Source organism: Mesorhizobium sp. M0751, from assembly GCF_040320265.1.
Taxonomy (GTDB): Bacteria; Pseudomonadota; Alphaproteobacteria; order Rhizobiales; family Rhizobiaceae; genus Mesorhizobium.
In genome coordinates, this window is record NZ_JAMYPH010000003.1 from 1 (window position 1) to 54,627 (window position 54,627).

56 protein-coding genes and 3 pseudogenes (1 of these 59 only partly in view) are annotated in these 54,627 nt (G+C 62.8%); 28 read left to right on the plus strand and 31 right to left on the minus strand.

Translation table 11 applies throughout. The features are described 5' to 3' along the window. The 3 genes from NKI19_RS05180 to NKI19_RS05190 all read right to left on the minus strand — a co-directional run. Positions 1-1,452, minus strand: a 1,452-nt coding sequence (locus tag NKI19_RS05180; RefSeq protein WP_352951096.1) for a glycosyltransferase family 2 protein, incomplete at its 3' end; no start/stop codon positions are given. Next, a complete protein-coding gene (locus tag NKI19_RS05185; protein WP_352490111.1) occupies positions 1,442-2,623 on the minus strand; it encodes a glycosyltransferase family 2 protein in 1,182 nt (393 codons plus the stop codon). The genes NKI19_RS05185 and NKI19_RS05180, both read right to left, overlap by 11 nt. A gap of 2 nt (positions 2,624-2,625) precedes the next feature. Then, positions 2,626-3,615: a glycosyltransferase family 2 protein gene (locus NKI19_RS05190; RefSeq protein WP_352489963.1), complete on the minus strand. Its 990-nt coding sequence runs from the start codon at positions 3,613-3,615 to the stop codon at positions 2,626-2,628. A gap of 860 nt (positions 3,616-4,475) precedes the next feature. On the opposite strand from NKI19_RS05190, the gene NKI19_RS05195 reads away from it, so the two are divergent. Together NKI19_RS05195 and NKI19_RS05200 are read left to right on the plus strand one after the other, a co-directional pair. Continuing rightward, entirely contained in the window at positions 4,476-4,694 is a 219-nt protein-coding gene (locus tag NKI19_RS05195) for a hypothetical protein (protein WP_352489964.1), read from the plus strand. A 112-nt stretch (positions 4,695-4,806) separates the two neighbouring features. After that, positions 4,807-5,511: an SOS response-associated peptidase gene (locus NKI19_RS05200; RefSeq protein WP_352489966.1), complete on the plus strand. Its 705-nt coding sequence runs from the start codon at positions 4,807-4,809 to the stop codon at positions 5,509-5,511. On the opposite strand, the gene NKI19_RS05205 is transcribed toward NKI19_RS05200, so the two are convergent. Next, the gene (locus NKI19_RS05205) at positions 5,508-5,768 is read right to left on the minus strand and encodes a hypothetical protein (RefSeq protein ID WP_023677293.1); all 261 of its coding nucleotides are present in this window, start codon (positions 5,766-5,768) and stop codon (positions 5,508-5,510) included. The two genes, NKI19_RS05200 and NKI19_RS05205, sit on opposite strands and share 4 nt — an antisense overlap. A 3-nt stretch (positions 5,769-5,771) precedes the next feature. Then, a complete protein-coding gene (locus tag NKI19_RS05210; RefSeq protein WP_254819421.1) occupies positions 5,772-6,032 on the minus strand; it encodes a hypothetical protein in 261 nt (86 codons plus the stop codon). A 135-nt stretch (positions 6,033-6,167) separates the two neighbouring features. Between NKI19_RS05210 and NKI19_RS05215 the strand changes: the two genes are divergently transcribed. Together NKI19_RS05215 and NKI19_RS05220 are read left to right on the plus strand one after the other, a co-directional pair. After that, on the plus strand, positions 6,168-6,392 hold the full coding sequence (locus NKI19_RS05215) for a hypothetical protein (RefSeq protein WP_352489967.1): 225 nt from the start codon (positions 6,168-6,170) through the stop codon (positions 6,390-6,392). A 69-nt stretch (positions 6,393-6,461) separates the two neighbouring features. Next, positions 6,462-10,811, plus strand: coding sequence for an NACHT domain-containing protein (locus NKI19_RS05220; RefSeq protein WP_352564165.1), 4,350 nt, complete (start codon positions 6,462-6,464; stop codon positions 10,809-10,811). A gap of 256 nt (positions 10,812-11,067) precedes the next feature. Here the strand turns inward: NKI19_RS05220 and NKI19_RS32820 are convergent. The 9 genes and pseudogenes from NKI19_RS32820 to NKI19_RS05260 form a co-directional block, all read right to left on the minus strand. Then, positions 11,068-11,162 (minus strand): annotated as a pseudogene (locus tag NKI19_RS32820) (BA14K family protein); the annotation flags it as partial. Between the two features lie 409 nt (positions 11,163-11,571). Further along, on the minus strand, positions 11,572-11,901 hold the full coding sequence (locus NKI19_RS05225; protein ID WP_352489970.1) for a DUF2934 domain-containing protein: 330 nt from the start codon (positions 11,899-11,901) through the stop codon (positions 11,572-11,574). A 141-nt stretch (positions 11,902-12,042) separates the two neighbouring features. After that, positions 12,043-12,672: a BA14K family protein gene (locus tag NKI19_RS05230; RefSeq protein WP_352489972.1), complete on the minus strand. Its 630-nt coding sequence runs from the start codon at positions 12,670-12,672 to the stop codon at positions 12,043-12,045. 167 nt (positions 12,673-12,839) lie between these two features. After that, positions 12,840-13,601: an ABC transporter ATP-binding protein gene (locus NKI19_RS05235; protein WP_352489973.1), complete on the minus strand. Its 762-nt coding sequence runs from the start codon at positions 13,599-13,601 to the stop codon at positions 12,840-12,842. A 32-nt stretch (positions 13,602-13,633) separates the two neighbouring features. Continuing rightward, entirely contained in the window at positions 13,634-14,632 is a 999-nt protein-coding gene (locus NKI19_RS05240) for an ABC transporter substrate-binding protein (protein ID WP_352489975.1), read from the minus strand. A 58-nt stretch (positions 14,633-14,690) separates the two neighbouring features. Further along, positions 14,691-15,539 (minus strand): ABC transporter permease, encoded by an 849-nt coding sequence (locus NKI19_RS05245; protein ID WP_352489976.1) that lies wholly within the window; start codon positions 15,537-15,539, stop codon positions 14,691-14,693. 40 nt (positions 15,540-15,579) lie between these two features. Beyond that, a complete protein-coding gene (locus NKI19_RS05250) occupies positions 15,580-16,962 on the minus strand; it encodes an LLM class flavin-dependent oxidoreductase (RefSeq protein ID WP_352489978.1) in 1,383 nt (460 codons plus the stop codon). A 52-nt stretch (positions 16,963-17,014) separates the two neighbouring features. Further along, on the minus strand, positions 17,015-17,572 hold the full coding sequence (gene msuE, locus NKI19_RS05255) for an FMN reductase (protein WP_292664923.1): 558 nt from the start codon (positions 17,570-17,572) through the stop codon (positions 17,015-17,017). Between the two features lie 572 nt (positions 17,573-18,144). Next, positions 18,145-19,437, minus strand: coding sequence for an Nramp family divalent metal transporter (locus NKI19_RS05260; RefSeq protein ID WP_352489979.1), 1,293 nt, complete (start codon positions 19,435-19,437; stop codon positions 18,145-18,147). A 236-nt stretch (positions 19,438-19,673) separates the two neighbouring features. On the opposite strand from NKI19_RS05260, the gene NKI19_RS05265 reads away from it, so the two are divergent. After that, positions 19,674-19,979 carry a hypothetical protein gene (locus tag NKI19_RS05265; RefSeq protein ID WP_023677305.1) on the plus strand — a complete coding sequence of 102 codons (306 nt, stop codon included), beginning with the start codon at positions 19,674-19,676 and terminating at the stop codon, positions 19,977-19,979. A 125-nt stretch (positions 19,980-20,104) separates the two neighbouring features. Then, positions 20,105-20,429: pseudogene (locus tag NKI19_RS05270) on the plus strand (endonuclease domain-containing protein). A gap of 141 nt (positions 20,430-20,570) precedes the next feature. Here NKI19_RS05270 and NKI19_RS05275 read toward each other — a convergent pair. Continuing rightward, positions 20,571-21,425 (minus strand): aldo/keto reductase, encoded by an 855-nt coding sequence (locus NKI19_RS05275; protein ID WP_352489980.1) that lies wholly within the window; start codon positions 21,423-21,425, stop codon positions 20,571-20,573. A 229-nt stretch (positions 21,426-21,654) separates the two neighbouring features. On the opposite strand from NKI19_RS05275, the gene NKI19_RS05280 reads away from it, so the two are divergent. The 4 genes from NKI19_RS05280 (at position 21,655) to NKI19_RS05295 (ending at position 24,056) form a co-directional block, all read left to right on the plus strand. Then, on the plus strand, positions 21,655-22,290 hold the full coding sequence (locus NKI19_RS05280; protein ID WP_352564167.1) for an ankyrin repeat domain-containing protein: 636 nt from the start codon (positions 21,655-21,657) through the stop codon (positions 22,288-22,290). 166 nt (positions 22,291-22,456) lie between these two features. After that, a complete protein-coding gene (locus tag NKI19_RS05285) occupies positions 22,457-22,846 on the plus strand; it encodes an ArsR/SmtB family transcription factor (RefSeq protein ID WP_352489982.1) in 390 nt (129 codons plus the stop codon). Next, a complete protein-coding gene (locus NKI19_RS05290) occupies positions 22,843-23,376 on the plus strand; it encodes an SRPBCC family protein (RefSeq protein WP_352489983.1) in 534 nt (177 codons plus the stop codon). The genes NKI19_RS05285 and NKI19_RS05290 overlap by 4 nt, the downstream gene beginning before the upstream one ends. A gap of 104 nt (positions 23,377-23,480) precedes the next feature. Continuing rightward, entirely contained in the window at positions 23,481-24,056 is a 576-nt protein-coding gene (locus NKI19_RS05295) for a dihydrofolate reductase family protein (RefSeq protein ID WP_352489984.1), read from the plus strand. Positions 24,057-24,187: 131 nt separating this feature from the next. Here NKI19_RS05295 and NKI19_RS05300 read toward each other — a convergent pair whose 3' ends face one another. The 6 genes from NKI19_RS05300 to NKI19_RS05325 form a co-directional block, all read right to left on the minus strand. Further along, positions 24,188-24,988, minus strand: a complete 801-nt coding sequence (locus NKI19_RS05300) for a class I SAM-dependent methyltransferase (protein WP_352489985.1) — start codon at positions 24,986-24,988, stop codon at positions 24,188-24,190. A 151-nt stretch (positions 24,989-25,139) separates the two neighbouring features. Further along, positions 25,140-26,177: a DUF930 domain-containing protein gene (locus NKI19_RS05305; protein WP_352564169.1), complete on the minus strand. Its 1,038-nt coding sequence runs from the start codon at positions 26,175-26,177 to the stop codon at positions 25,140-25,142. A gap of 58 nt (positions 26,178-26,235) precedes the next feature. After that, on the minus strand, positions 26,236-26,985 hold the full coding sequence (locus NKI19_RS05310) for a glucose 1-dehydrogenase (protein ID WP_352564171.1): 750 nt from the start codon (positions 26,983-26,985) through the stop codon (positions 26,236-26,238). A 47-nt stretch (positions 26,986-27,032) separates the two neighbouring features. Next, positions 27,033-28,037, minus strand: a complete 1,005-nt coding sequence (locus tag NKI19_RS05315; RefSeq protein ID WP_352564173.1) for a sugar-binding protein — start codon at positions 28,035-28,037, stop codon at positions 27,033-27,035. A gap of 51 nt (positions 28,038-28,088) precedes the next feature. Next, a complete protein-coding gene (locus NKI19_RS05320; protein WP_352564175.1) occupies positions 28,089-29,150 on the minus strand; it encodes an ABC transporter permease in 1,062 nt (353 codons plus the stop codon). A 55-nt stretch (positions 29,151-29,205) separates the two neighbouring features. Beyond that, on the minus strand, positions 29,206-29,946 hold the full coding sequence (locus tag NKI19_RS05325; RefSeq protein WP_254819718.1) for an ATP-binding cassette domain-containing protein: 741 nt from the start codon (positions 29,944-29,946) through the stop codon (positions 29,206-29,208). Between the two features lie 443 nt (positions 29,947-30,389). On the opposite strand from NKI19_RS05325, the gene NKI19_RS05330 reads away from it, so the two are divergent. Continuing rightward, complete coding sequence (locus NKI19_RS05330; RefSeq protein ID WP_352564177.1) at positions 30,390-31,823, plus strand: coiled-coil domain-containing protein; 1,434 nt, start codon at positions 30,390-30,392, stop codon at positions 31,821-31,823. A 133-nt stretch (positions 31,824-31,956) separates the two neighbouring features. Continuing rightward, a complete protein-coding gene (locus NKI19_RS05335; RefSeq protein WP_352564179.1) occupies positions 31,957-33,519 on the plus strand; it encodes a serine hydrolase in 1,563 nt (520 codons plus the stop codon). A 30-nt stretch (positions 33,520-33,549) separates the two neighbouring features. Here the strand turns inward: NKI19_RS05335 and NKI19_RS05340 are convergent, their stop codons facing one another. Further along, positions 33,550-34,485, minus strand: a complete 936-nt coding sequence (locus NKI19_RS05340; protein ID WP_352564181.1) for a hypothetical protein — start codon at positions 34,483-34,485, stop codon at positions 33,550-33,552. Between the two features lie 288 nt (positions 34,486-34,773). On the opposite strand from NKI19_RS05340, the gene NKI19_RS05345 reads away from it, so the two are divergent. Continuing rightward, positions 34,774-35,214, plus strand: a complete 441-nt coding sequence (locus NKI19_RS05345; RefSeq protein WP_292662068.1) for a lipid-binding SYLF domain-containing protein — start codon at positions 34,774-34,776, stop codon at positions 35,212-35,214. 18 nt (positions 35,215-35,232) lie between these two features. On the opposite strand, the gene NKI19_RS05350 is transcribed toward NKI19_RS05345, so the two are convergent. After that, positions 35,233-35,865 (minus strand): TetR/AcrR family transcriptional regulator, encoded by a 633-nt coding sequence (locus tag NKI19_RS05350; RefSeq protein ID WP_352564183.1) that lies wholly within the window; start codon positions 35,863-35,865, stop codon positions 35,233-35,235. A gap of 703 nt (positions 35,866-36,568) precedes the next feature. Between NKI19_RS05350 and NKI19_RS05355 the strand changes: the two genes are divergently transcribed. Genes NKI19_RS05355 through NKI19_RS05365 form a run of 3 tightly spaced genes read left to right on the plus strand, consistent with a single transcriptional unit; the run spans position 36,569 to position 40,352 of the window. Beyond that, positions 36,569-37,054, plus strand: coding sequence for a (2Fe-2S)-binding protein (locus NKI19_RS05355; RefSeq protein WP_352489999.1), 486 nt, complete (start codon positions 36,569-36,571; stop codon positions 37,052-37,054). Next, positions 37,051-38,034, plus strand: coding sequence for an FAD binding domain-containing protein (locus tag NKI19_RS05360; RefSeq protein ID WP_352564184.1), 984 nt, complete (start codon positions 37,051-37,053; stop codon positions 38,032-38,034). Before NKI19_RS05355 ends, NKI19_RS05360 begins: the two co-directional genes overlap by 4 nt. Further along, complete coding sequence (locus NKI19_RS05365; RefSeq protein ID WP_352564186.1) at positions 38,031-40,352, plus strand: xanthine dehydrogenase family protein molybdopterin-binding subunit; 2,322 nt, start codon at positions 38,031-38,033, stop codon at positions 40,350-40,352. Before NKI19_RS05360 ends, NKI19_RS05365 begins: the two co-directional genes overlap by 4 nt. 347 nt (positions 40,353-40,699) lie before the next feature. On the opposite strand, the gene NKI19_RS05370 is transcribed toward NKI19_RS05365, so the two are convergent. Next, positions 40,700-41,710, minus strand: a complete 1,011-nt coding sequence (locus tag NKI19_RS05370) for a zinc-dependent alcohol dehydrogenase family protein (protein ID WP_352564187.1) — start codon at positions 41,708-41,710, stop codon at positions 40,700-40,702. Positions 41,711-41,815: 105 nt separating this feature from the next. Here NKI19_RS05370 and NKI19_RS05375 point away from each other — a divergent pair, with 105 nt between their 5' ends. Then, positions 41,816-42,745, plus strand: a complete 930-nt coding sequence (locus NKI19_RS05375) for a LysR family transcriptional regulator (protein WP_352501246.1) — start codon at positions 41,816-41,818, stop codon at positions 42,743-42,745. 126 nt (positions 42,746-42,871) lie between these two features. Here NKI19_RS05375 and NKI19_RS05380 read toward each other — a convergent pair whose 3' ends face one another. Then, a complete protein-coding gene (locus NKI19_RS05380) occupies positions 42,872-43,642 on the minus strand; it encodes a slipin family protein (RefSeq protein ID WP_023680344.1) in 771 nt (256 codons plus the stop codon). Next, the gene (locus NKI19_RS05385) at positions 43,639-45,030 is read right to left on the minus strand and encodes an NfeD family protein (protein WP_352564189.1); all 1,392 of its coding nucleotides are present in this window, start codon (positions 45,028-45,030) and stop codon (positions 43,639-43,641) included. Before NKI19_RS05385 ends, NKI19_RS05380 begins: the two co-directional genes overlap by 4 nt. Before the next feature lie 88 nt (positions 45,031-45,118). Between NKI19_RS05385 and NKI19_RS05390 the strand changes: the two are divergent. Beyond that, positions 45,119-45,246: pseudogene (locus tag NKI19_RS05390) on the plus strand (HAD family hydrolase); the annotation flags it as partial. Positions 45,247-45,319: 73 nt separating this feature from the next. Here the strand turns inward: NKI19_RS05390 and NKI19_RS05395 are convergent. The 3 genes from NKI19_RS05395 to NKI19_RS05405 all read right to left on the minus strand — a co-directional run bounded on the left by NKI19_RS05395 (position 45,320) and on the right by NKI19_RS05405 (position 46,615). Next, complete coding sequence (locus tag NKI19_RS05395; protein WP_352564190.1) at positions 45,320-45,607, minus strand: hypothetical protein; 288 nt, start codon at positions 45,605-45,607, stop codon at positions 45,320-45,322. 69 nt (positions 45,608-45,676) lie between these two features. After that, positions 45,677-46,174 (minus strand): RES family NAD+ phosphorylase, encoded by a 498-nt coding sequence (locus NKI19_RS05400; RefSeq protein WP_352564523.1) that lies wholly within the window; start codon positions 46,172-46,174, stop codon positions 45,677-45,679. Positions 46,175-46,267: 93 nt separating this feature from the next. After that, positions 46,268-46,615 carry an antitoxin Xre/MbcA/ParS toxin-binding domain-containing protein gene (locus NKI19_RS05405; protein ID WP_023680350.1) on the minus strand — a complete coding sequence of 116 codons (348 nt, stop codon included), beginning with the start codon at positions 46,613-46,615 and terminating at the stop codon, positions 46,268-46,270. Between the two features lie 482 nt (positions 46,616-47,097). On the opposite strand from NKI19_RS05405, the gene NKI19_RS05415 reads away from it, so the two are divergent. Beyond that, positions 47,098-47,607 carry a hypothetical protein gene (locus NKI19_RS05415; RefSeq protein ID WP_352564192.1) on the plus strand — a complete coding sequence of 170 codons (510 nt, stop codon included), beginning with the start codon at positions 47,098-47,100 and terminating at the stop codon, positions 47,605-47,607. Beyond that, the gene (locus tag NKI19_RS05420) at positions 47,597-47,806 is read left to right on the plus strand and encodes a hypothetical protein (protein ID WP_352564194.1); all 210 of its coding nucleotides are present in this window, start codon (positions 47,597-47,599) and stop codon (positions 47,804-47,806) included. Before NKI19_RS05415 ends, NKI19_RS05420 begins: the two co-directional genes overlap by 11 nt. A 22-nt stretch (positions 47,807-47,828) precedes the next feature. Here NKI19_RS05420 and NKI19_RS05425 read toward each other — a convergent pair whose 3' ends face one another. Then, positions 47,829-48,593, minus strand: a complete 765-nt coding sequence (locus NKI19_RS05425; RefSeq protein ID WP_352541187.1) for a pseudouridine synthase — start codon at positions 48,591-48,593, stop codon at positions 47,829-47,831. A 115-nt stretch (positions 48,594-48,708) separates the two neighbouring features. Between NKI19_RS05425 and NKI19_RS05430 the strand changes: the two genes are divergently transcribed. Further along, a complete protein-coding gene (locus NKI19_RS05430) occupies positions 48,709-49,299 on the plus strand; it encodes a DUF922 domain-containing Zn-dependent protease (RefSeq protein WP_352564196.1) in 591 nt (196 codons plus the stop codon). A 91-nt stretch (positions 49,300-49,390) separates the two neighbouring features. Here NKI19_RS05430 and NKI19_RS05435 read toward each other — a convergent pair whose 3' ends face one another. Further along, the gene (locus NKI19_RS05435; RefSeq protein ID WP_352490020.1) at positions 49,391-50,134 is read right to left on the minus strand and encodes an SDR family oxidoreductase; all 744 of its coding nucleotides are present in this window, start codon (positions 50,132-50,134) and stop codon (positions 49,391-49,393) included. 344 nt (positions 50,135-50,478) lie between these two features. Here NKI19_RS05435 and NKI19_RS05440 point away from each other — a divergent pair, with 344 nt between their 5' ends. The 7 genes from NKI19_RS05440 to NKI19_RS05470 all read left to right on the plus strand — a co-directional run. Further along, on the plus strand, positions 50,479-51,102 hold the full coding sequence (locus NKI19_RS05440) for an NAD(P)H-dependent oxidoreductase (RefSeq protein WP_352490022.1): 624 nt from the start codon (positions 50,479-50,481) through the stop codon (positions 51,100-51,102). 70 nt (positions 51,103-51,172) lie between these two features. Further along, positions 51,173-51,505: an ArsR/SmtB family transcription factor gene (locus NKI19_RS05445; RefSeq protein ID WP_352490024.1), complete on the plus strand. Its 333-nt coding sequence runs from the start codon at positions 51,173-51,175 to the stop codon at positions 51,503-51,505. A 16-nt stretch (positions 51,506-51,521) separates the two neighbouring features. Then, positions 51,522-52,208 carry an aquaporin gene (locus NKI19_RS05450; RefSeq protein WP_352490026.1) on the plus strand — a complete coding sequence of 229 codons (687 nt, stop codon included), beginning with the start codon at positions 51,522-51,524 and terminating at the stop codon, positions 52,206-52,208. Next, a complete protein-coding gene (gene arsC / locus NKI19_RS05455; protein WP_352490028.1) occupies positions 52,205-52,627 on the plus strand; it encodes an arsenate reductase (glutaredoxin) in 423 nt (140 codons plus the stop codon). Before NKI19_RS05450 ends, arsC begins: the two co-directional genes overlap by 4 nt. Positions 52,628-52,696: 69 nt before the next feature. Continuing rightward, a complete protein-coding gene (locus NKI19_RS05460; RefSeq protein ID WP_352490030.1) occupies positions 52,697-53,029 on the plus strand; it encodes an ArsR/SmtB family transcription factor in 333 nt (110 codons plus the stop codon). Positions 53,030-53,072: 43 nt separating this feature from the next. Continuing rightward, entirely contained in the window at positions 53,073-54,455 is a 1,383-nt protein-coding gene (locus NKI19_RS05465; protein WP_352490031.1) for an NAD(P)-binding domain-containing protein, read from the plus strand. Further along, on the plus strand, positions 54,452-54,627 hold the beginning of the coding sequence (locus tag NKI19_RS05470) for an MFS transporter (protein WP_352490033.1). 1,048 nt of this gene lie beyond the right edge of the window; 176 of the gene's 1,224 nt are visible here — the first part of the coding sequence; it begins with the start codon at positions 54,452-54,454; its stop codon lies beyond the right edge, outside the window. The genes NKI19_RS05465 and NKI19_RS05470 overlap by 4 nt, the downstream gene beginning before the upstream one ends.

Below are 54,627 nucleotides of genomic sequence, written 5' to 3' on the forward strand. Positions count from 1 at the left end.
TCCCGCCATGGACAACAATGCCTCGGCTGCAAACATGTTTGACTTATCGGCACCGGCGCCCTTTTGCGGTGCATGTACGGGCGATCGCCTCGCAAGCCGCGCGAAACATCTCCAGAAGCGGAACACCATGCGCTCATGGCCGGAGAGTCCGCGTATAAACTCCTGCGTAGGTACGAAATTCAGGATCAAATCAATCCAATGACGCCTCGTCACGTTTCCGAGTACACCGAACTGCACGAGCGCTTCGATCTGGCCATCCTTCACGAGGTAGGCATAAATTTGATCGATCCCTTTCGGAAGTTCGGTCGAGCGTGGATTTCGGACATCGACGCGTATCGCAAGCGTCCGCGCCAGCCTGCGCGGCGCGGCTAAGTCATCGAAGTCGAGGAGCATTTGCTCGAGATGATATTGTACGCGGCGCCCGGCAACAGGGTCGCCCCAAACCTTGCCGAGTTCTACAACCAGCTCGGTGACGGGCCCGCCGATTCTGTCCCATCTCGCAGCCAATTGCTCCGGCACCGATCTACTTCCTACCACCAGGCCGTCGAAGACCACCTTTGCGATTTCACGGGCCCATTCAAATCTGGCCGGGAGCGCGCGCAGCGTCTGCGGCTCGATCGACCCGCCGCCACTGCCGCAATCCGATGCGGCGTTCCACAACACGAACCACGCGAGTGCTTCGGAAGCGGTTCCGCCGTGCGCCGAAATCGCTCCATTGGCGTGAGCGGATGCCGGGTGCTTGACCCTGGGATCGGCGGAAAAGCCGCGAGCGATAACGATTTCCGCGTCTGCCAGCATTTGCGTCGAATTGCGGGTGAGCGAGCCGGGGCTGTTCCGATAGAAAGCGAGCGGCTCGTCCACCATCACCCAGCGTTTGCCTAAACGCGCGACGCGCTGCCACAAATCCCAATCCTCGCAGGTGCGCAACGAAACGTCGAAGCCGCCCAACTCGGTAATTGTCGCGCGATCGATTAGCAACGCGTGAGTGCGGATGGCGCAGCGGCGCGCGAATGTCTCGAAAGGCTGGATCGCGACCTCGGGCGCAATGCTCGGTGGGGTAAGTGCACCATCGGGCATCACCCGGCGAGAACCGCAATAGGCAGCTACTGAATCGGGCGAGGCTCCCAACACGGCCAGCATTTTCGCCAGAAAGCTGGCGTCCACCCAATCGTCCGCGTCCAGGAACATCAGCCAGCGGCCGCGCGCCTCCGAAATCCCCTTGTTTCGCGCCCCCGCCGCGCTATTTGCGCAAGAGCTCACTGTCCGAAATCGAGCATCCTGCTCCACATAACTGGCGATGACCGCTGGGGTACCGTCCGTCGAACCATCATCGACGACGATCGCTTCCCAGTTAGCAAAGTCCTGACCGAGGAGACAATCGAGAGCTTGAGCCAGCGTCGCCTCCGCGTTACGCGCAGGAACAACGATCGAAACAAACGGATCATCCGCCACGCCGGACTACCCGCCTTGTTCGAAGATAGAACAGAAGTCCGGAAACATAGCCGGCGATTTCCGGCCAAAGGAAACGATCCTCAGGAACGCTGCGTCCGAGGAGTCTTCTACGAACTCGGCCGACATACCAAAGCGGTTTCCACTTCAAGGCTTGTTTCAAATTCGCCTTGATGCCAGTCCGTTCATGCTGGACGAGCAATGCGGCTGAATGGCCGCGCATATAGAAGTAGATTTGCTTGGCCAGGCCCTCCATCGTCCGTCTGTGAAAGTGGAACGCGACGGACGCAGGCTCGTAACGGCAGTCATATCCATTGGCGAGCAGCCGATACCAATATTCCGAGTCACCCGAACATCCGGCCTGACCGACGTCGAGGCGCTCGTCAAACAGCCCAGCTCGGTCGAACACTTCGCGGCGGAACGCCATGCTGGCGCCGGCACCAATTTTCCAGGAAGGAAACACCTCGTGTTTTCTCGCGGCGAAGTCGTCCGCGCGGAAGATTTGTGGAGTATAGCCCTGCCCGAAGCTCCAGAATGTCTCGAAAAACCGCTGGGCTTCGGTGGCAATCTCGGCGGGCAGCACAAGACCCGTCACGGCGCCGATCGACCGGCTGTCGAAGGCAGCAACCAATCGCTCAAGCCAATGCGGATGAAGCAGAACATCATCGTCAGTGTATGCAACGATAGCCGAGGACGCCCTCTGAGCTCCTCGGTTGCGCGCAATATCCAGGCCGGGTCGATCCTCGCGCAGGTAAATTGCACCCGCCGCCAGAACGACCTGGCGCGTTTCGTCGCCTTTCGATGCGTTGTCGACCACGATGATCTCTGCCGGTGGAAAACTTTGCTGAGGAAGCGAGGCGAGGCAGCGCCGCAATTCGTTCGGCCTGTCGCGTGTGCAGATGACGACGCTGGCCCTCGGCAGGTTCATTATCGGTGAAGTCGGTCCTGAGTCTTGAGCGGCCGCAACCGGGGAAACGCGGCACTGACCATCGCTTCCCTTGAGCAAGTGCCCAACCGGCAGTCCGTCACGCCACATGACGATCATCCCGGAATCGCAGCTTTCAGGAGCACCCTGGATGTCCAAATCCACATGGCGGACACCTTCGCAGCTGGCCGCGCCGAACATTTTCCGCAGATCTGCCTCCAGCACATTTGCGCGCCAGTTTGGCGACATCTTCACCGACTCATTTCATTATAAAGCGGCCGAAATTCGGCGTTTCGCATCCGTTTTACTCGAGCTTTGATCCAGCGAGGAATCAACCTAGCCCGGCAGTAAACGTCTACCATGTTGGGCAGGCGAGAAATTGCCGTGCGCGGATCCAGGACGAAGAGTTTCTTCGATAGGTCGCCGGCCGCGTAAAGCTGCCCACCGATCAATGCTCTCACGGCAAGCCAATGAATCATGTCGACCATATGGGCATCGAGATCGCTGCCGAACTGCGGATATTTTTCGCGAAACTCGGCGAGAACAATCTCACACGAACGAAGCATCTGCATGACATCGCTCGACATGTTGGCGTTTGTCATCCGGTAACCCACGAGGTGCTGAGGCACGACGCGGAATTCGTAACTTTCCGCAATTCTCAGGCACATTAGAAGATCCTCGCAGCCTTGTGCATTCCTGGCCCTCAGGGAAGGATCGAATTGTCCCGCCCGCTCAAATGCGGAGCGACGCATCAGCATCGAACTTCCGTTGCCGACAAAATTCATTCTGCACATCCGCTGCAAAACGCGGCCATCGGCATCGGGCCGGTTGTATAATGAGAATACCCGGCCGTCCTCGTCGATTTGCGCAAACCAGCAATATGCCAGGCCCGCAGAAGAGCCGCCTTCCTGCAGGGCGCGCAGTTGCAGTGCAATTTTGGATGGGGCCCAGAGGTCATCCGCGTCGACAAACGCTAGAAACTCGGCGTCGGTACAGGCCGCACCCCTGTTGCGGGCCTGTGCAACACCAGTGTTCGGTTGCCTCATCAGGCGTATACGCCGGTCTTTCTCAGCAAAGGAGGCAACAATCGAGGCGGACTGGTCCGTCGATCCGTCGTCCACCACGATAATATCCAGCGCCTGATGGTCCTGTTGGCAGATGCTGGTCAAGGTGGCGCCAATGGTTCGCTCGGCATTGAACATCGGCACCACGACGCCTACCGTGGCATTGTCCTGGATCATTGGAGCCCTTCGTTTCTCTGCAAGAGCTAGTAAACAACGGATGGCGCCTGCATTGCAATCAGCGCCGCTCTCTACAGAACCACGGGTCCGCCTGCCAAATCCAGCAATGGCAGGCGGACCCTAATCAGCGCATGAAGGGACTGATTCTGCGCCGATGTCTCCTCAAGGAGGTGACGCCATCAACTGAAGACGGGCGCAGTTGTTCCCGACGCCGGCCGTACACAAGACCATTGCGCAGGCAGGTCAGACTTAGGTCCCTGATGAGGGGCGCTTGTCCTGCGGAATACGCATCCACCGGCGCCAGTAAGTTGTCCAGGCGGTACGGGCTCAGCGGTTGTCAAGCTGTTGCTAATATGCCGCACAGGCAGCGCTCTATGAACGGCGTCGCTTGGAACCGCTACCTCCGGCCAACCGTTAGTGTCACAATGACAAACCAAAAAGTGAGGCTGAGGATGGACCCGCTGCAAAACAACACTTTGGAGATCTGGTGTCTCGCGGCCGTTCCGCTGTCGCTGCTCCTTACGGTGTTATTAGCCGGATTTATTCTTTAGCCGAAGCCAACGAGGCCGGGTTTGCGGACCGGGCCTGGAAGATGAAAATGACGGCCATTTAGGCCCGCCAGGCGTCGCGGACGCCCCGTAGCACCAGGCCATGGCAGCCTTTTCCAACCTTGCCATCATCATCGGCTCTTTCGACCGGTCCGGTCCGCTGCGATTGCTCGCGGCGGCCCCGTTGCGAGGGCGAGCATCCGAGCTCGTACGTTTTTTACACAATCGCTGATTGGTGGACTCGCCTGCCGCGATCGACGTTAATTTTGCGTTAGCGACAGGAGGGGGGAGATCGCTAAAGGGAGGAAGAAAATGAAAGAAAACTACGATCTGACGATCGACTACGACGACGAACCTTACGACACCAAGCCTTACGATCTAGCCACATTCGCAAGGAAGCACGGGCTCAACATTCGAGCCGCGGAGCTTCTTCTCTTTGCCAAGGGCCCGTCCCGAGCGGCCTGCGATGCCGCGGCGAGGGCCTTTCTCGCGGCAGTCGCCGCACAAGCTATGAGACAATCGGCGCGGTAGGTCTCACAACGCCATTGCTGACACGACCAGCCGTGTCAGCAACCCAACGGACAGCGCTGGAAATTTTGGGCCGTTTCCAACAAGATGCCTGAGCATCCGGGAACGGCCTGAAATGTGCAATCTCTACAACATCACGACCAGCCAGGAGGCCATCCGCCAGTGGACAAGCGCCTTGCGCGACATCCTCGGCAATCTCGAACCGTCCATCGACATCTATCCCAACCAGCCAGGCCCGGTGGTGCGCAACACGCCGGACGGCGAACGCGAACTGGCCAATCTGCTGTGGGGCATGCCGACGCCACTGGAGCGGGTGAAGGGCAAAGCCGACTACGGCACCACCAACATCCGCAATCCGCAATACGGCCACTGGCAGCAATATCTAGGCATCGAGAACCGCTGCGTGGTGCCCGTCACCAGCTTCGCCGAGCCCAGCCCGGCGCCCGGCGACAAGGACCCCGAGACCGGCATCCAGCGCAACTACTGGTTTGCACTCGGCGAGGACCGCCCGCTGTTCTTCTTTGCCGGCCTGTGGACACGCTGGCAGGGCATTCGCAAGGTCAAGGACGGCCCTGGCGATCACCAGGTCTATGGCTTCATGACGACCCAGCCCAACGCGCTGATCGCGCCGATCCACGAAAAGGCGATGCCGGTGATCCTGGCCACGCCGGAAGAAACCGAGATCTGGCTCACCGCGCCATGGTCGGAGGCCAGGCACCTGCAGCGCACGGCGCCCGACGATGCGCTGGTGATCGTCGACAAGCCGGCGACACAGATCAAGTTTCCGCAGCAGGCGCCGGTGCAAGGCTCATTGTTTTAGCGCTTGAACTTCTGCAGCACCCAGATGTAGCCCTTGGGCGGATGATCCTGGTCGATGAACTGCGTCTTCACCGTCGTGTCCTTGCGGCTGCATCGCTTGCACCTGAACCTGATGGCTTCCAGCGGCTTGTTCCAGCCCACCACCTGCGCCACGTCATTCGCCCTGAACCGTCCGACATGGTAGCAATGGCCGCATTCCACGATAAGCAGCATGTTGGCCTTGGCGGCACGTCCAACGCTGTCCATCGGCCCGGCCATGGCTCATTTCCGGGTCGAGTAATCCTCGGGCAGCGGAAGCAGGCCAAGCTCCGCCATCCGATAATCGGGCTCCTTCTCCGCGACGCTGGCCAGCACCTCGTGCAATTTCTCGACAAGCCCGCAAAGCTGCCAGAACAGCTCGCCATGCGCCTTCAGATGCAGCTGCGACGACAGCACCGTCCGGCGCAGGCTCAAAGCGTCCCTGATGATCGCCTCCGCATCCCTCGCCGACAGCCTGTCGAACCGGCTTTTTCGTCTGCCCATCGCGGCTCTCCTCGATTTGTGAGCAACCGCCCCGCCTACTGACAAATAGGAAGGCATTCCTCGCGGAGTCAATTCGCTCTTGACATTTTTGTTCCCGTTTTGTTCAATTTCAACAGGAACGCTGGAGGCACCGCCATGGACCACATCGTGACACTGGACAGCCGCCAGGAGGCTGCGCTGCAGGCCATCGCCGACAGGTTCATCGCACTGCATAAGGGCGATGCGGTGAAGGCGCTGAAGGAGATGATTGTGCTGAACGGGCATTTGCAGGAACGGCTTGATGCGGTGGAGGGGACGATGCTTCGCGGGCTTGCGCGTTGGCAACCTTGCATGCCTGCTGATGAACGGCCTGCGGTTTAGGAGGCAAGAAAAGAGTATCATGCAGCCGCCGCTCTGATTCGTGCCGGCGTATCAAAGTATCGCCGCTCAATGGCTAGCAAGAATAGAGACGATTTCAGCGAAAAGACGAGGCTCCAGATCGCAAAGCGCGCGGGCTGGCTGTGCTCGTTTCCGACGTGTCGCACGCCGACGGTCGGCGCTACTTCTGACGGTGAAATCAACATTGGTACGGCGGCCCACATCTGCGCGGCTGCGCCCGGCGGCCCACGCTACGACAAGGCTATGTCGCTGGAGGAGCGCTCCTCCGCAAAGAACGGTATCTGGATGTGCCGCGATCACGGCAAGGCCATCGACTCCACCGATCCGGAATTCACGGTCGAGCGCCTGCGCGAATGGAAGAGGCAGGCGGAAATCGAGTCATGGCGTCGAGTGCTGCGTAACGAAGCGTCGCGTGGGCCAATAGTTGCGGAAGACACGCAGTTGGCGCTGCGCGTTCGAACAGCGGCAGAAGCGGATCTCAAGGTTTTCCGACGAACCGTGAAGTGGCCATCCACCTCGGTTGCTCTCATATTGAGAGTGGAGAGGTTCGAAGAACCGGTAACGACAAGCGCGCTCGCCAAGGCGATCACGTCTCTGGATGATTTGATCCTCGTCGCGGGCCCCGGTATGGGCAAAACGACGACACTCTTCCAAATTGCCGAAGGCGTGCTGGCTAGCGGCAACGGCACGCCCGTCGTCGTGCCACTTGGCGATTGGGCCACGGAAGGCGTGACCGTTCTGGACTCGATTCTGAAGCGCCCGGCGTTCAATAGAATCTCGGAAGATGACTTCCGCAAAGCTGCTGACCAGCCTGGCGTCGTGCTGCTGCTCGACGGCTGGAACGAGCTAGACGCACAAGCGCGAGCGCGAGCGCGCGTCCAAATCGCCAGGCTCAAGGCAGAGCTGCCCAAACTCGGCCTAGTTGTGTCTACACGCAGGCAAGCTCTTGACGTTCCTTTCGAAGGAGCACGCGTCGACCTGCTGCCGCTCAATGAAGACCAGCAAATTCAGATCGCGGTCGCGACGGGCGGCGACGCAGGTGCGAAGATCGTGGACCAAGCTTGGCGCACCACGGGCCTGCGTGAGCTTGTAACGGTGCCTCTCTATCTGGCGGCGCTGTTATCGCTACCTGATGGCGCGCCGTTCCCGACGACAAAGGAAGAAGTGCTGCGGCACTTTGTGTCCGCGCACGAAAAGGAAGCCAGCCGCGCGGAAGCGCTGCACGCGGTTGTGCAGGGATTCGAACAGGACTACCTTGATGGGCTCGCCGCCCTCGCCACGCGCACGGCAAATACGTCTATTACCGACAGCAACGCACGGCGATCGATCTTCGAGACAGAAACATTGCTCGCTGACAACGGGCAGATCACAATCAAGCCACAGCCGGAGGCCGTGCTCGATGTACTCGTCAGTAACCACGTGCTGATGCGCGCGGGCGACACGCCCGGCTATTCGTTCCAGCACCAGCAGTTTCAGGAATGGTACGCCTCTCATTCGGTCGAACGCCGCATCGTCGCCGAGGTCGCAGACGCCAAAGCACGCGAGGCCCTGAAGGTGGAAGTTTTCAATCTTCCGGTATGGGAGGAGGCTATTCTTTTCGCAGTTGAGCGTCTGGCACGCGGCGACGCGCATCAGCGTGCCGCGTGTGGCAAGGCCATCATCGCCGCGTTCGAGCTCGATCCCATTCTCGCCGCGGAGATGATCTTCCGTTCCACGGAAGAAGTGTGGGCACAGATCGCTTCGACCATTCAAGCACTCGTGGCGCGTTGGCACGTGCCCGGTAAGGTGGACCGCGCTTTCCGCTTCATGCTCACGTCGGGTCGTCCCGAATTCATCGGCGCAGTGTGGCCGCTCCTCACTAACGAGAACGAGCAGATCAGTCTCAAGGCGCTGCGCAACTGCCGGCGATTTAGGCCGTCAATACTTGGGCCTGACGCCGAAAAGAAAATCAGGGCTTTGGCTCCGAAGGTGCGAGCGGTGCTGCTGCATGAGATAGCTACGCACAGCGGCATCGACGGCCTGGACCTTGCGACCACAATTGCGAAGAAAGACCCCGACCCTGAGGTGCAAGCCTCAGTCGTCGATGCGCTGGCTTTCCGGCATGCGGACCGCCATGTCGCCGAAGTATTGCGAGATGCTAGCGACGAAACCTTCGACCTGATTGTGAGCAAAGGCCTCGTCGATGAGGTGCAGGACGAACAGGTTGGAAAGGGACTTGCGGCGGCAAAAGAGCGGCAGAAGGCGAAAGATGCGTCGGCTGCTAATCGGTTACGTGCGATTGTTTACGCGCGAGGTGCTGAGGATCACAGCGCTGAGCTGACCCACCTCATCAGCACTATGGAAATCGAGGAACGGCAAGATGCCAAGGAGCAACTTATCTACGAGGCGCGCAACCGTTATCCGCGAGCGATCGCGGACGGTCTTCTTGCTCGGGTAAGAGCGGGCCGCACACTGTTCTACGGCGCGGACGATATTCTGGCATCAGTTGGATTTGTTGTAGAAGACGATGCTCTTGCCCAATTGGTGCTAGCCGATCCAACCCGCCACGACGATCGTGCGGAAGCCGCGGCGTCAGTCCTTGGGCCGGAGGCCGCCGGGCGCCTAGTTGACGCGCTGCTCGTCGTGGGATCGCGCGTCCGCCCAGATGGCACATACGACAATGCAGCGAGCGAACTCTACCGAGGACTGGAATCCCGGATCGCGCATGTGCCGGGCTCAAGCCTCGTTGCCGCTATCCTGGCGCGCGCGGCGCAGGCGGACAACGAACGAATAGAGCAGTTTGCCAATCTGCTCTCGCGCCATCCAGATGGTGAAACCGACCGCGGCAGGCCATTCGACGCAGACTCCGTTCTAGCTATACAAGGCTTAGTCGAAGACTGGGGCAAACGACTGCTTGTTTCGGAGGATGCGAAACGTCGACAGAAGGCTAGTATCGCGACACTTGCGAGCCACGTGCCGTCAGTGAGTCTGTTGCCCCGTTTGAAGGGCCTGCTTGACGACAATCTGGAGCGCTACAGAGCTTTCCAGAAAGATGCCGAGGCCGTCAAATGGCGGCGGAGCGAAGCGGTGGACGAAGCCCGCTGGCCGATGACACATGAATACCAGCGCGCGTTCTTGGCAATCAAAACGCCGGAGACAGCCGCTATGATGCAGGAGTATTTGGCAGATGAGCATTTCGGCGCGCTAGCCGCGCGGGTGCTCACCGATCAATGGAGGACTACGAACGAACCACCGAACGGAAAGCGCTTTCTCGGTGGCGTTGACTTCTCGCGTGTGAAGGAGAAACGCGAGGCTCGTGTCACCGATCCTGATAAGACTTCGGCTGAAGCGGAAGCTATATTCGCCGCAATCGAACCACTGATTGCAGAAAACGCCGCGAGCCAGCAGAAGATGCTCGCTGTCGAACTTGGCATTGTCGCCTCGCAGCTACCGCACGGACGGCGTGCCAGCATTATCCAGAAACTCATTGCGCTCGCGCCGAGGCGAGTACGTGCGGACTTATTCCTCGGCCTTATCCTTTCCGGCGCAGAAATCGACATAGATGTAGTGGCCGATGGCATTGCCGAGACCTTCAAAGCGGCGAAGACGGAAGCGTGGATACTCACGGAGGGCGGGGGCTATGAACTAAAGGCGTGGTTACGCCTATTGCCATTCGTGAACCGACCCGCAGAAGCGATTGCCATTTTGCGCAGCATGCATCCCGCGCAAAGTGGGCCAGACTTCTTGTCGGAAATGCTTGGGGCCATAGGGCATGCTCCATCAGTCGAAGCTGAAGAACTTTTGTTCAAACTCGCGGAAGACAATCCAAACTTCTACAAGGATTTTCACTGGCGGATGACTGCTCTGCGCCTAGGTACGCCGTCTTCGGCCCGTCGTCTCATTGACTTGACCGGCAATGGCGTTTTCAAAGGGGTGGGCGATTGGCATTTGGCACGGGAACTAGGAAATCTGATTGCCGCGCACCCGGAACTAAGAGCCCATGTATACAGCCTGTTGACCGGTAGCCCAACATCGCGCGGATTCGCGATACTTGCCAGTGTAGTCGCCGAGAACCCTGACGAGGAAGGACTGTTATTGTTGGCTAGGTTGGAAATTGACCAGAAACGGTCTCTTCTCGGTTACCGAAGCATCGAAATGGCCACCACCGAGCACGTGCCTTCGGAGTCTTGGGAGGGAGCTTATAATGTCGTACCGATCCCTGCCATCGAATTGCGCCGCAGCCTGCTCTCGATGACCATTGACGGCGGCGCTTCGGACGTCGCCGCACGCTTGTTGCGTCAGATCGACTTAGTTAGAGATGAATACGGAGTGCCGGAAGCCGAGCCGCGCCACCCTGATCTTGCGTCCGGCAAGCCTTGGCCGATCCTGACCGCGGACCTGGACGCGACTGCAGAGAACTAAACCTTTCTAGCGTGCCGATCGCACGAGACGAACAGCATCGCGCTTGTCATCGATCACGGTGCGCCGACACCCGCGACTTCCTACTCTTCAGCCGGCCTCCATCTACCTCTCATCTCTCCATCCAGCCCCCCGAATCTACCAGTCTTACCTCCCTGCGCCTCGACGTAGGACGGGCCAACCGGCACCTTCCGGCCTCCGGCAGGTTCAGCACGCAGCTTGCAGATGCCCGACGCCAGGTGCCGCCCAGCACCCCCACCTATTCGCACTGCCGGCGCGCCCCCGGAATAGGGCTGATAGCTGTTGTCTTCCCGGCCGATATGACCGGTAGCGGCTGAAGCAGTATTGCATGTGGTCGGATGACAGCTCGGCGGCGCCGGGTTCATCCGATGGCGCGTAGCCCTCCACCGACGACGTATCGACATAGCTGCCGTCATCGCCGGCATCGGGATAGGGCGAGATGCAGGGGGCGCCGTTGTCCGCTGTAGGATGCGTAGTGGTCGTCGCTTGGCCTGTGGGAGCGGCTTCGCGACGGGCTTGTCACGGGCTGGAATTCAGGCTCCGCCAGGCATCCGGCGCCGTTGCCTGGCAAGCGACGGCATGCCGCCTCAATGCCTCTTGAAATACTGCACCTCGCGTCCGTGCTTTTCCGCAGCCTCGCGGGTATCGAAGGTGCGCCGAGATTGCGGCGCTTGCCGGTCTTTTCGTCCTTCTTGCGCGAATAGAGGCGGTATTTTCCGTCTTTGAGTTTTCTGATCATCTGTCACTCCCCGAGCCGCTGCTTCCCCTTGAGGTTGCGCGCGGCTTGCTCGATCGCCGCCCGGTCGTTGCCCAGCCTGTCGATCAGTTCCTGCGCCTGTTCGCCCGATATGCCGGTGCGCACCGCCAGGGCCTCCACCGTCAAGATGTCTGAGCTCGCGACCTCGCGGGTTTCCGGCAGGGCATCGCCTGCCGTCAGCGGCAGGGCTGCCTCCCTGTCGATCTCGGCCTCGGCCCGGTGCCAGTGCCGCTCGGGATCGCCATGGATCCCGCCTTCACGTTCCCAGATCTGGTATGCGCGCTCACGAATCTTGTCTTCCCGGTCGTCGCCCATGTTGATTTCTCCTTTGGGTATCGGATGAACGCCGCGCCAACCCGAACGATCCAAAAAAATTTGCGTGATCGTTGGTTAGCCGCTCGAGGGTGGGGTCGCACAAGGCGCCATGCACTGCGGTCGCCAGCCCACCCGCGCTGCCTACTCGCACTGCCGGCGCGGCCCGCCGGAATACGGCTGATAGCTATTGTCCTCGGGCCGATATGAACGGTAGCGGCTGAAGCAGTATTGCACGTGGTCGGATGAGAGCTCGGCGGCGCCGGGTTCATCCGATGGCGGGTAGCCCTCCACCGACGACATGTCGCTCGCCTCGATATAGCTGCCGTCATCGCCGGGGTCGAGATAGGGCGAGATGCAAGGGCGCTGTTGTCCGCTGTAGGACGTGTAGCGGTTGTCGTCCGGCCGGTAGGAGCGGTAGCGGCTGGCGCACCATTCGATATGGGCGGCGGGCAGCGTCTGCTGCTCTTTCACCGCCGGTTTGATAGAGCCGGTGGTGTCGGGTGTCGAAGCTGCGGCGGTGTCGGTGGGTTTCGAGCTGCGATCAACTTCCGAGGTGCGAACCGGGACCGCGCGAGCGGGAAGGCGCTCGAGGGGTTGCGAGGCCGGGTTCACCGGTCGCGGATCCTTGGCCCACAGTTCGGCGACGCTGGAGACCGGGGCGGCCGGCCGCACCGGCTTGGCTATCAATAGCCAGGTGGCGAAGGCCAGGCCGCTGGCGAACACGGCGAGCGTCAGCACGAAGCCGCCAAAGATTGCGAACAAAGCTTTCATGCCGCGCTCCTTCGCCTCCCGGTTAAGGAAATGCGGGGCGGGGAATCCGGTTCCAGGAAAGAGCGCGGGGCAGGGACTTTCAAAAAGGAAGGCCCCTCTCCGTCTCGGCTTCGCCGAGCCACCTCTCCCCGCTTTGCGGGGCGAGGAACTCAAGGCCTTTTAGGCTTTCAGTGCAGGCCGAATTCGCGCAGAAGTTCTTCGCGGTAGCGCACGAAGCGGCTTTCGCTGCGCTCGCGCGGACGGGGCAGGTCGATGTCGATCAGCCGCGCCTCGCCGCCTTTCTCCTTGGGCAGGATCAGCACCCTGTCGGCGAGGTAGATCGCTTCCTCGAGGTCGTGCGTCACCATCACCATGGTGACGTTCTCCTCGCTCCAGATGCGCGCCAGTTCCTCCTGCATGCCGATCTTGGTCATCGCGTCGAGCGCGCCCAGCGGCTCGTCGAGCAGCAGAATTTCGGGCTGCACGGTCAGCGCGCGGGCGATGCCGACGCGCTGCGCCATGCCGCCCGACAGCTGCCTTGGGAAAGCATCGCCGAATTCGGCGAGCCCGACGAGCGCGATGTAGAAGCGCGCCCGTTCCTCGGCCTCGGCCTTCGGCATGCCGCGCACTTCGAGGCCGAAGGCGACATTGCCGAGCACCGTCAGCCAGGGCAGCAGGCGCGGTTCCTGGAAAATCACCGCGCGCTCGGCACCGACGCCGTGCACCGGCTTGCCGTCGATGGCGACGCCGCCGCTGTCGGCGGCCTCCAGCCCGGCTAGGATGCGCAGCAGCGTGGTCTTGCCCGATCCGCTGGCGCCGACGATGACCAGGCATTCGCCCGAGCGGATGTCGAGGTTGAGGGTCCTCAACACGGCAAGCGAGCGCCCGCCGATGCTGAACGATTTGGACAGGTCGCGTATGCTGACCTCACCGCCGCTTGTGCTGCTCATCGGGCTCGTCTCCCAGCTGCCGGTTGGCCTTGTCAGTTGGTCTTGGTTTCGCCTGGCCGGTAGAGGATATCTGCTGCCTTAAGCTTACCCTTTGGCAGGCGGCCGTCGCGCTCCAGCACGCTGACCCAGAAGTCGATGTCGCGGTCCGTCGCCTTGACCCCCTGGCGCAGCCCGAAGCCGGTCCAGTAGCGCGCCAGCTCGCCGTTTTCGCCGCGCTTGTCGAGGATTGTCGCGAGCACCTTGCGCGCTTCGTCGGGGTTCTGCAGCGACCAGTCGGAGGCGCGGGCGGACTGTTCGACGAAGTTGCGGGCGGCGTCGGGATGCGCGGCGATGAAGTCGCGCCTGAGCACGACGAAGCCGCCGGCCAGCTCGCCCAGCACGTCGGTGTCGTTGAACACGCCGCGCACGCCGCCATTGTCGACCAGCGCGCCCGCAAACGTCGCCTGCCAATAGCCCAGTGCTGCGATGTCGACCTGGCGGGAGCGCAAGGTCTGTTCGAGCTGCGGTCCAGGCACGACGACGAGATTGGCGGCGTCCGGCGACAGGCCGACGCTGTGCAGCGCCTCGCGCACGGTGTAGTCGAGATGGGCGCCGAGCGTGTTGACGGCAATGGTCTTGCCGGCAATGTCGGCGATCGATTTGATCGGGCTGTCATCCAGCACGTAGAAGACGCTGCGCACCTTGCTGTTGATGCCGTTGCTCGGATAGACGGCGACGAAGTCGTTGCCGCCGGAAATCGAATTGATCACGGCGGCGGTTGCAGCCGAGCCGATATCGACGCTGCCGGAGGCGAGCGCGAACAGCGATTCCGGGCCGCCGCCGGAATAGCCGACATTCTCGATCTCGATACCGAGGCCTTTGAAATAGCCGAGCTCGCCGGCCAGTTCATGCGGCGAGATGCTGCCGCGGCTGGCGAGGGAGCGGAACTTGACGGGTGCGGCTTCGGCGAAGGCGAAGCGCGGCAGGCCGGCGGTGAGCAGGCCGGCGGCGAAGGGCGCGCCGGCAAGCAGGGAACGGCGGGTGATTTTCATTGTCCGGGTCTTTCCTGATTTGAGTTCTGGCCTGGTTGAGCTTGGTAAGGGCGGGTGGTCAGTCGACGGCGTTGCTCCAGCGGCAGAGCCGCCGCTGCAGGCTGACCAGCGCCTGGTTGGCGATCAGGCCGAGGCCGGCGAGGATGACGATCGCCGCAAACATCAGCGGGATCTGGAAGTTGTATTGCGCGTTCATCACCTGGAAGCCGATGCCCTTGTTGGCGCCGATCATTTCGGACGCAATCAACAGCAGCAGCGCCGTTGTGGCGCTGAGCCTCAGCCCAACGAAGATCGAGGGCACGGCGCCGGGCAGCACGACGCGGCGGAACACGGTGAGCTGCCTGGCGCCATAGACGCGGGCCATCTCCAGCAGTTTCGGATCGACTTGCTTGACGCCGCCGATGGTGTTGAGCAGCAGCGGAAACAGCGTCGCCCAGAAGATGACGAACACCTTGGAGACTTCGCCGAGCCCAAGCAGCAGGATGAACACCGGATAGAGCGCCAGCGCCGAGGTCTGGCGGAAAACCTGCAGGATCGGATCGAGGGCGGTTTCGACGGCGCGCACCTGGCCCATGAACAGACCAAGCGGAATGGCGACCAGCACGGCGGCCGCGAAGGCGAGACCGGCGCGCTGCAGGCTGATGGCGATGTCGCCGAGCAAGGTGCCGCCGGCCAGCCCCTTCCAAAGTGCTGCGACAATCATGTCGATCGGCGGCAGCACGGCCGCGTTGACCCAGCCGGCGCTGCTCGACACTTGCCAGATTGCGAGGAAAGCGATGAGGACGCCGTACCGCGACAGAAAGCCAATTCCTGCCCGGCCGCCGAGGCGCACGAAGTCCGAGCCGAGGCTTGTCGTGCTGTCACGCGTGCCGAGGCTGGCGGCCTGTTCGATGTGCTGCAAGGTCATCGTCGTGCCTCTCGCTTCGAGGGTAGTGGGCTTCGTGGAATTATTCGGCGGCCAGCACGGCCGAGCGCGCGGCGGTCCACGGGTTTTCCGGCCGCCTGAGGCCGAGGTTCTCGCGCAGCGTCCTGCCTTCATAGGCGGTGCGGAACAGGCCGCGGCGCTGCAGTTCGGGGATAACCAACTCGACGAAGTCGTCGAGCCCGCCGGGCAGCCAGGGCGGCAGGATGTTGAAGCCGTCGGCGGCTTCGTTGCCGAACCATTCCTCCAGCTGGTCGGCGACCTGCACAGCACTGCCGATGACGGTGTAATGGCCGCGGGCCGTCGCCACCCATTGATAGAGCTGGCGGATGGTGAAGTTGTGCTCGTCGGCAATCTGGCGGATCAGCGCCTGGCGGCTCTTCATGCCTTCGGTTTCCTTGCTTGGCGGCAGCGGGCCGTCGAGCGGATAGCCCCGGATGTCGAGCGTCTGGCCGGCCAGCCCGTTGAGCAGGGCGACGCCATCCTCGGGCAGGATGAGATCGTTCAGCTGCTGGTATTTGGCGCGCGCTTCTTCTTCGGTGCGGCCGACGAAAGGTGCCACGCCCGGCATGATCAGCACCTGCTCGGGATCGCGGCCGGCGGCCGTCACACGTGTTTTGATGTCGCGGTAGAATTCCTGCGCCGACGCGAGGTTCTGATGGGCGGTGAAGATGACTTCCGCCGAGTGGGCGGCGAGCTTGCGGCCGTCCTCCGATTGCCCCGCCTGCACCACCACCGGGTGCCCCTGCACCGGGCGCAGCACGTTGAGCGGCCCTTTGACGCTGAAATGCGCGCCCTTGTGGTCGATGTCGTGGAGCTTGTCCTTGTCGTAGAAGCGCCCCGATTTCTTGTCGCGGATGAAGGCATCGTCCTCCCAGCTGTCCCACAGCGCCTTGACCGTCTCGACATGCTCGTGCGCGCGGGCGTAGCGCTCGGCGTGGGCAGGCTGCGTCTCACGATTGAAATTGCGCGCGGTTTCGTCGCCGGCCGAAGTGACGACGTTCCAGCCGGCGCGGCCATTCGACAGATGATCGAGCGAGGCGAATTTGCGGGCGAGCGTGTAGGGCTCCTCATAGGTGGTCGAGGCGGTGGCGATGAAGCCCAGATGCGTGGTGAGCGGCGCCAGCGCGGCGAACAGCGTCACCGGCTCGAAGCCGGCGATCTTGGCGTTGCCGCCTTCGCGGGCGCCGAGGCCGACCGTCAGATTGTCGGCGAGGAAATAAGCGTCGAACAGGCCGCGCTCGGCGGTCAGGGCGAGCTGCTTGTGGAACTCGAAATTGGTGGCGCCGTCGGCCGGCGCCTCGGGGTGGCGCCAGGCGGCGATATGCTGTCCGCCGCCGGGCAGGAAGGCGCCCAGTTTGATTTGCCTGGATTGTTTGATTTGCCTGGATTTGGTGGATCGGGTCATCGCGGCGTGCTCCTGGATGGATCGGGGAGGGGATCTCGGGTCAGTGGTGCGTTCAGGCGGCAAGGCCGACGCGGTAGGGCACTCCGGTTACCCGGCATGCCTCGGCGACCGCCTGCCGGGCGCGGGCGTGGATGGCTTCCGACACCAGCACGCCATTGGCAAAATCCTTGTCGGAGGCGTAGATCGCGGTCGGCACGGTCAGCGCCTCGAAGAAGCCGAACAACGGCCGCAACTGGTGCTCGACGATCAGTGAATGGCGCTCGCCGCCGCCGGTCGCGGCGAGGATGACGGGCTTGCCCCTCAGCGATGACGGATCGAGCAGGTCGAAGAAGTGCTTGAAAAGCCCGGTGTAGCTGCCTTTGAAAGTCGGCGAGCCGGCCACCAGGATGTCGGCGCCCAGCAGCCGTTCGACGATGTTGCGCGCCGCCGGGTCGAGGTCGCCGAGGCGCCTTGCCTGCGGCAGGGAAGCGCCGAGATCCTCGATGTCGAAGACGGCCGAGGCCGCGCCGATGCTTTCGGCGGCCTGCCCGACAATGTGGCTGACGAACGCCTTGGTCTTCGATGGCCGGGTCAAGTTGCCCGACAGCCCCACAACGAGCTTCTTCGACATTCCTGGCTCCCTCTCAAGCGCTCAATTTTTTAGGATCTAAGGTCTAGCGATCTATTTTAAGTCTAGAGGGTTTGTAGAATTAAAAGAGCGAGAAAATTTCAAAAACAGGGCGGTGAGGGGACTGAGTTTGCGGCACATGGCCCGCAATTGGTTCATTCCGTGCGGCGTACTGCGCCGGCGCAGCGCATCGACCAGCAAAGGCCTGCCACACCTTGTCCCTCGGGCCGCAGTGAGTCAGGTCAATTTGATTCAAATCCGGCTGTGGATATTTGCTTTTGGGTAAAACGAGGCGGTCATCTTGCCGGCCGGCGGGCAACAGGGAGAAGCCTATGACAAGCGACTTTGCCGCCGCACACCTCCACCTCGAACGAGCCTGCCATTATTTGAGCGGCGAGGACGAGACGAGCCGCACGGCTCGTGCGGCTCTGGATCTCCTGATCGATGCAATTGTCGCGGCGCAATACAAGCGGCCCACAGGCGACGTTGTGGAATTTCCAAGACCGGCAAAGCTGGGACAATCCGCGAGCGGGAACGGGTAATCCAACCGGCGGCGTCCCCTTGCTTCCGCCTGATCACATGAACCAGGTTGCCACCAGGCCGATCGTCGCCGAGAAGATGGCGCCGGTCGTTGCCCAACCGAGTATGTTGGTGCTGCGGCTGTTCACCTGGTCACCCATGATCCTGCGGCTGTTCGTCATCAGCATGATGAGCAGCAGCAAGGGCGGCGTCGAGAAGCCCTGAACGATGCCGGACCAGACCAGCGCCTTCATCGGATTGAAGCCGAGAAAGTTGAGGCCGGCGGCGATCGCCGTAAAAAAGCCGATGGCGAGATAAAATTTGGGCGCCTCTCGAGCCCGGGCGTGCAGGCTGTTTTTCCAGCCGATGGCTTGTGCCACATCATAGGCAGCGCCGGTGGTCATGACAGGAACCGCGAGGAACCCGACGCCGATCACGCCTGCGGCGAACAGGACGCTTGCGGCCTGGCCGGCGAGCGGCCGCAGCGCCTCCGCGGCTTGCGCGGCCGTGTCGATATCGTGATGGCCCGCCTTGTAGAGCGTAGCACCCGTCGACAGGATGATGAAATACATGATGAGATTTGAAAACATCATGCCGATGAGGATGTCGCGGCGAGAGCGACGGAGTTCGCTGTCGGTGGCGCCCTTCCTTTGGCTGAGCGTCGTTCGCCCCTGGGCAATCTCCTCCTCGACCTCCTCATTGGACTGCCACGTGTAGAGATAGGCGGACAGCGTCGTACCGATGATGGCGACCAGGATCGACAGGAACTCACGGTTGAATTCGATCCTGGGAAGCAGCGTTCCGCGCAGTACTGCCGCGGCGTCCGGCTTGGCCAGAATGGCGGCACCGACATAGGCGAGCAGCGCCAGCGCCAGCCAGCGAAAGATGTTGCGGATCAAAGTATAGGAGCCGAAGACCTGGAGGGCGAAGATGATGGCGGCGACGAACAGCACGATCAGCGGAATGGGAAGCGGTACGAATATGTTGATCGCGGCCGCCATTCCACCAAGATCCGCCGCTGCCTCGATGGTGTTTCCGATAAGCACACCCAACAGCACGGCCCAGAGCAGCCACCGCGGATAGAAGTCCTTGATGACGTGGAACAATCCACGCCCGGATACCTGGCCGAGCTTCGACGACAGGTAGACGACCACATACATCATCGGCAACGTCACCGGAGCCGTCCAAAGCAGGTCGGGTCCGAAGCGGGCGCCTGCACTGGCGTAGGTGCCTATCGCGGAGCAATCGTCGTCGGCCGCCCCTGTTATCAGGCCGAGGCCAAGCGCTCGGCCTATGCCGCCTTTCCTCTCCTCAGGTGGGATGGAACGATCGGAACCGGCCTGCCTCATTGCGACCGGACCGGGTTGCGAACGAAAGGCGCGGGCTGCCATGCAACAATGATAAGGATCGGTCGCGGCGCTGGTCTCATTTTGCTTCCTTCAACAACGTGCCCAAACCCGGCGTGCCATGACTTGTTCCGCGACGACGGGTCAGGGGTTTTGTCTCAGGCAAAAAAGTTCGGGTTGACCGCTTCCGAACGCGAAGCGACTATCGGTGCGAGGCGAAGATCGCAGGAGGAAGTGCAATGGACGAGCCCGGTCAGTGGCGCCACATGTCGAGCGCGCCAAGGGACGGCAGCAGAATCCTTGTCACGGTTCGGCCGTCCGAACAGGGTCCGGCCGAGGTCGACATGGCTTACTGGGCCCGCGCCGATCAGTTCGGCAGCGAGGGCTGGCGCGCTTCCGATTCGTCTCCAGGACGCATCGTCGAATATGCCGAACCCGAACTGAAGTGCTGGATGCCGCTGCCGTCGGCCAATCTCAGCAAGGGATCGATGCCGAGCCCCTGGGAAGGGGAAGATGTGCCCTTGGTGGATGGCTCGGGGATATGAGGTGCGTTGCCACAGGTTCGCGCCAGGCCGAAGCTGCCGATCTCCCCCCAAAGTGGGGGAGATGTCCGGCAGGACAGAGGGGGGCGCCGTAGAACGCCAACCTCAGTCACCACGGAGCATTTGCAATGCCTCACACGCCATTGCCTCCACGAAACCGCGCAAATGCCAAATCGATGCGCAAAGCTATGACCGACGCCGAATTGAAACTCTGGAACGGGCTTCGGGCGCATCGGCTGATGGGGCGCCTGCCCGGAAAAGAAACTCATCGTCGAACTCGACGGCTCCCAGCATGCGGAAGCCAAGGCTGTTGCGAACGATGAAGCAAAGACGAAGCGTATGGAACAAGACGGCTGGACGATCCTGCGCTTCTGGAATGATGACGTCATCGGCGACATCAACAATGTCTGCCAGCACATCGTCATTGTGACCGGGCTCGCCGCTGCATCCTGAATGAGGTGGCCAACGCAACTTCCGGAAACGACGGATGGGCTGTAGAACCCCCGCAAGATCGGCGGGACAGCGCCCCCCTCTGTCCTGCCGGACATCTCCCCCACAAGGGGGGAGATCGGCAGCTTCGATGTCCCGCCTTCGTCAGAACAAAAACGCGGCCGTAGCGGGGTTCGGGCCGGTGCGGCCGTCGGGCGAGTCCATGCCTCGGATGAGCTCAAGGTCTTTCGCTTCCAGTTCGAAGTCGAAGACATCGAAATTGGCGGCGATGCGGTCCTGGTGGATCGACTTTGGAATGACGATCAGTCCTTCCTGAAGGTGCCACCTGACGATCGTCTGCGCCACCGACTTGCCGTGTTTCCTGGCGATGCTTTCAAGCGTCGGATCGCTCAACAGTCGGCCGCTGCCCAGCGGGCTCCAGCTCTCGATGCGGATGTTGAGCTTGTCATGGAATTCGCGTTTGTCATGCTGCTGGAAGCGGGGGTGGAGCTCGATCTGGTTGACGGTCGGCGTGACGCCGGTCTCGCCGATGATCCGTTCGAGATGGTCCTGGTTGAAGTTCGAAACGCCGATCGACTTGATCCGGCCTGATTGCCTGAGTTCGATCAGCGTCTTCCAGGCCTCGACATATCTGTCCTGGCTGGGCACCGGCCAATGGATCAGGAACAGGTCGATCTGTTCGATGCCGAGCTTGCTCATCGTCTCGTCGAAGGCGCGCAAGGCGGCGTCGCGCTGATGCGCGCCGTTGCGCAGTTTCGAGGTGATGAACAACTCGCTTCTCGGCACGCCGGCCGAGCGGATTGCTTGCCCGACACCTTCCTCGTTCTGATAGCCTTCGGCGGTGTCGATCAGTCTGTAGCCGGCCTCGATTCCCCAGCGCACCACCTTGGCGGTGATAGCTGGATCGACCTGCCACACGCCGAGGCCGATTTGCGGAATGGCGGAGCCGTCGTTCAATCTGATTTGTTCAGGTCTATTCAGGGTAATCTGTTCAGGCATGTTCAGGTCCTTCTGCATCGTTCCGCCCGGCGCAGGCTCTATCTAGTCTGGATGGCCGCGAAAGCCAGTCGATATCAGGAGAATGTGAGGAGACGGACGTGAAGCGCTGATCCTCCGCTTCGGGCCGACAGCTCTCTGTGACCCACGGACTCCAGGGAACTCTACACAGGACGACCCCACTGTCGCGGATTCTGTGGTATTCTGTCGACTATCCGAGGAGGCGACTGCGTTGACCAACAGCTTGCAAGCCGAAGGGGCAAGAGACTGGTCGCCCCTGCTGATCGCAGCAGAAAAAGGCGATGCGGAGGCGGTTCGATCGGAATTGGCGGCTGGCGCCGATATTAATCAGTCGGGCGACGGCGGCTGGTCTGCACTTCACCTTTCAGCCCTCAATGACCGCACAGCTGTGGTGGAGGCGCTGATCGAAGACCCGGAAATCGACGTGAATTCCAGAAACAAGTGGAAGAGCACGCCCTTGAGCCTTGCGTCGGCCAAGGGACATTACGCGTGTATCTCAGTCCTCGTGAGACACCCCCAAATAGAGATGAACGCGCGAGCTGACTACTACGGCAGAACGGCTCTTATCGAGGCGGCGAAGAACGGGCATCTCGAAGTCGTCAAGTTGCTCGTGGAGAATGGCGCGGAAGTAAATCTGACCGACAAGACGGGGAGAAACAACGCGCTCATCGAGGCTATCAAGGGGCGGCACTACGAGATCGCGGAATACCTGCTCGATTCTGGGAAAGTGAGCTTTGTCAACAAAGAGATGAGGCTAAACGCCCTGATCTGGGCTGGCAGCTGCCACAACCCTCAGCTTATCGAAAAGCTGGAAACCGCGATCCACAGTTTCTTCGACGGTAAATAAGGGCCTCGCCCTTGGTAAATAAGGGCCTCGCCCTTACTGTCGCGGGGGCGTCCGTACCTCCCGTCACATCGACACGCTCGATCGCGCAAACGGCCCCGCGGCGCTTCCCACGAATTATTCAACCAAACGGTTGACGATCCGAAGCTGCGCGTCTATATTCAACTATATGGTTGAATTACAAACACCTCAGATGGATGCTGTTTTTCACGCCCTTGGCGACGCCACCCGCCGGCACATGCTTCGCGATCTCGCCGATGGCGAGAAAACGGTAAGCCAACTGGCTGAACCGTTCGCGATGTCGCTCGCGGCCGCCTCCAAGCACATCAAGGCGCTGGAGAACGCAGGGCTTATTCGTCGAGAGGTGAGGGGCCGCACGCATCTGTGTCGTTTGGATCCCGGACCGCTGGCCAGCGCCTATCAGTGGCTCAGCTTCTACGAGCGCTTCTGGACCGGGCGTCTCGATGTTCTCGAACGCCTGCTTCGCGAGGAGGACGCACGCAAAGCCCAGGAAGAGCCCAGGAAATCGCCCAACTCAGAAGAAGGAGACGAGCAATGAACCAGATGAGAAGCATCGACGCCTATGGCGCGCTGAGCGAGCCCGCCACGTTCACCATCCAGCGCCTTTTGCCCGGCCCCATCGAGCGCGTCTGGGCCTATCTCACCGAGAGTGACCTGCGCCGGCAATGGATGGCAGCGGGCCAGATGGAAATGAAGGCGGGCAGCTCGTTCGAATTGGTCTGGCGTAACGACGAGCTGACGGACCCGCCTGGCCAGCGCCCCGCGGGCTTTCCCGAAGAGCATCGGATGGCGGGCCGGATCACCGAACTCGATCCGCCGCGCAAGCTTTCCATCACCTGGGGAAATACCGGCGGCGTCTCCTTCCTGCTGGAGCCGAAGGGTAGCGATGTGCTGCTCACCGTCGTCCATCGGCGCCTGCCGGAACGTGCAATCCAGCTCAACATCACGGCCGGCTGGCACATGCACCTCGACCTGCTGGCCGCCCGCCTGGCGGGCAAGACGCCGACCTCGTTCTGGGACGGCTGGAGCCGCCTGCGGGAAGAATACGACCGCCGCCTGCCGGCCTGATGTAACTCGCGGCGGCGGCCATCCCTGAGGTCGCCGCCAGCCACACGAAGCAACGATGAACCGATCAAACGTGCTTGCATCCCGCAAGCCTGATGGAGGAAGTCATGCGCAAATTGATCGCTGGAATGAAAATTTCCGTCGACGGCAAGATGGAAGGGCCCGAGGGCTATGCCGATTGGGTCGACGCGTGGTCGGACGAATACGGCCTGACACCGCAAATCGACGCCTGCCTGCTTGGCAGCGTCATGTACGCCGGCTACGAGCGCTACTGGAGCGCCATCCAGAACGAGCCCGACAAGCCGCTGCCGATGACCGGCAAATTGCCGAAGCCGGCCGAGCTCGAATGGGCCCGCTTCGCCGCGCAGACCCCACATTATGTGCTGTCGAACACAATGATTTCGGCGGCCTGGCCAAAGACGCGCTTCGTGCGGAATTTCGAGGATATCGCTGCGCTGAAACAGCAGCCCGGCAAGGACATCTACCTTATGGGCGGCGCCCGAATTGCCGCGAGCCTTATCGATGCCGGGCTGGTCGATGAACTCAGGCTGATCGTCTATCCGCTGCTCGCCGGTGAAGGAAAGCCGCTGTTTGGGACGGCGAAAAATCGTCGTGGGCTCGAACTGCGCAAGGTGGAGCAGCTGTCGGACGGCCGCGTCGGGCTGGTCTACGGCATGTCATAAGACAAGCGCGTCGCGTTCGATCGGCCTCATGCTTCAGGTTCTTCTTTATGCACGTCGTTACCGCAAAGCCGCTGCTCACCCTCGGGTCAAGCCCGAGGGCATGCTTTTGCGCGACATGCATTAATCCAACGTCAGGCAACGGTACCGCGGCAGGCCCAGGCGACATTGGCAAAGGACCTTGGGCCATCGGGCCGGCCGGCCTCGTAGGCGTCGCGCATGGCGGCGTCGGTGCGCGCCCGCTCTTCCGGGTCGAGCGTGGCCACATACTTGCCGAGCGGCCCTTCGCCGGCGGCAATCGGCGCCCAATAGTCGTCGAAGTTCTGGTAGTCCATGCGGATCATCAGCTCGGTCTCCGTGACATCCCGGAGGCCCTGCTCGACAAAGGTCCGTTTCATTTCACCCGGCTGCATCATCGGCTGCGTGCAATAGCGGGCGCGCAGCTGGCGTCCGCCTTCGCTGAGCACCGCCACCGTGTCGACCATCATGCGCATCCCCGGCATGCCGCCGAGATGGTCCCATACCGTCGCCGCGACCACGCCGCCCGGCCGTACGACGCGACGCATCTCGGCGACTGCTTTGCCGGCTTCGGGCACGAAATGGAGCACGAGCAGCGCCAGGGCACGGTCGAACGCGCCGTCCTCGAAGGGCAGGGCGCAGGCATCCGCCTGACGGATTTTTATCCGCGGATCGGTGTTGCGCCGGATTGCCTCCTCGACGAAAACGGCCGAAAAGTCGATCGCCGCGACCTCGCTGAGATCTGCCGCCTTGACGAGCGCGAAGGTCAGGCTGCCGGTGCCACAACCGACGTCGAGGATCTTTTCGCCGTCGTTAAGGCCCGCGAAGTCGATGAACAGCGGCGCGAGCCTTTGGCTCCAGCGGCCCATGAGCTGCTCATAGCCGGCAGCATGGTGAACGTTGAAACTTGAAGTCATCGAAGGCTCCTCCCAAGGCCGTATGCTAGACTTCGGCGGCCGCTGACGAAAGCCACTTTTGGCGCGTGTTGGTTCGGTCACCCGGGGCGCGCGAAGACATCGCCGGCCGGATTTGACAGCGCCGGCCAGCCAGTCTCCGTGCCTCGACCACCTATTCGGCGGCCAACCCGCGGCGTTTCAATTCGCTGCGCGGCACCGGATTTCCGACACGGAAGGCGAAGGAAATGACTTTCGTCGCGTCCGGATCGACCTCGCAACGAAAGCTCAGGTCGTACCACTGCCCGTTTGCAGGGAACGGCGCACTGGCGACGTTCATGACCGTGCCGGCCTTCAGCCGATACTCAAGCAAGCTGTCTGGGAAATAGGGAGGCGACGCGTGCACCAATTGCTGCGCGAGTTCCGTGTTGCAGAGCTGACCGATCCGCACGGCGCGCGGCACATTTTTCATGGCGGTTGTCGCTACCGGATCACCAGTTGCTGTTTGCGAGAACAATCTTTTCGCTTTTTCAAGCTTCAACGGTTTTTGCACTTTGGTGACATCCGCAGACTTGGGCTTCGGCGGCTGTGATGCGCCAGGCGGCGGAGCCTGGTCTTTTCCCTCGACCGCTGGCACGGCAGCTGGCTGCGCAAGATCTTGTTTATTGGGATCTTGCGGCGCCGGCGGTTGTTCCGAACCATCCTCCGCACTGTTGCCGTCCAGAGACTTGCGAGGACCGGCGTCCTTCTCACCGAATTGGAAGACAGGTCTCTGCGCGGCGACCTCACGGCTCGCAGGGGTCTCGACCTTTGCTTCCGGCGGCTTTTCGGGCTTGGCCGGTTTCGCGGGAGGCGGAGGTTTGGCTTTCTCCGATGGTTTGGGCGGAGGCACCAGATCCACCCCGATGGCCTGCTCCTTCTGCGGTTGCGGGGGCGATACCGGCAGTGCGGACAAAAGAAGCGCGGCGGCGAGCAAATGCACGACCGCGGAGGCAGGCAAGGCCCACCTGAATACCCGGCGCTGATCCCGTATCTCGTCCGTCATCGTGACCGGTGTGTGGAATGAAATATTGGCGGCATCAAGCATCGATGCCGCCAGACGTCGAAATAACCCGTTGCGAAATCGAAAGTCGGCGGCTGCAATACGGCACGTCATCCAATCGTGTGGCGTCGGCGTCCGCGCAGGGGACCGGGCCAGCAGCAGATGCAGCAAGTCGTCATTTCAGGCGGCTAGCAGGCAGGCCCTGCCGTCACTGTGTCGCCGGTTGAAATCACAGGGAAACCGATAGCCCGCCGTCGACCGCCAGCACGTGCCCGTTGACGTACGCGGCAGCGTCGGAGGCGAGAAACACCACGGCTCCGCCGAGTTCCTCAGGCTGGGCCCAGCGGCCCGCGGGGGTTCGTGCCTCGACCCATTTGGTGAAGGCTTCGTCGCGCATAAGTGCGGTGTTGAGCTCGGTGGCGAAATAGCCGGGGGCGATCGCATTGACGGTGATGCCGTGACGGCCCAGCTTAGCGGCAGTGGAGCGTGTCAGCCCGTGCAGGCCCGCCTTTGCCGCCACATAGGCGTGAATGGTGGGACGGCCAAGGATCGCTGCGACCGATCCGGTGTTTATTATGCGCCCGAACTTGTGTGGCAGCATCAGGCGCACCGCGTCGCGCATCATGCGGAAGCAAGCCGACAGATTGACGGCAACCACATGGTCGAAATCCTCGTCCTCCCATTCGACCAGCGGTTTACGATGCTGGATGCCGGCGTTGTTGACCAGAATATCGAGGCGGCCGTGGCGTTCGACGATTCCTTCGAGCGACGCCCTTGAGATCGCTGCGTCGGTGACATCGAACGGCAAGGCTTCTGCACCGATCCTTTCGGCGGCCGCGGAAAGGGCGGCCATGTCGCGGGCATTGACGATCACCGTCGCGCCGTTTTCCGCAAGTGCCTTGGCCATGGCAAAACCAAGACCACGCGAGGCACCCGTGACCAATGCGACACGGCCTTTGAGCGAGAACAATTCCGGCATTGAGATCCCCTATGAAAAGGGCGGGAGTTTCCTCCCGCCCAAAAGCACTATTTGGCGACGCAGGTGTCGGCTGTCTCCGGAGTGCAGACATCGAGGCCCGTGTAGGTCGGGTCGGCCGGCGGAGCCTTACCCTCCTTCATATCCTTCAGCGCCATCATCGTCTTGTAGCCCATCTCGAATGGCCGCTGGCCGACCTGGCCAAGGGAGAAACCTTCCTTCATCTGGTCGATCTGTACCGGAAGCGTATCGGCAACGACAAGCGCCAGGGCCTTCGAGGCGATCTTGTCCTTGTACGGTGCGACGGCGGCGCGGTTGGCATCAGGGATGAACTGCGGGAAGCCGCCGGTTGGGACGAACGCGTCGAGGTTCGGATTTTTCGCCATGATATCCTCGAACTGTTGCACCGAAAGCGGGAAATCATCGTTGGTGTAGAGTGGACAGCCTTCGATTTCGGTCCAGCCGTTCTGGCCCGTCAGCCGGTCCCCGGGCGAGGCTGCCGATTTGGTGCCCGAAAGCGTATCGCGAATGCCTTGCATGCGCTCGTTGTGGTTGGCCGCCGCGGCGCCGCCGGACTGGATGCAGATCGTGCCGCCTTTTGGCTTGATCTGCATGACAAGCTTGGCAAGGTTCACGCCGATTTCGTAATTATGCGTGCCGATATAGGCAACGCGCAGATCCTTGTTTTCGGGCAGGAGATCGGAGTCCCAGGTGAGGACCGGGATGCCGGCATCCTTGGCGGCCTGCAGCGCAACCGCCATCGCGGCGGCGTTCGACGGCGACACGGCGATGCCGTCCACCTTCTTGGCCACCAGATCCTGGACGATCTGCACCTGCTCGTCGCCGCCGCCATGTTCGCCGGGGCCGATATACATGCACTCCACTGCGCCTTTGGATTCGGCTTCGGCCTTCTTGCAGCCGTCGCGTGCCTGGTCGAAGAAAGGATTGTTCATGTTCTTCGGCACGAGGGCAAAAGTGTATTTCGCCTGGGCGCCGGAAACGGCGAGCACCATTGCGCCAAGCGCGACGGCGGCCGTCAGCAGATGTTTTTTCATGTGACGTTCTCCTCCTTGGTGTGATCCCGCAAGCCTCCCGCCGGCGGGTTTCTAGCGGCGTTTTTTGGGCATCAAGACTGCCAGCGACGCGGCGAGAATCGATTTGCCGCCGGTTTGCATGCCCAAGAGAACCGCAAGAACGATGAAGGCGCCGACGAAGGCACCCTGCCAGTTTGAATCGATGCCGGCCATCAGCAGCGCATTCCTGATCACCTCGAGGAAGGCCGAACCGATGATTGCACCGAACGCCGTGCCGGCGCCGCCCATGAGGCTGGCGCCGCCAATGACCGTCGCGGCGATCACGCGCAGCTCATAGCCCTGGCCCATGGCATTGATGGCCGAGCCGTTATAGCCGAGGAGCAGGAGCGAGGCGAGAGCGGCGGTGAAAGCCGAGAAGACATAGGCCTGGAATTTGATCCAGTTGACCGGAACGCCGGTGAGCCGTGCCGCCTCTTCATTGCCGCCGATGGCGAAGAGATGCCGGGCCCAGGCTGTGAAGTTGAATACGAAGCCGACAATCAGGGCCAGGATCACCATGGTCCAGAATTGCGACGACAGTTCTGGTATCCAATGCGGTGCCCAGTGGTTCGGACCGTGCCGCGGCCATTTCCACTGACCGATCGCCTTCACGATCGGAGCATCGGGCCCGAACTGGTAGAGCATCTGGTTGGCCGAGAATACGACCGCCAGCGAGCGCGCGACGGACAGCATGCCGAGGGTGACCACAAAGGACGGCATCCCGACATAGGCGACAAAGAATCCGTTGACCGCGCCACAGGCCAGACCGGAGAAAAGGCCCATGGCGAAGGCGACGTACCAGGGATAATGCCAGGTGAGGAACAGGCCGGCGACGATGACCACGAGACCCATAACGGAGCCGACCGACAGATCGATACCGCCGGTGATGATGACGATCGTCATGCCGAGCGCCATGATGCCGAAAGGTGCGAAGTTGCGCGTCACATTGGCGACGTTTTCAGACGTGCCGAAGCTCGGCTCCATCGCAGTCATCAACATGACGAGCGCGATGAGCGCGATCGTCACCCAGAAGGGCTGACTTGAAATCACACGTTGGAGAACTGTTTTTTCCTTGGTCGGGACGAAATCCGACATGGCCGGCCGGCCATGTTCTTCGACTGAGCCCTGAACGCCAACTGACTCCTGAACACTATTCGCCACGGATGGCCCCCGTTATCAGTCCGGTGATTTCCTCTGGCGATGTTTTGTCGGCTGGCTTGTCGGCAACTTTCGAGCCCCGCCTGAGGACGATAATACGATCTGCCACGGCGAACACGTCAGGCATTCGGTGACTGATCAGCATGACGCCGACTCCTTGTGCTTTGAGGCGTCGGATCAGTTCGAGTACTTCCGCCACCTGGCGCACTGAGATGGCGGCCGTTGGTTCGTCCATCAGCACCAGCTTGGCATTTGAAAGCCGGGTCCGCGCGATGGCGACCGCCTGGCGCTGCCCACCCGACATCTTCCTGACGAGGTCGCGCGGCCGGGTTTCCGATTTGAGTTCCTTGAACAGCGCTGCCGAGCGATCGATCATCGCCTGCTTGTCAAGAATCCTGATCGGCCAGAAGCCTTTCTTGATCTCGCGCCCCAGAAAGACGTTCTGCGCGGCCGTCAGATTATCGGCGAGCGCCAGGTCCTGATAAACAACTTCGATTCCTTTGGCGCGGGCCTGCACGGGCTGGTGGAAGTGGCACACCTCGCCCTCGACTACAATTTCGCCGTCGCTCGGCGGGAAATTCCCGGCCACGGTCTTGACTATCGTCGACTTGCCGGCGCCGTTGTCCCCCATCAGACCAACGACTTCGCCTCGCTCCACCTGGAAGCTGACGTCGGTCAGGGCCTGGATAGCCCCGAAGTTCTTGGAGACGTGGCGAACCTCAAGCACCGGCATCGCGGTCCTCCCGGGACAACATTTATCGGTCTTGTCCCTGGTCAATGCACAGCAGCTAATCAGCGAAACGTATTCAACACAATCATTTATTAGGTCAGGCCTCCCGGCCGTAACGCGCCTCGTCCGAGTGTGACTTGTGGCTGCTGCAGAGCACCGAGGCGCTCGGCCGATCCTTACAACAGTCACCAGGCGATCCTCAGGCTTGCGCCGCTTCATATCCGTTTCGGGTGAAATGAGTGGGCCTTTTGCGAGCGGTGCCAACGCCTCGGGTATGCAGCGCGGCAGAACACGTCATTCAAACACACGAGGACAGTGGCCAAGCCTGTCCCTAGCGTGCGTCGGCCAGAGCGCATGTCAGGAGATGAACCCGCATCCGGGGGAGGCGAGGGTCAAGTGTTGAAAGTCCGCTCCTCAACGGCGCTGCACGAGAGGGATATTCGGTCATGAATTTCAAAGGTTTGATCAAGCGTGCCGAGACTGTGGAGAAAGCGTTCAAGGAGCTCGAAACCGATTTGGCGGATGCATTCAGCGAATGTCTCAATGTGGATGATCAGTCGCCGCTGGACGACGTCACTGTGCCGGAGGAGACTGTGTCGGATGAGAATCTCGCGGCAATGGATGACAGCTCGCAACTAGAGGCCAATGCGGATGCCTTCGAGACCGCGCGACGGCTGACCCCCCATACGCAAACCCGGCTGGCTGCCTTGAGTGCGGTCGATGGGCTCTTTCACGACGCGCAGGAGTATCTGGGGGAGATCAACGCGAAACTGTCGGAGATCGCGACCTCGCATCATCTGACAGGCGAATTCCTAAAACTCCTCCACGGCGACATTCTTCGCGCCAACGAATTGGAGCTGGCAAATACCGGCCTGACCGCGCAGCAAAGAGTGCTGTCCGAACAGCTCCACGATGCGACCAGAAAGCAGCGCGAGCGCGACAGCGCTATCGAGGCGCTGCAGCAGCACGAGGCGAGCCTGGTCGAGGACAAGGAGGCACTTCGCGGCGCGCTGGCGGCGGCAAGGCTGGAACTCGTCGTGGCAGGCAATGCGAGCGCAAAACGCGAAGCCGAGTTCGGCGAGCTTGTCAAAACGCTCTCGGCCAGAGCCGTCGAGGCCAACAGGCGCTCGCGCGAGAACGAGATGCTGCGGGAGAAGCATGTCAGCCTGTCGATCGACCTCGACAAGGCGCTGAAACGGGAGGCCGAGGCCCGGCACAGGCTGGATGAACTCTCGACTGTCCATGCCAATGATGCCGCGCAGGTTTCGGAACTGCTGGCTGCGCTTGGCAAGAGCGAGAAAGAGGAGATGCGGCTGCAGAAATCGCTCGATATGGCGCAGGCAAAGCTATCGGAAATAACGGAAGCGGCCCGCCTCAGGGACGGTGACAGGGAAGCCGAGCTTGCACGCAGTGTTGCGGAGATGACCGGCTTGCGTTCCGAAATCGAGGATCTTCGATCGCGACTGGAGGCCGCCTCCAACCAGAACAGCGACGCCGCCAGCGAGATCGCCAGGCTCAAGGCCCAAGCGAGCGACGCGGTGGCGGAAAAGCAAATTGTCGAGCAAAAACTGTCTGCTCTCACGAAGGAGAGCGAAAACGACAAGATGAACCTTTCCGCGATCAGCGCGAATTTTTCGCAGCTTTCCCTGCAGCAGGCCTCCGAACAGATACAGTTCGACGTCCAGAGGCAGGAATGCGAGGATCTGCGCGCCGAAGTCGCGTCGCTTCAAGCCCGGGTCAAGGAACTGTTGCCCTACGAGCGGCTCCACAAGGTCACCAACGCCAGACCGCGTGAAGACGGCGTGGTCGAGATCACCGCCGCGGTGGCGGAGAAGGCCCGTGCCAGCAGGCGGCGCCTCCGCCTGCGCGCTGCATCCTAGCTCAGGCTCGGCTGTCTGAATTTCGGCTGGTGTGAAGCGGACATCCGTCAATGGATGGCGGGTCGAGCGTGAGACTGGCCTTCCCTGCGTCGGCCTGCGATAGTGCACGCCGGTGAGGCGGAGGGGGCTGAGCATGCGGCTATTCACAAACCGGAATCACCTCCGGTGGAGGATGTTGGCCTTCATCGCCATCATGGTGCTTTTGCCGAAAGCGGCGTCGGCCGATACCATCCCACCCGACAGGATCGCCGCAGCTCTGTCGAAGCTCGAATTGCTTGCCGAACGCGCCGTCGCGAACGGTGCCGTACCGGGTCTGGCCATCGGCGTCGTGCATGGCGACGAGGTGATCTTCCTCAAGGGGTTCGGGCATCGCGAGGCCGGCAAGCCGGAGGCAGTCGACGCCGACACGGTGTTCCAGATCGCCTCGCTCTCCAAGCCGGTCTCGGCAACCGTCGTGGCGGCGCTGGTCAGCGACGGGATCGCTTCGTGGGATTCCAAGATCGCCGACCTCGATCCGGCCTTCAGGCTCGCCGAGCCCTATCCGACCAGCGAACTCACGGTCCGCGACCTGTTTGCGCACCGCAGCGGGCTTCCCGGCACGGCAGGCGACGACCTCGAGGACATTGGCTATGACCGCACGGAGATCCTGCGCCGCCTGCGGTTCGTGTCGCCGTCATCGAGCTTTCGTGCGGGCTATTCCTACAGTAATTTCGGACTGACCGAGGGTGCCGTCGCGGCCGCAAAGCCGACAGGCAAGCCGTGGGAAGAGGTGGCCGACGAGAAGCTCTACCGTCCGCTTGGAATGGCCTCGACCAGTTCGCGTCATTCGGACTTCATCAAGCACGCCAACCGCGCCGAACTCCACGTCAAGATCGATGGCGCGTGGACAGCGAAGGTCCAGCGCTATCCGGATGCACAGGCGCCAGCAGGCGGCGTCAGCTCTACAGCACGCGACCTCTCGCAATGGATGCGCCTTGTGCTCGGCAACGGGGTCTACGCCGGCAAGAGACTCATTGCCGCCGATGCGCTGGACCAGACACATATTCCCTTGATGGTTCGCGGCAAGAACCCCGTCTCCGGAGGCGAGGCCTTCTACGGCCTCGGCTGGAACGTCGAATTCGGCCGGCACGGGCCGATCTGGGGGCATGCGGGCGCCTTCAGCGCCGGCGCACGCAGTCTGGTGATGCTCTTTCCCGAGCAGAAGCTTGGCATCGTCGTCATCGCCAACGCCTTTCCGACAGGCGTGCCGGAGGGACTGTCCGACAGCTTCGCCGATCTCGTCTTCGACGGAACGCTGGGGAAGGATAAGGTAAAGGCATGGAATGATATCTATGCAGGCATGTTCGGCCCGGTGATTGCGGCGGCCAAGGCCACCTATGCCGCGCCGCCTTCTCCGGCAAGTTCGGCGGCGCCGGCCAGTGCCTACGCAGGCCGTTATTTCAACGACTTCATCGGCGATGCTATTGTGTCAGGCGAAGGAGACGCCCTTGTCCTCAAGGTCGGGCCCGCCGGTGCGCGGTCCTATCCACTGAAGCATTTCGACCGCGACCTCTTCCTGACCTTCCCCGATGCCGAGATGCCGGACAGGCCCTCGGCCGTCAGCTTTGCCGTCGGCCCCGACGGCAAGGCGTCGGCCGTGACTGTCGAGTTTCTCGACGACAATCATCTCGGTACGCTGCAACGCGTGGGGGATTAGCCGCCGCGGGGCGGGCGAGCCTTTGCCGGTTCAGGATGCCGGGCCGAACTGGAGCAATTTGAAGCAATCGCCGCTGCCCGACGTCGCCTGCGTCAGGAAGGGTTTCGACCGGTCCATCCATTCCTGGTGCGATCTGGCATCGGCTTCGATCTCATTGGCCGGTGCAAGCTTGACGAAGCCGCGCCCCTTGCTGAAAAGCCAGCACGCGCGGCCGAGAAACCGCCTGCTGCGCTGGCGCAGGAGGTCGGCATCATAAAAGACGTCGAGCACCTCCTGCCTGATCTTCCGCTCCTTTTCGGGATTGGCGATCGCAACCTCGATCGGCTCGCCGCCGATCGCATCCTGCAGGTCCTTGTAATCCAGGGCGATCTGGGTGGTGGCATATTTGATGTCGCTCTCGTCCCGGACGATGTTGAACCATAGCGTTGGGTTGAGCTCGTTGACGACGAACGATGCTTCGAAATCGCGCGACAGATTGAGAATATCGAACCCCTGAACATCGACGTCGCGCTCGACCAGAAGGATCTGCGAAACCTGCTTGGCGAGCGCCGTTCCGTGGGCGCTGACGGCGGCATTGTTGCCGCCGAGTTCCGGACTGACATAGGCGCCGCCATCATCCAGCAGCGCATCGAATTCGCCGAGGGCCTCCACGACAGCGCTGGCGCGGGCAACACGCGCCGCCAGTTTGGCGAGAACCTGCTGGAGCTCCGTTTCGCGTTTGCGCTGGTCCTGATAGTTCTGCTGGAAAAAGAAGATGAACAGGGACACGCCAATCCCGATCAGGATCACGCCCAGCTGCGAAAAGATATTGCGATAATATTCCAGCAGCTTTTCACGATGGCGTACGTCGTCACGCACACTGTGCGCCACGCGAAGATTGACGATCAGCGAAACGATCAGGAGCCCGGCACCGACCAGGATCAGGCCGCCGATCAGCAGGTAGCCGTGGCGTGAGTTGAAGTCCATTCCTTTGCCGCGCTCCCCGAAACCCCAGACGGGCGCAGACTAATACCATTCCGCTTCAACACCTACGTGTTCGTGGGGCACCGGCGACGGATCCCCGCCATTCGGCCGCTGTTCTTGCAGCCAGGACTATGATCGCCATCCGCCTCGTTTCGTAGCGGTCTTCTCGCAGCCGGATTCAGGCCGCGCGCTTGGAACCAATGACGGGCGAGACTGTTCAGCTATGACTTTGATCCGACGCTGGCGTGCCCGGCCCGGTTGGGCATGCGGCGATCTTGAGGAGTTCTCATCATGAAGATTTCGTCCAGATTTCGTTCAGTCGTGGTTGCCGTCATCACTGCGGCGGCAGTTAGCTTTGCCAGCGTCGCGCATGCCGACAGCGGTACGATCCGCTTCGCCGTCTACAAGGCGGCCTTCTTCATCGGCGGCTCCGGAGGCGAGGGCACACTGACCTTCCATGGTCGCCGATATCCCATCTCGGTCGGCGGCATCTCGGGCGGCCTCGCCTTCGGCGCCTCCAAGACCTATTTCAAAGGTACCGTGCGCCACATACGCCGCGCCCGGGACGTGACGGGTGTGTACGGTGCAGCGGGCGGTGGCGGCGCGCTCGGCAAAGGGGCCCAGGTGATCGTCATGACCAATGACAAGGGTGCCCAACTCGAACTCACGGGCAGGCAGGTAGGCCTGCAGGTCAATGCCGATCTCAGCGGTATGAGCATCTCGCTGAAATAACGACAGTCCCTACATTCGTCATTCCCTGGATGGGCCGGATTTGGCCGCTCCAAACCGCAGCCCATCCATCAGCAGCGACACCAACCGGCGCGAGCGGTCGCGCCAGTCCTTGGTGTCCGGGGCCGAATAGATGCCGCCCAGCGCATGCAGCACGTCGGAGGCATCGACGTCGCCGCGGATCGAGCCGTCGGCGACCGCGGCATCGATCAGCCGCCGCAAGGCGAGCGTCACCCTGCCCGAAACGTCGGAGAACAGGGTTGAGTTGGTCGTGAGCAGGATGCGCAGGCTTGTCGACAACCCGCGCTTGGTGGCGATGTAGTCGATGAAGCGCTGCATCCATTGTTCGAGCGCCATGTCGGGCGCATGATCGTGGGCGAGTTCGTCGGCCGCCTGGCACAGTCCTTCCACTTCGCGCCGGTAGACCACCTCAACCAGATGCTCGCGGGTTGGAAAATGGCGATAGAGCGTGCCGATGCCGACGCCGGCCTGGCGCGCAATCTCCTCCAGCGAGGCATCTACGCCGTGCGCGGCAAAGGCTTTTGCCGCGACCTCGACCAGCGCGTCGCGGTTGCGCTGCGCATCGGCGCGCAGCGGTTTTGCAACAGCGGCTTCGGCCTTGTCTCCAGGTATCACGGGCGGCTCCGCGGCCAATTTTTTCTCCAGTGTCGATCCGAAGCATAACTGGATAGGCAGCCCCCGTTTCAACAACGCGGACGCTTCCACCTTCGTTACGTCTCCGACAAATATAATCGCAAGTAAATATAATCACGAGATCGAGTCTGGGCCGGTATTCCGGCAGGCGAGGCATCTTGCCCGCCTCCGGTGAACGACCGGTGGATGACGACGGAGGATATTTCCTCGCGGCCGGCACTCCTCATCTGTTCGGCCGATGCCGTGGGGCAAAAATGAGCCGACATTGAGCACGATCCCCTCAGGATCATTGGACTGTCCTGCCCCTACAGACAGTTCAGAGAGCACCACCGGCTTGGGCCGGTGGTGCTTTTTTGTCTCCAGGCATGACGGCTGGCTGCCCTGCCAATTTCTCCAATTTCGATCAATTTCGATCCTGGGCTTGAACAGGGCGGGGCAGGCCCTTAGGTAATAAGCGGAGGCGCCTCCGATTGTGGAGCGCCTTTCTCATGTAATCACGGGATCGGGGTATGTCACGTCTTTCGACCTCACAAGCCGCGGCCTTCCCCGAGGTCGCACCAAGTCAGGCGGACCCCCTCTGCCCTGCCGGGCATTTCCCCCAAGGGGAAGATAGCCTTCACCTAGCCATAAGCTGACCTTGCCGCTCGCCGGCCGGGCACCAGATCATCCCCTTCCGCGTCAAGCAACTGGAGCCAGACGCCCCATGACAAGCAAAACCCGAACTCCAATCCAACTTCGAATCAACGGACATCGACATGAGCTGGAGGTCGAACCGCGCGTTACCCTGCTCGACGCCTTGCGCGACCATCTCGGGCTGACCGGCACCAAGAAGGGCTGCGACCAGGGCCAGTGCGGCGCCTGCACCGTTCATATCGACGGCCAGCGCGTGCTGGCCTGCCTGACGCTTGCCACTCAGGCTGAAAGCAGGGACATCACCACCATCGAAGGGCTTGCCGGGGAGGATGGCACGCTGCATGCGGTGCAGGCCGCCTTCCTCGAACAGGATGCCTTCCAGTGCGGCTATTGCACGCCGGGCCAGATCATGTCGGCGGTCGCCTGCATTCGCGAAGGCCATGCCGGCTCGGATGAGGAGATCCGCGAATACATGGCCGGCAATCTCTGCCGCTGCGGCGCCTATCCGCATATCGTCGCCGCCGTGCGCCAGGTGGCCATGGAGGCCGCGTCATGAGGGACTTTTCGTATCTCCGCGCCGGCTCCGTCGATGCAGCCCGTGAGGCAGCAGCACTTCCCGGCGCCATGCTTCTGGCCGGCGGCACGACGCTTGTCGATCTCGCGAAATGCGGCGTTGCCGAACCCGAGACCGTGGTCGACATCACCCATCTCAAAGGACTGGACACGATTGCCGTTGATGACCGGGGCGCCACGATCGGCGCGCTGGCCAGGATGAGCCGCGTCGCCGACCATGCCGATATCAAGAGCCGGTTCCCCGCAGTCTCGGAAGCATTGTGGCAGGCGGCATCGGCGCAGCTGCGCAACATGGCGACGATCGGCGGCAATCTGATGCAGCGTGCACGCTGCCCCTATTTCCGCGATCCGGCGAATTTCCCCGCCTGCAACAAGCGCTCGCCCGGCAGCGGCTGCTCGGCGATTGGCGGCGTCACCCGCGGCCATGCCGTGCTCGGCACCAGCGAGGCCTGCGTCGCCACCTATCCCGGCGACCTGGCGGTTGCACTCGTCGCCTTCGACGCGATTGTCCATCTCGGCGACCGTCAGATCGCCGTCGATGATTTTTTCCTGTTGCCGGGCAGCACGCCCGAAAGGGAGCATGCGATTGAGCCCGGCGAGATGATCACCGCGATCGGCATTCCCGCTTCGGCGGCCGCCCGCCGCTCGACCTATCTCAAGGTCCGCGACCGCCAGTCCTATGAATTCGCCGCGGCAAGTGCCGCGGTCGGCATCGAATTCGAGGCCGACGGAAGGACGATCCGCGATCTGCGCGTCGCGCTTGGCGGCGTCGCCACCAAGCCATGGCGCGCCCTTGCCGTCGAAGAGGCGCTGAAAGGCAAAGTGCTCGAGCCGGAGGTCGTCAGGCAAGCCAGCCTGCTCGCCGTCGAGGGCGCCGTCGACCGTGGCGCCAACCACTACAAGATCGAACTGGCGCCGCGCGTCGTCGCCCGCGCCATCCTCAAAATGGGAGAAACGGCATGACCGTTCACGAGTTGAGAACAAGACCCGGCGATGCCAAACGCGGCGACGCTTCGGACGGTGCCGTCCTCGCCGATCAGGTCGGCGGTCGGCTGTCGCGCGTCGACGGCCCGGCCAAGATCACCGGTGCCGCCAAATACGCCGTCGAGCAGCAGCTCGAGGGGCTCACCCATGCGGTGCTGGTCGAGAGCACCATTGCCGCCGGCCGGGTGCGTTCGATCGACACGGCCGCGGCCAAGGCGTCGCCCGGCGTGCTGCTGGTGCTGACGCCCGACAATATCCTGCCGCTGAGAACCGCAACGGACTGGCTGGGCACGCCGCCGCCGGACGTCGCCTATTGCCCGCTGGCGCGCGACATCACCTTCAGCGGCCAGCATGTCGCGGCGGTGGTGGCCGAGAGTTTCGAGCAGGCGGTCGCCGCCGCGGCGCTGGTCAAGGTCGCCTATGACGAGGCGCCGGCGATCGTCGACCTCAGCGATCCAAAGGCCGGCGACGGCATCCCCGTCGATGCGATGACCAAGGAATGGGGCGAGGCGGAGACAGCGTTCGCCTCGGCTCCGGTCAGGATCTGCAACGCCTACAACACGCCGCGCGAATACCAGGCGCCGATGGAGCCGCATGGCCTGATCGCAAAGTGGCAGGGCGACCAGCTGACGGTCTGGGAGCCGAGCCAATGGCTCGACGGCATGGCGCGGACCTATGCCGAATGGTTCGGCGTGCCGTTCGAGAATGTACGACTGGTCTCGCCCTATATTGGTGGCGGCTTCGGCTCCAAGGCGTTTGCCTATGGCTACGGCGCTGTAGCGGCAGTCGCCGCGAAAATGCTGGGGCGGCCGGTGAAGCTGGCGGTCACCAGGCCGCAGACCTTCACCGCCTATGGCGGACGGGCGGCGACGCGCCAGACCGTGGCGCTCGGCGCCAACGCGGAGGGCCAGATCCAGTCGATCGTGCATCGCGGCGTCAACGAGACCTCGGTCGACGGCATGTGGGTCGAGCCGCTCGGCTCGGTCACCTCGGTCATGTACGCGACGCCGAATTTCTCGTCGCGGCAGAACGTCGTGCGGGTCAACACGGTGGTGCCGGGGGCATTGCGCGCGCCGGGCGAGAACCCGAGCGCCTTCGGCATCGAAAGCGCCATCGACGAGCTCGCCTATGAGGTCGGTATCGATCCGCTGGAAATCCGGCTCAGGAACTATGCCGAGCAGGACCCGCATGCGAAGAAGCCGTGGTCGACACGGCAGCTGCGTGAGGCCTTTGCGGCCGGCGCCGAAGCCTTTGGCTGGTCGAAGCGGAACCCCCGGCCGCGTTCGATGCGCGACGGCAACCAGCTGATCGGCTGGGGTGTCGCGGCAGGTACCTATCCGGTGCGGCGCGCCTATGGCGAGGCGGTCGTGCGTATTCTCGCCGACGGCTCGGTCGAGGTCGAAAGCTCATCGATCGACATGGGGCAGGGCACCTACACGATCCTGGCGCAGACCGCCGCCGAGGTGGTGGGCGTGCCGGCGGAAAACGTCGTCGTCAAACTTGGCGATTCCCGCTATGCCCGTGCCGGCGTCACCGGCGGTTCGCGGCTGGCCGGGGTGATGACCGGCGCCGTCCACAAGGCGGCGAGTGCCGCGCTCGACCAACTGATCGGGCTCGCCATCAGCGATCCGGCTTCGCCGTTCCATGCGCTGCAGGCCAACACGCTCGTCGTCGCCAATGGCCGCATCGCCTCGCCGCGCGGCAACGGCCCTGAAGTTTCCATCGCCGAACTGCTCAGAAGCGTCGGGCGCGAGCATATCGAGGCGAAGGGCGACACCATGCCGGCCAATTCGACGGTCGAGGACCGCTACAAGAACTACACCACCATAGCCATGGCGCTGCCGCACACCGAGGGCGACTATTCCCGCCACAGCTGGTGCGCGCATTTCATCGAAGTGCGTGTCGACGAGGACTTTGGAACGGTTCGCGTCTCCCGCGTGGTGTCGGCGCTGGATTCGGGCCGGCTCTACAATCCCAAGCTCGCCGAAAGCCAATGGAAGGGCGGCATCATCATGGGCATTGGCCAGGCGCTGCTCGAGGAGGGCATCGTCGACCGCCGGCATGGGCGCATCGTCAACAACAATCTCGCCGACTATCTCATCGCCACCAATGCCGACATTCCCGACATCGAGGTGATCTCGGTCGGTATTCCCGATCCGCATTCCTCGGCGCTTGGCGGCAAGGGGGTCGGCGAGCTGGGCATTGTCGGCGTGGCGCCGGCGATCGCCAACGCGGTATTCCACGCCACCGGGAAACGGATGCGGGACCTGCCGATCACGCTGGAGAAGCTGATTTAGGCGGAGGTTGGGACTGTCGGCGCATTGGCGATTGTCAAAAGCCGAGGTGACGACCGATCTCCCCGCCAGAGGCAGGGCAATCGCATTTGGATTCTTACGAAGATGGACCCCCACCCTAACCCTCCCCACAAGGGGGAGGGAACGCTGCCGCCCGCCCTTACTTCCCCTTTTGGCGCCGAAAGGCAGGCAATTTGCCGAGGTCAGCGCCAACGAAAGTCTCCCTCCCCCTTGTGGGGAGGGGCTAGGGGTGGGGGTACGTCGTAGAGCGAAAGCCTCGGCTTTCCATCTGCGATAGCCCTGCCGCCAGAGGGGAGATCGGCAGCTTCGACGCTTTGCCTTTTTCAGGCTCACCACGACAGACTGAATGCAAGCTTGCCGAAATGCCGGCCGCCGGCCGCCATATGGGCGTAGGCCTCGGTCGCCTGGTGCTGGCTGTAGACCGTGTCGATGACCGGATCGATACGGGCGGCGCCGATGGCCCGCGCCGCGTCGCGCAGGTCGGATACCGAACCGGTGTTGTTGCCCACCACCTTGAGTGCCTTGATGATGATCGGCAGCAGGTTCGTGGTGGCCTCGGCGCCGGTGACGAAGCCGATGGCGAACACCGTGCCGCCGGGCGCCGCGGCATTGATGGAGCGGGCGAAGGTCGCCGCGCCGCCGGTTTCGACGATCAGATCGGCGCCGAGCCCGTCGGTCAACTCGAGCACCTTGGCGTCCCAGTCCGGCGTCTCACGATAATTAATGAGATGATCCGCACCCAAGGCCTTGGCGCGGGCCAGCTTTTCGTCAGACGACGAGGTGATGATGACCGTGGCGCCGGCTGCCTTGGCCAGCTGCAGGGTCAGGATCGAGACACCGCCGGTACCGAGCAGGACGACGACCGACCCCGGCCCGGCATCGGCGGCGCGAAGCGCATTCCACGCGGTGGTGCCGGCGATCGGCAGCGTCGCTGCCGCTTCGAAGGACAGATGCGCCGGCATCGGCACGACGGCATCGGCCGGCAGCGCGACGTATTCGGCGAGCGAGCCGGGCAGTGTCAGCCCGCGCATCTCTCTGGTCTCGTAAGGCCGCGGACGGCCGCCGATCCAGCGCGGTTTTGCATGGGCGATGACGCGGTCGTTGATGGCGAGCCTCGACACGCCCTCGCCGATGCCGACGATCTCGCCGGCGCCGTCGACGACGGGAATGAGCGGAAAGCTCGGACCTGGATAGTTGCCGCTCGCTATCGCGACATCGACAAAATTGAGGCTTGCGGCGCGCAGGCGGATCAGCACTTCGCCGCGCTGCGGTTCAGGCGTGGGAACGGTGGCCGCGCGAAACGCGTCCAGTCTCGGGGCAGTCAGTTCGATCGCTTTCATGTCTCACTCCGGTTGATGGCCGATTGACGGGCCGGGATTGAGTGAAACTAGCTGCTGCGCTATTGGTATATAATCCTTGTGTTTTACATTTGAGCTCTGCGCCTGATGCAGCAATCGCACGAACCGGCAGCATTGGTCGAAATGGCCGCCTTCGCGGCCATCGCCGAAGCACGCTCCTTCACCAAGGCGGCTGCTCGCATCGGCCGCGACGCGACGATCCTGTCGCGGCGCCTTGCCTCGCTGGAAGAGCGGTTGGGCGTGCGCCTGCTGCACCGGACGACACGAAGCGTGTCGCTGACCGAGGCGGGTTCGGAATTTCTCGTTCGCGTCCGCGCCATCCTGGCTGCGGTCGACGAGGCCGAGGCTGCCGCGTCGGCGCATGCCGGCGGCGGGCCGCGCGGCGTGCTGCGGCTGGCGCTGCCCGGCTCGTTCGGGCGCATGTGGATCGGCCCGCTGCTGCCGCAGTTTCTCGCCGAATTTCCCGATGTCCGTATCGAGGCCGAGTTCTCCAACCGCTTCGTAGATCTCGTCGCCGAGAATTTCGATGTCGCCGTGCGTCTCGGCGCGCTGGAGGATTCGCGGCTGGTGGCGCGCAAGGTCGCTACACGGCGGCGGCTGCTGTGCGCCGCGCCGTCCTACCTCGCCCGCCGGGGCACGCCGACTGAACCTGAAGCACTGCTGGAACACAGTTGCCTGGGCTTCTCAGGCTTCCAGACCTTTCCGGCCTGGGAGATGACCGACAGTTCGGGCCGTCGCGTCAGTATCGAGGTCTCCGGGCCGCTGGTCACCGATGATGCCGAGGTACTGGTCGAAGCCGCCGTGCAAGGCGTCGGACTGATGATGAGCACGGATTGGCTGGTCGGACGCGAGCTCGCCGACGGCCGTCTGGTGCCAGTGCTGGAGGACTGGACGCTTGCCGACGAGGGCGCCGTCTATGTCGTCATGCCTTCGGCCAAGGGGCAAGCCGCCAAGACACGTGCCTTCGCCGACTGGATCGGCAAACGCTTTGCGCCGGTCCCGCCGTGGCGGAGGTGAGGGTGGGTCGCGGCGCGTGGAGCGTCAGCGCCGTCTCTCGTAGAGGAAGGCGTCGGCGATCTATGTGAGACGACCCCCTCTGGCCGCTTCGCGGCCATCTCCCTCTCGAGGGGGGAGATTACGCGCTCAGCCGCCTCCGCCTCCACCACCCTGCTTGATGAAATGACCGAGCAGATCCATCGGCACCGGAAACACGACCGTCGACGAGCGTTCACCGGCGATGTCATGGAGAGCCTCGAAATAGCGTAGCTGCATGGCCTGCGGTGCTTCGGCCAGCATCTTGCCGGCCTCGACGAGCTTTGCCGCCGCCTGCTGTTCGCCGTCGGCATTGATCACTTTCGCACGCCGCAGCCGTTCCGCCTCGGCCTGCTTGGCGATGGCGCGGACCATGTTCTCGTTGAGGTCGACATGCTTGATCTCGACATCGGAGACCTTGATGCCCCAGGCATCGGTGCGCTGGTCGAGAATCTCCTGGATATCGCTGTTGAGCTTGTCACGTTCGGCCAGCATTTCATCGAGCTCATGCTTGCCGAGCACCGAGCGCAACGTGGTCTGTGCCAGCTGGTTGGTGGCGGTCATGAAGTCTTCAACCTGGATCACCGCCCGCTCGGCGTCGACGATACGAAAATACAGCACCGCGTTGACCTTCACCGAGACGTTGTCGCGCGAGATCACGTCCTGCGGCGGGACGTCCTGGACCACCACTCGCAAGTCGACCTTCACCATCTGCTGCACGAAGGGGATGAGGATGATAAGGCCGGGGCCCTTGACCCCGGTGAAGCGGCCGAGCGTGAAGACCACGCCGCGCTCATATTCCCGCAGGATGCGAATGGCCGCGGATAGGAACATGACCACGACGAGCGCTGCTGCCAGATAGGCCACATAACCGATGATCATTGCCTTGCTCCATCGCTTCTCACATTGCGGCGCCGTATCGTCAGCACAAGATCCCTGACATCGGCCACCTCGACGCTGTCGCCCACTGCAAGCGGTTCGTCGGCTTTTGCCCGCCAGCGCTCGCCCCGGGCGAGCACGTGGCCCTCGCTGCCCTGCCAGTCGAGAACCTTCGCCGGCAGCCCATGCATGGCCTGTGCGCCAACACGCGGAACGTTCTTGCGGGCCGCCCACAGATAACTGCCGGTCAACAGCGCCAGGCCGAGCGTCAGGACGGCGGCGGTGCCGATAACGGCCCACGACATCTCGAAGCCGGGCCCCTCGATCCTGAGCAGCATGGCTGCGCCCAGCAGAAACGCAGCCACGCCTCCCAGCCCAAGGACCACAGTCGGGTTCAAGGCTTCGACGACCAGGAAGATGATGCCAAGCAGCATCAAGGCAAGGCCGGCATAGCTGATCGGCAGGAGATTGAGCGCATAGAGTCCGAGCAGAAGGCAAATCGTGCCGATCACGCCGGGCGCGACCGCGCCCGGGCTCGTGAATTCGAAGACGAGGCCATAGACGCCGACCAGCATCAGGATGACGGCAATATTCGGGTCCGTGATGACGGCGAGAAGCCGGATGAGCCAGCCTGGCTCGAGCGTTTCGACCGGCAGCCCCTTCGTCGCCAATGCCTCTTTTTTGCCGGCGATCTCGACGGTCCGGCCGTCGGCCAGTTGAAGCAGTTCGGTGGTGTCGCGGGCGACGAAGTCGATGACATGCTGCTGCAGCGCCGCGCCGGCCGACAGGCTGGCCGCCTCGCGCACGGCCTTTTCTCCCCATTCGGCATTGCGCCCGCGCAATTCAGCCAGGCTGCGGATCAGGGCAACGGCATCGTTCGTCGCCTTGGCGATCATCGCATCGCCCGCGGGTGCGTTCTTCTTGTCCTTGTCCGCCTCCGGGCCATCGTTCTTGCCGCCGGGAAACGATGGCAGCGGCCCGCCCATCTCGATCGGCGTTGCCGCGCCCAGATTGGTGCCGGGCGCCATCGCCGCCAGATGGGTGGCGTAGAGGATGTAGGTTCCGGCGCTCGCCGCGTGCCCGCCGGCGGGCGCGACATAGCCGATGACGGGAACCGGCGAGGCGAGAATGCCGGCGATCATCTCGCGCATGCTGGTGACCAGCCCGCCGGGCGTGTCCATCTGCAGGATGAGAGCCTGGGCATTTCGGTCCGCGGCCACCGCCAGCGCTTCCTCGAGCTGCCTGGCACTCGCCGGACCGATGGCGCCGTCTATCTCGACGCGCAGCACAATTTTCTGCCGGCCGTCCGCCTCTCCGGTTGCGGAAGAGGGACAAACGGCCGCAACAGCCACGAAAGCCGCGGCAAGCAGGACCGCACGCGCGAGTTTCACGCTCAAAGCTCCACATCTAGGAATATGGGCTGGATTTTGCCGAAATCCATGACGCGGCGCGCGGCGGGTGACGCATCGCACCGTCCTGCTGGGCGTCGGCCTGCTCAGCGGCGGCTATGGCACCGAGGAGCTCCGCCAATCGGGCGCGTTTCGCGTCTATGAAGATCCAGACGACACGCTGCGCGCCATGTCGACGAAGTCGGCGGCCGCACATGAAGGCGACGGCGGGCTGTCGCCGTCATTCGATCACACCTATGTCTCTTGCGCATTGGAGCCATCTAGCGGGCTTCTATTGCGCGACGTCCTCCTGGGTTGTCTGTTCCTGGATTCGGGCGGGTGCCCCGAGACACTGATCGTAGCCGATGGTGCAATTATTCAGACATTCGTTGCGTCCCTTGATGGATCTGACGCTATTGTAGTCGATCGGCACAGCCTGGCATTTCTTCTGGCACGCCTGGTCCTTCTCGGCGCAATTCGTGCCGTGGCCCTTGGGGTACTTCTTCGTCGTCGCTTCAGCGTTCAATGGCATCACGGCCAGCAGCGCCAGCAGCGTCGGTATCAGTCGGAGCATACGCATGGATCCTCCCTTGCGCGTTAGACCTCTGCACTTGGAGGCAATGTTAGCGCGCCACTTCCGCTGGCCGCATCACCCGAGCGGGGGATGGACGGCAGCTGGGCCGCCGCTAGCCCAGGCAATTTCCCCGTGATCGGTTCTGCTCGTCATCGCGCCGGCCGGCAGCCGATCACAAAACGCGACGACGTTCAGGCAGTCATATCGCGCGCTGGGCACGATCAGACCGTCATAATCGAGGAAATGCGCGGCCTCGCCGATGTCTTGCGACCTCGGATATTCGGCGTGCTTTTCCTGATACGAAAGCTGCCCGTAGCGCGCGGTGTCGAGGCCAAGGGTCTGCAAGGCTGCCAGGTCGAGCAGTCTGAGCGTCCGGTCCAAAGCAAGATCGATCTCGAAGAGATTGTATCTGACGCGCGAAGGGATCACTGGCTGCCCCCGCGTCAAGTGGAATCTCATCTCGCTCAAGGCACCTTCGCGCTCTTGCGAGGTGTAGAGCACGTCGAACGTCCCATCGTCCCAACGGCCGCCGGAGTTCGAGCACTGGATCGGGCTGCGGCCCTGGCGCACCACACGCCAAACCGTTCCGGAGTATTCGACCGGAACTATTGCCTCGATAGCGTCGATGAGCCGGCTATCGCGTCGTTTCCGCCCGGCGATCGCCAACTAGAGAAAGACCTCGTTCTCAAGCCGGTCGATGACTTTGAGCACGTCGAGAGCACGGTCGTCGTGAATGAGATCGATTGCTCTTTCGCCGTTCAATTGCGGGTGGCGAGCGTAAAGCCAGGTGCGGATATCGCTTGGCTCGTAGAATTCCTGCAGTCGGCCGACGATATAGTGCAGGTCTGATAGAATGAGCTCGCTGCGCGGCTGGGGCTTGATGTCGCCGGCCTTCCACCTCGAAACCGTGGCCTTGGACACGTCGGTGATATTTGCAATATCGGTTCCCTTGAGACCGCCAAACGTGCCCAATTCGTCCAGGAATCTGGGGACCGCCCGCAACGCCGTGCTCATGCTTTTCTCTCCGGCTGCCGAGCCACTTCGCGTCGGACCAGCCCTTCAATTGCGCTGTCGCATTTCGGTTTCATAAAAGGAAAATATGAAACAGGAATGTTAATGTCAATCACCCGTTCGGTGCGAAGGCCCCTGGAGCCAGCACTTCAGGCCTGAAGTAGCGCCAGCTCTTCGGCGCTCAGATGGCGTGCCTTGCCTTTGGCAAGCTCGCCGAGCTGCAATTGGCCGATCGCCACCCGCACCAGGCGCAGCACCTACGATATCGTAGGCGCCAAGCAGCCGGCGGATGTGGCGGTTGCGGCCCTCGTCGAGCACGATCTCCAGCCAGGCGGTGCTGGTGCCGCTTCCACTCGATCGAAAATCAATCGCCTGAATTGCTACAGCGCCCTGGTGTCGCCGGTAATGCCACGGGACAATTTGTTTTGTATAGTCCTTGATGCCACGTGGCCGACGATGGTTCGATGACTTGGGAAGGGAAGATCATGCGAAGCGCATTGGCGAAATTCGTCGTGGCGGGTTGCGTCGCCGCTCAGGTCGTCCTGCAAGCGGCGCAGCCGGCGTTTGCCGCGCCGTGCGGCTGGACGGCGAAACTGGAGGAAGAGGAGGGCGGCAAAGTGCTGATGGCGTCGGTCTGCGGCGGATCGAATGGCGGCGCCCAGCTGACGCTGGCCTGTTTCGGCAAGCCGACGCTGAGCTATGATTTGGGCGACAGCGGTCCGCAACTGGAACCCGGCATCGCTTCGTTCGCGTTCAAGGCCGGCGGCAAAGCGGTGACCAAGACGCTTCAACTCGAAGAAATGTACAACACCTTCACCGTGGAATTGAGCAGCACCGACCCGCTGTTGGCCCTGCTGCGCTCCAAGGGCGAGGTCACGGTCGCCTCGGGCAAATATGGCGAGAACAGCTTTCCGCTTGCCGGCTCATCCGCCGCCATCGGCAAGGTGCTGGCCCAGTGCGGCAAAGCCAAGGCTTCTTCCGACAATGAAGATTGATGAACCCCTCACACTTCGATTTGAATCACGCGAGACGTTGGTTGCGAAGATAGAGCGTGATCCCGCTAACCTCGATCCCTGGACAGGGCTTGTCGAACTGGAGGCCGAGGAAAGCAGCCTGGACACCGCGGTGTCAGTTCTCTTGCGGGCAATTGATGCTGTATCCGACAGGGAACAGCTTTGGCGGGCAGCTGCCTGACTGTCGAGTCGCCGCCAGCAGTTCAGGCCTGAAGCAGCGCCTGCTCTTCCGCGCTCAGATGGCGTGCCTTGCCTTTGGCAAGGTCGCCGAGTTGCAGAGATCCGATCGCGATCCGCACCAGGCGCAGCACCTCGATATCATGGGCGGCGAGCAGCCGGCGGATATGGCGGTTGCGGCCCTCGTCGAGCACGATTTCCAGCCAGGCGGTGCTGGTGCCGCCGCGCAGCAACTCGATCGAGCGGGCCGCCAGCAATTCTCCGTCGACGGTCGCGCCGGCGCGCAACCGCGCCAGCATGGCCTCGTCGGGCAGCGCGCCGATCTGCACGTGATAGGTCTTGGCGACATGCGAGGCGGGATCGAGCAGGCGCTGCGCGAAGCGCGTGTCGTTGGTCATCAACAGCAGGCCTTCGCTGGCCTTGTCGAGGCGGCCGACGGGCGAGACGAAAGGCAGGTCGAGGCCTGCCAGGCAATCATAGACGGTGCCGCGGTCCTGCGGGTCGTCACGGGTGGTGACCAGCCCGCGCGGCTTGTTGAGCATCAGATAGACCTTGCGCTCGGCGGCGACGCGGCGGCCGTCGACCTCGATGCGATCGCGGCCTGGATCGACGCGAATCGAGCCGTTGCGCACGATCTTGCCGGCGACCCGCACGCGCCCCTCGGAAACCAGAAGCTCGGCCTGCTTGCGCGAGCACAGGCCAAGCTTCGACAGCGCGCGACAGAGGCTGACGCCGGGAGGCTGGGCCCCGGGGGCAGGGCGTTGCCGGGCAATGTTCGGTCGCGGCGACATGATGTTGCCTGTGGATTCTTGTATACGAGCATCCCACTATAGCCGGCCGCCGGCTATGTCCACGGAAGGGAACTGCATATCGTTTGCGTCGTGCGCAGCGGCTGCGAGGACTTGCATGAAAACAGCCATTCGCCTTTGCCTGCTGCTCGCCTTGTTGCCGACATCGCCGGCGCATGCCGGCTGGCAGGCAGTCGAAAAGGTCGAGACCTATGCCATCTCAGGGCAATCCGGCCCGGAGCTCTATGCCTCGATCGGCGGGCGCGGACCGCTGCTCGGCGAACGCCGCGTCATCGCGCATACCAATTTCAAGCTGACCTGGGTGAGGGACTACCAGCCGCAAGGCGACGCCTGCGTGCTGGTGTCGGCGCGACCGAAGCTGATCATTACCTACACCTTGCCGAAGCCGGCCGCGCGGCTGCCGGGCGCCATCCAGAAGAACTGGGAGGTTTTCGCAGCCGGCCTCGCCGCCCACGAGAAGGTGCACGGCGCCAGCATCGTCGACATGGTGCACAAGATCGAGACGGCCACCATCGGCCTGACCGTCGCCGATGACCGTGGCTGCAGCAAGATCAGGACCGAAGTGACGAGACGGCTCGCCGGAATCTCGCAGGCACAGCGGCAGGCGAGCCGCGATTTCGACCGGGTCGAATTCGGCCCGGGCGGCAAGCTGCGGCAGCTTGTGTTCACGCTGATGACCGGGGGATAGTCGAAGCGGGGCAAGGTTGGCGGGACAGCACCGCCCCCTGTCCTGCCGGACAGAGGGGGCGGCGCAGCGCATCGACGTCTGCAGGCTGACCTCATGCCTGCTCGGTCGGATAGAGCGTCAGGATGTTGACGTTGACCCGTGGCGGCTGGCTCACTGCATAAAGGATGGCGGCGGCGATGTCCTCGCTTTCCAGCTGCTCCATGTCGCCCAGCCTTTCCTCGACCGCCTGGCGCACATCGGCGCGCATGTTGCGGGTGAACTCGGTCTTGACCGCGCCCGGTTCTATGCAGGTCACGCGGACGCCGTCCTTGCCGATCTCGCGGCGCAGTGACTCCGCCATCGCGCTCACCGCATGCTTGGTGCCGGAATAGACGACCGAAGGGTGGATGTAACGGCCGGTACCGGACGAGACGACGACGATGTGGCCGGCGCCTTGCCGCTGCATCGACGGCAGTGCAGCATGGATCGGATAAAGCAGGCCGAGAATGTTGACGTCGACCATCCGGCGGTATTCTTCCGGCGTCGTATTGCGGAACGGCGCGGCGACGCCGACGCCGGCAACCGCAAGCAGCATGTCGAGCCGGCCGTACTCCTGCTGGACCCGTTCGACCATCGCCGTGGCTTGCGTTTCGTCGGTGACGTCGACGGCAATCGGCAGTGCTGCGCTGCCGGTCTCACGGATCCGCCTCGCCAGATCGTCCAGGCGCTCAGCGCGCCGCGCGGCAATCGCCAGCGTGGCGCCCTCGGCCGCCAGCGCCAAGGCGGTGGCCTCGCCGATGCCGGAGGAGGCGCCCGTCACCAAGGCGATCTTGCCGCTCAGTTTTCCTGTCCGCATCTTTTTCTCTCCTGACGCTTTGAACACGCCGTGAAGCTAGGGCGCAGGCTTTCGGGCAACAATGCTGATCGAAAACCGAATCCACTCTTGGGGTTCGTGGGCTCAATACGCGGCAGTGCCCGCTCCCCGCAGAGTACCGCAAGGCATGCGGGACAGTGCCCTCCGGCAAGCCCATGTGTGCGCAATTTCCTTTGAGCTAACGAGCGGGCCTTGACGTGACTGGAGCTGTTGCGTCTTGATACGGGGGCTGCGGGGTCTCGCATGAAAACAGCTGATCGACTATGTCTGCAGGTAGCTTGTTTGCGGGCGACGCGCTTGCATGCAATCTCGCGACCGAGCGCAAGATGAAGGTCCTCGTCGTCTATTGCCATCCCTGCACCGATAGCTTCAACGGCGCCGTGCGCGATACGGTGCTGGAGACGCTTGCCGAAAGCGGCCATCAGGTCCACCTGCTCGACCTCTATGCGACCGGCTTCGATCCGGTCATGCGGACCGAGGAATGGCGCGGTTACCACGACAAGGCGGAAAACCTGCAACCGGTGCACGAACACGCGCAGGAACTGCTCTGGGCGGAGGCGGTCGTCTTCATCTATCCGACCTGGTGGTACGGCCTGCCGGCGATGCTGAAGGGCTGGCTGGAGCGTGTGCTGGTGCCGGGCTTCGCTTTCGAGATGCCGACCGCAGAACGCGGTCCGCGGCCCAAATTGCGGCACATACGCCGGGTGATGGCAATGACCACATGCGGCGCCACGCCGCTGATGTCGTGGATCATGGGACAGCCCGGCCGGCGGACCCTGCTGCGCGGCTTCCGCTCCGTCTGCCATCCGCTGTGCCGGACCAAATTCCTGGCGCTCTACCGGATGGACAGCGTCTCGGCCGCCGGACGCCAGGCGCATCTGCAGCGGGTCAGGAAAGCGGTTGCCGGCCTTGGCCGCGCTGATGCGGTCGCCGCCACAGTGCCTGGCTGATTTGGCTCGAGCAGCCGCCGACAAGGCGGCGTAAGTTGACTTTCTTCGTCATTTCTGGAATCTTAGAAATATGGATAAGACACTCGCCCTTTCGGCGCTTGCCGCGCTCGGCCAGGAAACCCGGCTGGACGTTTTTCGCCTTTTGGTGCGGGCCGGTGCCGAGGGCGTGGCTGCGGGCGAGATCGCCTCGCGGCTCGCCGCGTTCCCGAATACGATGTCGGCCCATCTCAAGATCCTGTCGCATGCCGGCCTGGTGCGGACCGAACGCGAGGGCCGCAGCGTGCGCTATTTCGCCGATATGACCGGCTTTCGCGATCTGCTGGCCTACCTCATGGAGGACTGCTGCAACGGCGCGCCGGAACTTTGCCAGCCTGTCATCCAGGCGGTGACCTGCAACTGCTAAGGGGAGGAGGTTCGTCTTGGTCAATCTGTCACGCCGCCTTGTTCCCGAGGCCCTCGGCACGGCTCTGCTGGTCGCCACCGTGGTCGGTTCCGGCATCATGGCTGACAGGCTGAGCAGCGATGTCGCCGTCTCCCTGCTCGGCAACACCTTGCCGACCGGGGCGATCCTGGTCGTGCTCATCACCATATTCGGGCCGATATCCGGAGCGCACTTCAACCCGGCTGTGACGCTGGTATTCGCGCTTCGACGCGAGATCGAAACGAACGCAGCGCTGGCTTACGTCGCCGCCCAGATTGCCGGCGGCATTGCTGGAACGTTGCTCGCGCATGCGATGTTCGAACTGCCGATCCTGCAAGTGTCGGCGACGGTGCGGACCGGAAGCGGGCAATGGATTGCGGAAGTGGTCGCCGCCTTCGGGCTGGTCTTCACCATCCTCGCCGGCTTGCGTTGCCGTCCGGATTCTATCCCCTGGCTGGTCGGGCTCTATATCACCGCTGCCTATTGGTTCACCGCATCGACATCCTTCGCCAATCCAGCCGTCGCCATCGCCCGTGCGTTCTCCAACACTTTTGCCGGCATCCGCCCCGCCGATCTGCCGGGCTTCATCGCCGCCGAACTTTTGGGCGCGTTGCTCGCCATGGCATTGGCAGGGTGGCTGCTCGCCCAACCGAAACCAGTCGGACAGATGAAAGCTGCGCAATGACCATCACCATCTACCACAACCCCGATTGCGGCACCTCGCGCAACACGCTGGCCATGATCAGGCAGTCCGGCGAGGAGCCTGAGGTGGTCGAATATCTGAAAAACCCGCCGTCGCGCGAAAAGCTCGTCGAGCTGATCGCAGCGATGGGCATGACGCCGCGCCAATTGCTGCGCGAAAAGGGCACGCCCTATGCCGAACTCGGCCTGGCCGACCCGAAGTGGAGCGACGACGAGATCCTCGATTTCATGCTGGCGCATCCGATCCTGATCAACCGGCCGATCGTGGTGACGCCGCTCGGCACCGTGCTTGCCCGACCCTCCGAAGCCGTACTCGATATCCTGCCCAATCCGGATATCGGCCCGTTCACCAAAGAGGACGGCGAGGTTGTCATCGACGCCAGCGGCAAGCGCGTCGCCTAGAGATCAGCTTATTTCGATCTTTGTCGAAATTCTCTTGACGTGCAGCGATTCTGGAAATAGCTTATTTCCATGAAACTCGAAAAAGCAGCCTCGCAACTTGAAGCCCTCGGCAGCCCGACGCGGTTGCAGCTCTATCGCACGCTGGTGCGGGCGGGCGATGAGGGGCTGCCGGTCGGGCGCATCCAGGACAGATTGGGCATCGCTGCCTCGACGCTGTCGCATCACCTCAAGCGGCTGGTCGACACCGGCCTGGTGACACAGGAGCGGCAGGCAACGACACTGATCTGCCGGGCCAACTATCCCGCCATGAATGGGCTTATCGGATACCTCGCAGACGAATGCTGCGCCGACGCCACCTGTGCGCCGGCGTCGGCGGAAGCGGCCGCCAAAACGGCGGCATGATTTTTTGGCATTATAATTCGAAATTACCGGAAGGATGGAAGATATGGAGATGATCGAAAAACTCACCGTCGCGGTGATCGGCGCCGGGCCGGTCGGCCTGGCGGCAGCGGTCCACCTCATCGCGCAAGGCATTCCTGTCAAAGTCTACGAAGCCGGCAATGCGGTTGCATCCAACCTCAGGGATTGGGGCCATGTCCGGGTGTTCACGCCCTGGCGCTATTGCGTCGATCAGGCGGCTAGAAACCTGCTCGAGGCGCATGACTGGCGGATGCCGGAGCCCGAGGCATTCCCGACCGCGGACGACCTTGTCGCGGATTATCTCGAGCCGCTTGCAAAGCTTCCGCAATTGTCGCCGGCGATCGAAACCGGCGCCCGGGTCGTCGGCATCTCGCGCTGGGGCGCCGACAAGGTGCTGAGCAAGGGACGCGAGAACCGGCCGTTCGTGCTGGTGGTCGAAACCGCCACCGGCACTAGGCGCGACAGCGCCCGTGCGGTCATCGATGCTTCGGGAACCTGGCAAATGCCGAACCCGCTCGGCGCCGGCGGAATTCCTGCAGAAGGCGAAGCCGAATATGCCGACCGCATCGCCTACGGCATACCCGATATTCTCGGCCGCGATCGCAGCCTTTATGCGGGGAAGACGACGCTGGTCGCCGGCTCCGGCCATTCGGCAGCCAATGCGGTGCTGGATCTCGCCAGCCTGGCAAACGTAGAACCCGGCACTGACTTCATCTGGACAACGCGCGGCACCGACCTGGTGCGCATTTATGGCGGCGGCGATGCCGACCAATTGCCGGCACGCGGCGAACTCGGCGCCGAAGTGCGCGAACTCGCCGAGAGCGGCGGCGTCAGGCTGGTGACGGGCTTTGCAGCCGTTTCGATCCGCGATGCCGACGGCCGGATGGTCGTCGAAGGCCAAACCAGGGACGGCTTGCAGGCGCTTGGCCCGGTCGACCGCATCGTCGCGGCGACCGGACAGCGCCCGGATCTGTCGCTGACCCGCGAGCTCCGGCTCGAGCTCGATCCGTGGTTGGAAAGCGTCAAGGCACTGGGGCCGTTGATCGATCCCAACGAACATTCCTGCGGCGACGTGCCGCCGCACGGCCACCGTGAGCTCAGCCATCCCGAGCACGGGTTCTATACGGTCGGCATCAAGAGCTATGGCCGCGCACCGACCTTCCTGCTGCTGACCGGATATGAGCAGGTCCGCTCGGTCGCGGCGGCGATCGCCGGCGACATGGTTGCGGCCGACAACGTCCAGCTCGTGCTGCCCGAGACCGGCATCTGCACCGTGCCGCGGATCGGCATTGCTGACAAAGGATGCTGCGGCGGTCCGGTGCCGGCAGCGGTGGAGGCCTGCTGCGTCGCCGACGCCGAGGCCAAGGCGATCGGCAAAAGCGGCTGTGGCAGCGGCGTCGCGGCATGAGCCTTTCGCCGCCTTCGCCGGCCATCTTGCGCAGCCGCGGCGCGATCATCACCGCGCTTGGCCTGACGCAGATCATGGCGTGGGGATCCTCCTACTATCTTCCCGCGGTCATCGCGCCGGCGGTCTCCTCCGATACCGGCTGGCCGCTGGCATGGGTTGTCGGCGGCCTGTC

Excerpts from the sequence above, each read along its gene's own strand:
- NKI19_RS05185 (WP_352490111.1), bottom strand. The coding sequence starts at position 2,623 with ATGTCGCCAAACTGGCGCGCAAATGTGCTGGAGGCAGATCTGCGGAAA.
- NKI19_RS05190 (WP_352489963.1), bottom strand. The coding sequence starts at position 3,615 with ATGATCCAGGACAATGCCACGGTAGGCGTCGTGGTGCCGATGTTCAAT.
- NKI19_RS05195 (WP_352489964.1), top strand. The coding sequence starts at position 4,476 with ATGAAAGAAAACTACGATCTGACGATCGACTACGACGACGAACCTTAC.
- NKI19_RS05200 (WP_352489966.1), top strand. The coding sequence starts at position 4,807 with ATGTGCAATCTCTACAACATCACGACCAGCCAGGAGGCCATCCGCCAG.
- NKI19_RS05205 (WP_023677293.1), bottom strand. The coding sequence starts at position 5,768 with ATGGCCGGGCCGATGGACAGCGTTGGACGTGCCGCCAAGGCCAACATG.
- NKI19_RS05210 (WP_254819421.1), bottom strand. The coding sequence starts at position 6,032 with ATGGGCAGACGAAAAAGCCGGTTCGACAGGCTGTCGGCGAGGGATGCG.
- NKI19_RS05215 (WP_352489967.1), top strand. The coding sequence starts at position 6,168 with ATGGACCACATCGTGACACTGGACAGCCGCCAGGAGGCTGCGCTGCAG.
- NKI19_RS05220 (WP_352564165.1), top strand. The coding sequence starts at position 6,462 with ATGGCTAGCAAGAATAGAGACGATTTCAGCGAAAAGACGAGGCTCCAG.
- NKI19_RS05225 (WP_352489970.1), bottom strand. The coding sequence starts at position 11,901 with ATGGGCGACGACCGGGAAGACAAGATTCGTGAGCGCGCATACCAGATC.
- NKI19_RS05230 (WP_352489972.1), bottom strand. The coding sequence starts at position 12,672 with ATGAAAGCTTTGTTCGCAATCTTTGGCGGCTTCGTGCTGACGCTCGCC.
- NKI19_RS05235 (WP_352489973.1), bottom strand. The coding sequence starts at position 13,601 with ATGAGCAGCACAAGCGGCGGTGAGGTCAGCATACGCGACCTGTCCAAA.
- NKI19_RS05240 (WP_352489975.1), bottom strand. The coding sequence starts at position 14,632 with ATGAAAATCACCCGCCGTTCCCTGCTTGCCGGCGCGCCCTTCGCCGCC.
- NKI19_RS05245 (WP_352489976.1), bottom strand. The coding sequence starts at position 15,539 with ATGACCTTGCAGCACATCGAACAGGCCGCCAGCCTCGGCACGCGTGAC.
- NKI19_RS05250 (WP_352489978.1), bottom strand. The coding sequence starts at position 16,962 with ATGACCCGATCCACCAAATCCAGGCAAATCAAACAATCCAGGCAAATC.
- msuE (WP_292664923.1), bottom strand. The coding sequence starts at position 17,572 with ATGTCGAAGAAGCTCGTTGTGGGGCTGTCGGGCAACTTGACCCGGCCA.
- NKI19_RS05260 (WP_352489979.1), bottom strand. The coding sequence starts at position 19,437 with ATGAGGCAGGCCGGTTCCGATCGTTCCATCCCACCTGAGGAGAGGAAA.
- NKI19_RS05265 (WP_023677305.1), top strand. The coding sequence starts at position 19,674 with ATGGACGAGCCCGGTCAGTGGCGCCACATGTCGAGCGCGCCAAGGGAC.
- NKI19_RS05275 (WP_352489980.1), bottom strand. The coding sequence starts at position 21,425 with ATGCCTGAACAGATTACCCTGAATAGACCTGAACAAATCAGATTGAAC.
- NKI19_RS05285 (WP_352489982.1), top strand. The coding sequence starts at position 22,457 with ATGGTTGAATTACAAACACCTCAGATGGATGCTGTTTTTCACGCCCTT.
- NKI19_RS05290 (WP_352489983.1), top strand. The coding sequence starts at position 22,843 with ATGAACCAGATGAGAAGCATCGACGCCTATGGCGCGCTGAGCGAGCCC.
- NKI19_RS05295 (WP_352489984.1), top strand. The coding sequence starts at position 23,481 with ATGCGCAAATTGATCGCTGGAATGAAAATTTCCGTCGACGGCAAGATG.
- NKI19_RS05300 (WP_352489985.1), bottom strand. The coding sequence starts at position 24,988 with ATGACTTCAAGTTTCAACGTTCACCATGCTGCCGGCTATGAGCAGCTC.
- NKI19_RS05310 (WP_352564171.1), bottom strand. The coding sequence starts at position 26,985 with ATGCCGGAATTGTTCTCGCTCAAAGGCCGTGTCGCATTGGTCACGGGT.
- NKI19_RS05315 (WP_352564173.1), bottom strand. The coding sequence starts at position 28,037 with ATGAAAAAACATCTGCTGACGGCCGCCGTCGCGCTTGGCGCAATGGTG.
- NKI19_RS05320 (WP_352564175.1), bottom strand. The coding sequence starts at position 29,150 with ATGTCGGATTTCGTCCCGACCAAGGAAAAAACAGTTCTCCAACGTGTG.
- NKI19_RS05325 (WP_254819718.1), bottom strand. The coding sequence starts at position 29,946 with ATGCCGGTGCTTGAGGTTCGCCACGTCTCCAAGAACTTCGGGGCTATC.
- NKI19_RS05330 (WP_352564177.1), top strand. The coding sequence starts at position 30,390 with ATGAATTTCAAAGGTTTGATCAAGCGTGCCGAGACTGTGGAGAAAGCG.
- NKI19_RS05335 (WP_352564179.1), top strand. The coding sequence starts at position 31,957 with ATGCGGCTATTCACAAACCGGAATCACCTCCGGTGGAGGATGTTGGCC.
- NKI19_RS05340 (WP_352564181.1), bottom strand. The coding sequence starts at position 34,485 with ATGGACTTCAACTCACGCCACGGCTACCTGCTGATCGGCGGCCTGATC.
- NKI19_RS05345 (WP_292662068.1), top strand. The coding sequence starts at position 34,774 with ATGAAGATTTCGTCCAGATTTCGTTCAGTCGTGGTTGCCGTCATCACT.
- NKI19_RS05355 (WP_352489999.1), top strand. The coding sequence starts at position 36,569 with ATGACAAGCAAAACCCGAACTCCAATCCAACTTCGAATCAACGGACAT.
- NKI19_RS05360 (WP_352564184.1), top strand. The coding sequence starts at position 37,051 with ATGAGGGACTTTTCGTATCTCCGCGCCGGCTCCGTCGATGCAGCCCGT.
- NKI19_RS05365 (WP_352564186.1), top strand. The coding sequence starts at position 38,031 with ATGACCGTTCACGAGTTGAGAACAAGACCCGGCGATGCCAAACGCGGC.
- NKI19_RS05370 (WP_352564187.1), bottom strand. The coding sequence starts at position 41,710 with ATGAAAGCGATCGAACTGACTGCCCCGAGACTGGACGCGTTTCGCGCG.
- NKI19_RS05375 (WP_352501246.1), top strand. The coding sequence starts at position 41,816 with ATGCAGCAATCGCACGAACCGGCAGCATTGGTCGAAATGGCCGCCTTC.
- NKI19_RS05380 (WP_023680344.1), bottom strand. The coding sequence starts at position 43,642 with ATGATCATCGGTTATGTGGCCTATCTGGCAGCAGCGCTCGTCGTGGTC.
- NKI19_RS05395 (WP_352564190.1), bottom strand. The coding sequence starts at position 45,607 with ATGCGTATGCTCCGACTGATACCGACGCTGCTGGCGCTGCTGGCCGTG.
- NKI19_RS05405 (WP_023680350.1), bottom strand. The coding sequence starts at position 46,615 with ATGAGCACGGCGTTGCGGGCGGTCCCCAGATTCCTGGACGAATTGGGC.
- NKI19_RS05415 (WP_352564192.1), top strand. The coding sequence starts at position 47,098 with ATGCGAAGCGCATTGGCGAAATTCGTCGTGGCGGGTTGCGTCGCCGCT.
- NKI19_RS05420 (WP_352564194.1), top strand. The coding sequence starts at position 47,597 with ATGAAGATTGATGAACCCCTCACACTTCGATTTGAATCACGCGAGACG.
- NKI19_RS05425 (WP_352541187.1), bottom strand. The coding sequence starts at position 48,593 with ATGTCGCCGCGACCGAACATTGCCCGGCAACGCCCTGCCCCCGGGGCC.
- NKI19_RS05430 (WP_352564196.1), top strand. The coding sequence starts at position 48,709 with ATGAAAACAGCCATTCGCCTTTGCCTGCTGCTCGCCTTGTTGCCGACA.
- NKI19_RS05435 (WP_352490020.1), bottom strand. The coding sequence starts at position 50,134 with ATGCGGACAGGAAAACTGAGCGGCAAGATCGCCTTGGTGACGGGCGCC.
- NKI19_RS05440 (WP_352490022.1), top strand. The coding sequence starts at position 50,479 with ATGAAGGTCCTCGTCGTCTATTGCCATCCCTGCACCGATAGCTTCAAC.
- NKI19_RS05445 (WP_352490024.1), top strand. The coding sequence starts at position 51,173 with ATGGATAAGACACTCGCCCTTTCGGCGCTTGCCGCGCTCGGCCAGGAA.
- arsC (WP_352490028.1), top strand. The coding sequence starts at position 52,205 with ATGACCATCACCATCTACCACAACCCCGATTGCGGCACCTCGCGCAAC.
- NKI19_RS05460 (WP_352490030.1), top strand. The coding sequence starts at position 52,697 with ATGAAACTCGAAAAAGCAGCCTCGCAACTTGAAGCCCTCGGCAGCCCG.
- NKI19_RS05465 (WP_352490031.1), top strand. The coding sequence starts at position 53,073 with ATGGAGATGATCGAAAAACTCACCGTCGCGGTGATCGGCGCCGGGCCG.